Annotated in this window: 50 protein-coding genes, 1 tRNA gene and 1 pseudogene (2 of these 52 cut by a window edge); 21 read left to right on the forward strand and 31 right to left on the reverse strand. The window is 38.0% G+C overall.

The annotated features are described in order from the left end of the window. The 5 genes from AAV97_RS18530 to AAV97_RS18550 all read right to left on the reverse strand — a co-directional run. Window positions 1-465, reverse strand: the 5' portion of a protein-coding gene (locus AAV97_RS18530) for an SDR family NAD(P)-dependent oxidoreductase (protein ID WP_046761383.1). The gene continues 285 nt to the left of window position 1, outside the view; only the first 465 of its 750 coding nucleotides appear in the window; its start codon is at window positions 463-465; its stop codon lies beyond the left edge, outside the window. A gap of 87 nt (window positions 466-552) precedes the next feature. Further along, on the reverse strand, window positions 553-1,323 hold the full coding sequence (locus tag AAV97_RS18535; RefSeq protein ID WP_046761384.1) for an SDR family NAD(P)-dependent oxidoreductase: 771 nt from the start codon (window positions 1,321-1,323) through the stop codon (window positions 553-555). Window positions 1,324-1,333: 10 nt separating this feature from the next. Next, window positions 1,334-2,713 carry an MFS transporter gene (locus tag AAV97_RS18540; RefSeq protein WP_228136568.1) on the reverse strand — a complete coding sequence of 460 codons (1,380 nt, stop codon included), beginning with the start codon at window positions 2,711-2,713 and terminating at the stop codon, window positions 1,334-1,336. 22 nt (window positions 2,714-2,735) lie between these two features. After that, on the reverse strand, window positions 2,736-3,620 hold the full coding sequence (locus AAV97_RS18545) for a polysaccharide deacetylase family protein (protein WP_046761385.1): 885 nt from the start codon (window positions 3,618-3,620) through the stop codon (window positions 2,736-2,738). 55 nt (window positions 3,621-3,675) lie between these two features. Then, window positions 3,676-5,022, reverse strand: a complete 1,347-nt coding sequence (locus AAV97_RS18550) for an amidase (protein ID WP_046761386.1) — start codon at window positions 5,020-5,022, stop codon at window positions 3,676-3,678. 451 nt (window positions 5,023-5,473) lie between these two features. On the opposite strand from AAV97_RS18550, the gene AAV97_RS18555 reads away from it, so the two are divergent. After that, window positions 5,474-6,118 (forward strand): HEPN domain-containing protein, encoded by a 645-nt coding sequence (locus AAV97_RS18555; protein ID WP_042089547.1) that lies wholly within the window; start codon window positions 5,474-5,476, stop codon window positions 6,116-6,118. Window positions 6,119-6,300: 182 nt separating this feature from the next. Beyond that, window positions 6,301-6,450, forward strand: a pseudogene (locus AAV97_RS21495) (IS3 family transposase); the annotation flags it as partial. A gap of 22 nt (window positions 6,451-6,472) precedes the next feature. On the opposite strand, the gene AAV97_RS18560 reads toward AAV97_RS21495, so the two are convergent. The 4 genes from AAV97_RS18560 to AAV97_RS18575 form a co-directional block, all read right to left on the reverse strand. Further along, the gene (locus tag AAV97_RS18560) at window positions 6,473-6,892 is read right to left on the reverse strand and encodes a hypothetical protein (protein ID WP_046761387.1); all 420 of its coding nucleotides are present in this window, start codon (window positions 6,890-6,892) and stop codon (window positions 6,473-6,475) included. Between the two features lie 68 nt (window positions 6,893-6,960). Further along, complete coding sequence (locus AAV97_RS18565) at window positions 6,961-7,380, reverse strand: lysozyme inhibitor LprI family protein (RefSeq protein ID WP_009585720.1); 420 nt, start codon at window positions 7,378-7,380, stop codon at window positions 6,961-6,963. Between the two features lie 494 nt (window positions 7,381-7,874). Beyond that, window positions 7,875-9,065, reverse strand: coding sequence for an MFS transporter (locus AAV97_RS18570; protein ID WP_046761388.1), 1,191 nt, complete (start codon window positions 9,063-9,065; stop codon window positions 7,875-7,877). A gap of 22 nt (window positions 9,066-9,087) precedes the next feature. After that, window positions 9,088-9,519 (reverse strand): RidA family protein, encoded by a 432-nt coding sequence (locus tag AAV97_RS18575; protein WP_004827725.1) that lies wholly within the window; start codon window positions 9,517-9,519, stop codon window positions 9,088-9,090. Between the two features lie 72 nt (window positions 9,520-9,591). On the opposite strand from AAV97_RS18575, the gene soxR reads away from it, so the two are divergent. Beyond that, window positions 9,592-10,182, forward strand: coding sequence for a redox-sensitive transcriptional activator SoxR (gene soxR / locus AAV97_RS18580; protein ID WP_046761389.1), 591 nt, complete (start codon window positions 9,592-9,594; stop codon window positions 10,180-10,182). A gap of 63 nt (window positions 10,183-10,245) precedes the next feature. Here soxR and AAV97_RS18585 read toward each other — a convergent pair whose 3' ends face one another. Next, window positions 10,246-11,121 (reverse strand): S66 peptidase family protein, encoded by an 876-nt coding sequence (locus AAV97_RS18585; protein ID WP_046761390.1) that lies wholly within the window; start codon window positions 11,119-11,121, stop codon window positions 10,246-10,248. 24 nt (window positions 11,122-11,145) lie between these two features. Beyond that, complete coding sequence (locus AAV97_RS18590; protein ID WP_010590755.1) at window positions 11,146-12,072, reverse strand: DMT family transporter; 927 nt, start codon at window positions 12,070-12,072, stop codon at window positions 11,146-11,148. Between the two features lie 929 nt (window positions 12,073-13,001). Here AAV97_RS18590 and AAV97_RS18595 point away from each other — a divergent pair. The 4 genes from AAV97_RS18595 (at window position 13,002) to AAV97_RS18610 (ending at window position 16,752) form a co-directional block, all read left to right on the forward strand. Continuing rightward, window positions 13,002-14,129, forward strand: coding sequence for a Re/Si-specific NAD(P)(+) transhydrogenase subunit alpha (locus tag AAV97_RS18595; protein ID WP_004827733.1), 1,128 nt, complete (start codon window positions 13,002-13,004; stop codon window positions 14,127-14,129). Window positions 14,130-14,140: 11 nt separating this feature from the next. Then, the gene (locus AAV97_RS18600; protein WP_005030974.1) at window positions 14,141-14,461 is read left to right on the forward strand and encodes a proton-translocating transhydrogenase family protein; all 321 of its coding nucleotides are present in this window, start codon (window positions 14,141-14,143) and stop codon (window positions 14,459-14,461) included. 3 nt (window positions 14,462-14,464) lie between these two features. Then, entirely contained in the window at window positions 14,465-15,919 is a 1,455-nt protein-coding gene (locus AAV97_RS18605) for an NAD(P)(+) transhydrogenase (Re/Si-specific) subunit beta (protein WP_046761391.1), read from the forward strand. 125 nt (window positions 15,920-16,044) lie between these two features. Next, entirely contained in the window at window positions 16,045-16,752 is a 708-nt protein-coding gene (locus AAV97_RS18610) for an XAC2610-related protein (RefSeq protein WP_046761392.1), read from the forward strand. A 286-nt stretch (window positions 16,753-17,038) separates the two neighbouring features. Here AAV97_RS18610 and secF read toward each other — a convergent pair whose 3' ends face one another. The 9 genes from secF to queA form a co-directional block, all read right to left on the reverse strand. Beyond that, window positions 17,039-18,010 carry a protein translocase subunit SecF gene (gene secF, locus AAV97_RS18615; RefSeq protein WP_155769264.1) on the reverse strand — a complete coding sequence of 324 codons (972 nt, stop codon included), beginning with the start codon at window positions 18,008-18,010 and terminating at the stop codon, window positions 17,039-17,041. Between the two features lie 7 nt (window positions 18,011-18,017). Continuing rightward, window positions 18,018-19,919 carry a protein translocase subunit SecD gene (gene secD / locus AAV97_RS18620; RefSeq protein ID WP_004827743.1) on the reverse strand — a complete coding sequence of 634 codons (1,902 nt, stop codon included), beginning with the start codon at window positions 19,917-19,919 and terminating at the stop codon, window positions 18,018-18,020. A gap of 53 nt (window positions 19,920-19,972) precedes the next feature. Next, on the reverse strand, window positions 19,973-20,302 hold the full coding sequence (gene yajC / locus AAV97_RS18625) for a preprotein translocase subunit YajC (protein ID WP_004827744.1): 330 nt from the start codon (window positions 20,300-20,302) through the stop codon (window positions 19,973-19,975). A 134-nt stretch (window positions 20,303-20,436) separates the two neighbouring features. Further along, on the reverse strand, window positions 20,437-21,567 hold the full coding sequence (tgt, locus tag AAV97_RS18630; RefSeq protein WP_004827745.1) for a tRNA guanosine(34) transglycosylase Tgt: 1,131 nt from the start codon (window positions 21,565-21,567) through the stop codon (window positions 20,437-20,439). A gap of 227 nt (window positions 21,568-21,794) precedes the next feature. Beyond that, window positions 21,795-22,211 carry a hypothetical protein gene (locus AAV97_RS18635; protein ID WP_004827746.1) on the reverse strand — a complete coding sequence of 139 codons (417 nt, stop codon included), beginning with the start codon at window positions 22,209-22,211 and terminating at the stop codon, window positions 21,795-21,797. Window positions 22,212-22,501: 290 nt separating this feature from the next. Further along, complete coding sequence (locus AAV97_RS18640; RefSeq protein WP_005030971.1) at window positions 22,502-23,071, reverse strand: LemA family protein; 570 nt, start codon at window positions 23,069-23,071, stop codon at window positions 22,502-22,504. Window positions 23,072-23,090: 19 nt separating this feature from the next. Continuing rightward, window positions 23,091-24,116, reverse strand: a complete 1,026-nt coding sequence (locus AAV97_RS18645) for a membrane protein (RefSeq protein WP_046761394.1) — start codon at window positions 24,114-24,116, stop codon at window positions 23,091-23,093. 101 nt (window positions 24,117-24,217) lie between these two features. Further along, window positions 24,218-25,234, reverse strand: a complete 1,017-nt coding sequence (locus tag AAV97_RS18650) for a hypothetical protein (protein WP_042089540.1) — start codon at window positions 25,232-25,234, stop codon at window positions 24,218-24,220. A gap of 118 nt (window positions 25,235-25,352) precedes the next feature. Beyond that, entirely contained in the window at window positions 25,353-26,408 is a 1,056-nt protein-coding gene (gene queA / locus AAV97_RS18655; protein WP_046761451.1) for a tRNA preQ1(34) S-adenosylmethionine ribosyltransferase-isomerase QueA, read from the reverse strand. Window positions 26,409-26,592: 184 nt separating this feature from the next. Between queA and AAV97_RS18660 the strand changes: the two genes are divergently transcribed. Beyond that, window positions 26,593-26,679, forward strand: a tRNA-Leu gene (locus AAV97_RS18660). 513 nt (window positions 26,680-27,192) lie between these two features. On the opposite strand, the gene AAV97_RS18665 is transcribed toward AAV97_RS18660, so the two are convergent. Continuing rightward, on the reverse strand, window positions 27,193-28,359 hold the full coding sequence (locus tag AAV97_RS18665) for a hypothetical protein (RefSeq protein ID WP_046761395.1): 1,167 nt from the start codon (window positions 28,357-28,359) through the stop codon (window positions 27,193-27,195). 383 nt (window positions 28,360-28,742) lie between these two features. Between AAV97_RS18665 and AAV97_RS18670 the strand changes: the two genes are divergently transcribed. From AAV97_RS18670 to AAV97_RS18680, 3 genes are all read left to right on the forward strand, one after another. Continuing rightward, on the forward strand, window positions 28,743-30,140 hold the full coding sequence (locus AAV97_RS18670; protein ID WP_009585744.1) for an amino acid permease: 1,398 nt from the start codon (window positions 28,743-28,745) through the stop codon (window positions 30,138-30,140). Window positions 30,141-30,238: 98 nt separating this feature from the next. Continuing rightward, the gene (locus tag AAV97_RS18675) at window positions 30,239-31,111 is read left to right on the forward strand and encodes a DMT family transporter (RefSeq protein WP_046761396.1); all 873 of its coding nucleotides are present in this window, start codon (window positions 30,239-30,241) and stop codon (window positions 31,109-31,111) included. Between the two features lie 220 nt (window positions 31,112-31,331). Then, window positions 31,332-32,231 carry a LysR substrate-binding domain-containing protein gene (locus tag AAV97_RS18680; RefSeq protein ID WP_004827757.1) on the forward strand — a complete coding sequence of 300 codons (900 nt, stop codon included), beginning with the start codon at window positions 31,332-31,334 and terminating at the stop codon, window positions 32,229-32,231. Between the two features lie 19 nt (window positions 32,232-32,250). Here AAV97_RS18680 and AAV97_RS18685 read toward each other — a convergent pair whose 3' ends face one another. From AAV97_RS18685 to AAV97_RS18695, 3 genes are all read right to left on the reverse strand, one after another. Then, entirely contained in the window at window positions 32,251-32,829 is a 579-nt protein-coding gene (locus AAV97_RS18685; protein ID WP_009585667.1) for a pyridoxamine 5'-phosphate oxidase family protein, read from the reverse strand. Window positions 32,830-32,897: 68 nt separating this feature from the next. Further along, on the reverse strand, window positions 32,898-33,089 hold the full coding sequence (locus AAV97_RS18690; protein ID WP_009585671.1) for a 4-oxalocrotonate tautomerase: 192 nt from the start codon (window positions 33,087-33,089) through the stop codon (window positions 32,898-32,900). A 64-nt stretch (window positions 33,090-33,153) separates the two neighbouring features. Continuing rightward, window positions 33,154-33,855: an SDR family oxidoreductase gene (locus tag AAV97_RS18695; protein ID WP_046761397.1), complete on the reverse strand. Its 702-nt coding sequence runs from the start codon at window positions 33,853-33,855 to the stop codon at window positions 33,154-33,156. Between the two features lie 118 nt (window positions 33,856-33,973). Between AAV97_RS18695 and AAV97_RS18700 the strand changes: the two genes are divergently transcribed. Further along, window positions 33,974-34,846: a LysR substrate-binding domain-containing protein gene (locus AAV97_RS18700; protein ID WP_227559151.1), complete on the forward strand. Its 873-nt coding sequence runs from the start codon at window positions 33,974-33,976 to the stop codon at window positions 34,844-34,846. 384 nt (window positions 34,847-35,230) lie between these two features. Here AAV97_RS18700 and AAV97_RS18705 read toward each other — a convergent pair whose 3' ends face one another. The 5 genes from AAV97_RS18705 to AAV97_RS18725 form a co-directional block, all read right to left on the reverse strand. Beyond that, window positions 35,231-38,164, reverse strand: coding sequence for an FAD-binding and (Fe-S)-binding domain-containing protein (locus AAV97_RS18705; RefSeq protein WP_046761399.1), 2,934 nt, complete (start codon window positions 38,162-38,164; stop codon window positions 35,231-35,233). Window positions 38,165-38,250: 86 nt separating this feature from the next. Next, window positions 38,251-39,534, reverse strand: coding sequence for an NAD(P)/FAD-dependent oxidoreductase (locus AAV97_RS18710; protein WP_046761400.1), 1,284 nt, complete (start codon window positions 39,532-39,534; stop codon window positions 38,251-38,253). A gap of 137 nt (window positions 39,535-39,671) precedes the next feature. Next, window positions 39,672-41,165 carry an aldehyde dehydrogenase family protein gene (locus tag AAV97_RS18715; protein ID WP_004827764.1) on the reverse strand — a complete coding sequence of 498 codons (1,494 nt, stop codon included), beginning with the start codon at window positions 41,163-41,165 and terminating at the stop codon, window positions 39,672-39,674. A 46-nt stretch (window positions 41,166-41,211) separates the two neighbouring features. Beyond that, a complete protein-coding gene (locus AAV97_RS18720) occupies window positions 41,212-42,591 on the reverse strand; it encodes a VOC family protein (protein WP_046761401.1) in 1,380 nt (459 codons plus the stop codon). A gap of 14 nt (window positions 42,592-42,605) precedes the next feature. Then, the gene (locus AAV97_RS18725) at window positions 42,606-43,883 is read right to left on the reverse strand and encodes an aspartate aminotransferase family protein (protein WP_046761402.1); all 1,278 of its coding nucleotides are present in this window, start codon (window positions 43,881-43,883) and stop codon (window positions 42,606-42,608) included. Between the two features lie 253 nt (window positions 43,884-44,136). Here AAV97_RS18725 and AAV97_RS18730 point away from each other — a divergent pair, with 253 nt between their 5' ends. The 4 genes from AAV97_RS18730 (at window position 44,137) to AAV97_RS18745 (ending at window position 51,076) form a co-directional block, all read left to right on the forward strand. Beyond that, the gene (locus AAV97_RS18730; protein WP_046761403.1) at window positions 44,137-45,408 is read left to right on the forward strand and encodes a Glu/Leu/Phe/Val family dehydrogenase; all 1,272 of its coding nucleotides are present in this window, start codon (window positions 44,137-44,139) and stop codon (window positions 45,406-45,408) included. Window positions 45,409-45,941: 533 nt separating this feature from the next. Beyond that, on the forward strand, window positions 45,942-47,219 hold the full coding sequence (locus tag AAV97_RS18735; protein ID WP_046761404.1) for a sensor histidine kinase: 1,278 nt from the start codon (window positions 45,942-45,944) through the stop codon (window positions 47,217-47,219). A gap of 153 nt (window positions 47,220-47,372) precedes the next feature. Further along, window positions 47,373-50,123 carry a bifunctional [glutamate--ammonia ligase]-adenylyl-L-tyrosine phosphorylase/[glutamate--ammonia-ligase] adenylyltransferase gene (gene glnE / locus AAV97_RS18740; RefSeq protein WP_046761405.1) on the forward strand — a complete coding sequence of 917 codons (2,751 nt, stop codon included), beginning with the start codon at window positions 47,373-47,375 and terminating at the stop codon, window positions 50,121-50,123. A 26-nt stretch (window positions 50,124-50,149) separates the two neighbouring features. Further along, window positions 50,150-51,076, forward strand: a complete 927-nt coding sequence (locus tag AAV97_RS18745; protein WP_004827770.1) for a branched-chain amino acid transaminase — start codon at window positions 50,150-50,152, stop codon at window positions 51,074-51,076. A 91-nt stretch (window positions 51,077-51,167) separates the two neighbouring features. Here the strand turns inward: AAV97_RS18745 and AAV97_RS18750 are convergent, their stop codons facing one another. Both AAV97_RS18750 and AAV97_RS18755 read right to left on the reverse strand, forming a co-directional pair. Then, a complete protein-coding gene (locus AAV97_RS18750) occupies window positions 51,168-52,190 on the reverse strand; it encodes an NAD-dependent epimerase (protein WP_046761406.1) in 1,023 nt (340 codons plus the stop codon). Next, a complete protein-coding gene (locus AAV97_RS18755) occupies window positions 52,187-53,356 on the reverse strand; it encodes a nucleotide sugar dehydrogenase (RefSeq protein ID WP_046761407.1) in 1,170 nt (389 codons plus the stop codon). Before AAV97_RS18755 ends, AAV97_RS18750 begins: the two co-directional genes overlap by 4 nt. A 235-nt stretch (window positions 53,357-53,591) precedes the next feature. Between AAV97_RS18755 and AAV97_RS18760 the strand changes: the two genes are divergently transcribed. From AAV97_RS18760 to AAV97_RS18780, 5 genes are all read left to right on the forward strand, one after another. Next, window positions 53,592-54,362, forward strand: a complete 771-nt coding sequence (locus AAV97_RS18760) for a hypothetical protein (protein WP_004827776.1) — start codon at window positions 53,592-53,594, stop codon at window positions 54,360-54,362. Window positions 54,363-54,401: 39 nt separating this feature from the next. Next, window positions 54,402-55,409 carry a hypothetical protein gene (locus AAV97_RS18765; RefSeq protein WP_005030941.1) on the forward strand — a complete coding sequence of 336 codons (1,008 nt, stop codon included), beginning with the start codon at window positions 54,402-54,404 and terminating at the stop codon, window positions 55,407-55,409. After that, entirely contained in the window at window positions 55,399-56,157 is a 759-nt protein-coding gene (locus AAV97_RS18770) for a glycosyltransferase family 25 protein (RefSeq protein WP_042089520.1), read from the forward strand. Before AAV97_RS18765 ends, AAV97_RS18770 begins: the two co-directional genes overlap by 11 nt. Before the next feature lie 107 nt (window positions 56,158-56,264). Continuing rightward, window positions 56,265-57,179: a glycosyltransferase family 32 protein gene (locus tag AAV97_RS18775; protein WP_046761408.1), complete on the forward strand. Its 915-nt coding sequence runs from the start codon at window positions 56,265-56,267 to the stop codon at window positions 57,177-57,179. Window positions 57,180-57,252: 73 nt separating this feature from the next. Then, window positions 57,253-57,671, forward strand: partial view of a glycosyltransferase family 25 protein gene (locus tag AAV97_RS18780; protein WP_042089517.1) — the 5' portion only. It continues 361 nt past the right edge of the window; only the first 419 of its 780 coding nucleotides appear in the window; its start codon is at window positions 57,253-57,255; its stop codon lies off the right edge, out of view.

Raw genomic sequence — 57,671 nt, forward strand, 5'->3', positions numbered from 1 at the left:
ATAATGTGCCAGTTCAATCCCGCCTTTAATCCCAAGTTGGGAGGAAATATTAATAATACGCCCCCATTTTTGCTTGATCATATGAGGTAATGCCCGTTGACTGGTTAAAAACACACTGGTTAAGTCAATACGAAGCATGTCGTCCCACATTTTCTTGCTGAGTTCTGTACACGGGGCTTGGGTTAAAATGCCTGCGTTATTGACTAAAACATCTATTCCACCATAGGTTTCAACACAGCAATCCACAGTTTGATGCGCACCTTGTTCAGTGCCCAGATCTGCGATAATGGTGGTCACTTGCGTAGCAAATTGGCGGCAGCGCTGGGCAATTTGTTCTAGACCTTCAGCATTTAAATCGCATAACACCAAACGGCTATTTTGCTTAGCAAATGCTTGTGCAATCGCAGCACCAATACCACTGGCGGCTCCCGTCACCACAACACGACATTCATTTAATGGTTTCATGTATTCTTCCAATAAAAAGAACAGCTTGACCTCATCAATAAATTTCAAAATCAAGCTTGTTCAACATATGAGTAGGGGGATTGTTGATTAATCAGGCCAACGAATGGTTAGCCCACCATCAACAATAATGCTTTGTCCTGTGATATAGCTGGCATCATCACTGGTTAAGAAGCGAACCAGTTTGGCAACTTCATCGGCACGACCGACACGTCCTAAGGGAATTTTCTGTCCAGCAAGTTTTAAACCTTCAGGACCAAGAGAATTTTGCGCATCTAAGGATTGTGGGGTTTCAATCAAACCGGGAATAACCGCATTACAACGAATTCCTCTAGGTGCCAATTCAACAGCCAAAGATCTACATAAGCCGGGGATACCTGCTTTGGCAGCAGCATAATGGCTATGTGCTTGCCAACCATAAACACCCCCTGCGATAGAGGAAATGGCAACCATTGCACCTGAACTTTGCATATATAGACTTGCTGCACGGAAGGTACGCATTACACCAGTTAAATCAACATTTAACATTTCATTCCATGCTTGATCTGTCATGTCGATGATTGAGCTTTGACGTAACAAACCTGCATTGGCAATCGCATAATCTAAGCGCCCAAAATGTGTTATTGCACTTTGTACTGCGCTTTGTACAGACTCAGTATCGGTCACATCTACTGCAACCATGACACATTGTCCGCCTGCCTCTTTGACCAGTTGTTCAGTGATGTTTGGGTCATGTGGATCTTTCTCAAAATAACCACCAACTACTCGAATATTCTGTTTTGCATATGCAACAGCCAAAGCTTGTCCAATCCCACTGGCAGCTCCAGTAATAAATGCTACGGGAGTATTGTTTAAAGTCATGCTCATTTCCTTATTTCACATCTTCAGGTTTTACATGGCGTGCCATAAGCATGACTAAACCAGACAAGAAGCAAGGTAGGGCACCAAACCAAATTGCCGCACTTGCCCAAGCTCCATCACCAGTGAGAATACTGGTGATACCTGCACCAGCTAAAATTGCACCGATCGGTCCCATCGCATGTACAATTGCGCCACCCGTTGCGCGTATGCGTGTTGGAAAAGATTCCCCCATAAAAAACAACATTGCAGAGTAAGGACCTGTTAAGAAAAATAAACCAACACTATATAGGGCGACCACTGTGACCAGGTCATGAGAAGCAACGATCATGGCATAGAACGCCACACCGCCACACATCCAACCCATGGCAACAGTATTACGACGACCAATACGATCTCCTAACCAACCGTGAACCAAATAGCCAACAAAACCGATCAGATTCGAGAGAATCAAAATGATTAAGGAGTTTTGAAAAGACAAGTTGTGAACATTCACCAACACAGATGTTCCCAATACACTAAAGACTTGGATGGCAGACCAGTTCAGCAAAATCGCTAAACTTAGTACTAATGTTGGGCGTAATGCCGAACCTTTAAAAGCAGCCATCACGCCCACTTTTTGTTGTTCTGGGTCGTCTAAATGGTACTGACGAGCCAATTGATCTGCTTGTTCATTTTCGCCAGACTGTTTCAGTTGATTAATTTTTTGCACAACTTGAAACTGGGGACTTTCTTTTAAATTTCTGGCTAGAAAAGCAATGATAAATGCTGGAATAGCAGCAAAAATAAAACAACCTTGCCAGCCCACATAAGGAAGTAAAATTGCAGTCAATGCTGCTGCAAGTAATGCCCCTACAGGCCAGCCACTTTGTACCAAAGAGTAGATAAAGCCTTTACGTTTTTGAAACTTTTCATCTTTTGAAGTGGCATACATTTCGGTGAGATAAGTTGCATTCACTCCTTCTTCGGCATAACCCAGACCAGCAACTGAACGAATGGCAACCAGTGAGCTTTTTCCAACCCCTGCCATGGCGGTCATCGCTGTAGCGATTGCTGTACCTGTCATGGTGAAAATAATCCCTTTACGCCGACCAATACGATCTACAATTGGTCCAATAGCGAATGCAACAATTGCACCGCCAACGGCAATCCAAGTGACTAAACTGGCTTGTTCAGCTTCATTCCAGTTGAAATGACCACCCATGACAGGCAGTAAAGTACCAAATAAAATAAAGTCATAAACTGCAAACACCCATGCAAAAAAAGCAATCCAAGATGCATAAGTGATATCTTTTTGCTGAATTTGCTCAGGATGCCAGTTGATTAATTTATCTTGCGAAGCAGCCTGATTCACATCAATGCTGCTTTTAACATCTATGTTTTCGCTCATCATTCCTTTTCCTTCTATGGAATTTTTAACCTTTGCGAGGACAGCGCTGCGCGAAGTCGTTTGCAATTTCATCCATGGTGACGAATTTCACCCCATCGTGGGCTTTGAAGTGTTCAATCAGACGTTCCAACATCAATAAAACCTGTGGTCGACCAGAAACGTCTGGGTGTAGGGTGATCGGGAAAACGGCATAATCCATTTCTCGATAGACCCAGTCAAATTGGTCTTTCCACATTTGTTCGATATCACGAGGATTGACAAAACCATGACTATTTGGAGATTTTTTAATAAACATCATCGGGGGTAAATCATCGAGATACCAATTGGCAGGAATCTCAATCAAGTCCGTTTCCTCACCACGAAGCAATGGTTTCATCCATGTTTCGGGCTGTTGGCTATAATCAATTTTGGTCCATGAATCACCCACACGAACGTAATAAGGTGTGAAATCGTTATGCATCAAACTATGGTCATATTTGATGCCTTTTTTTAACAAAAGTTCGTTGGTAACATTACTAAACTCCCACCATGGTGCGACATATCCTGTTGGACGTTTGCCCGATAATTCAGTGATGAGCGCAATTGCTTTATCCAGCACTGCTTCCTCTTGTTCAGGTGTCATCGCAATTGGATTTTCATGGCTATAACCATGCATACCAATTTCATGTCCAGCATCTACAACGGCTTTCATTTGTTCAGGGAATGTTTCTACAGAGTGCCCTGGAATAAACCAAGTGGTTTTTAAACCATACTTTTTAAATAGATTCAGTAAACGTATTGCCCCGACTTCACCTGCAAACAAGCCTCGTGAAATATCATCTGGCGAGTCTTCACCGCCATAAGACCCTAGCCAACCAGCGACTGCATCAACGTCAACTCCAAATGAAACTAAGATTTCCTTTTTAGCCATGTCATCATCCTCGATAAAATAAAGTTAAGTGTTTGGTGGAACTAAAATGATTGTGCTAATCATTGTTGTGAAGAATATGTTCAATACTCAGGGCAGCAGATAAAAGACTTTGATCATTACCACTGTAGCTTGAGAGTAAAATTCCTGTAGGACGCCCATTTGAGTCATTTCCATTCGGAAGTGAGATACTTGGCATATCTAAATAACTGCCGGGCATGGTTAATCTAAGCGTGTAGAGATTTGTTTGGATAAATAAGGCTTCATCTACCTCTAAAGGTGCAAGTTCAGGTGCAGTATGTGCAGTAGTTGGCGTCAGTAAAAATCCTTCAGCCAGTTCTGTTTTTAAGCTTGCTTTTAAATGCTGTGCCATTTGATAAAGATGGATTTGGCTAGAAGCCAAGGTATCTTTTGCCGAAAGCAGGCGTTTTCTCACTCGCTGATCCATGAGTTCTGCTTGATCACTGTGTAATAAGGCTTCATGTAAGGTATATGCCTCAGCAGCACCTAGCCATTGACCTGAGTCAATCAGGGTTTGTGCTTGATCAAATGCACCTATGCGTTTATGCACCACACGGATTTCTGCTTGTTGAAGTATTTCAATCGTTTGCAAGAAATTATGCTTCACACAATCCTGAACGCTTGGGTGGTTAAGCATGTCTAAATCGACATAGATTTGTATGTTTTTTGATTGCGGTTGAGAGGGGATATTTGATTGAATTTGTCCAAGCATAAGCTGATCTAAAACAATACAGTCACGAACACTACGACTGATTGGACCTACGCTATCTAAGCTTGCGGCAAGAGGAAAAACGCCTTTTTTACTATAACGTGAACTGCTACTTCGATAACCTACTAAGCCATTAAAGGATGCAGGAATCCGAATTGAACCTGCGGTATCCGTACCCATAGAAATAGGGACAATTTTTTGTCCTACAGATGTTGCTGCGCCTGATGATGATCCCCCAGGAATACACCGTGGATCAACCACATTCTTAGGTGTGCCAAAGTGTGGGTTTAAACCTAACCCAGAGTAAGCAAATTCAGTCAAATTGGTTTTTCCCAGATTGACCATACCCATACGAGTCAGTTGCATGACGCCATCTGCATCATGCTGAGCGGTGGCATGATGCACTCGAGTTTTTGAACCTGCTGTGGTCACAGTTCCTTGCACATCAAAAAGGTCTTTCCACGCAATGGGAACACCATCAAATAGAGATAACGGTGCATGGGCTTTCCAACGTTCAGTCGAAGCGTGTGCTTCTCGATAAGCACGTTCTATGCTTAAGGAAATAAAAGTGCTGTCATTTACCTGTTGTATAACATCAAACGCTCTTTCCAACTCTTGAATTGGATCGGTGATTCCTTGTGCATATTGCTGTGATAAGGAAATTGCGTCATCCATGCCATTCTCCTGATAATTGTATATTTTAATAATATATACATTTTTTAATTTATTTAATCTTAAGTTAAAAAATCAAAAGAGTAAATAATGTACGATTAAAAAATAAATTATTTTTTATTTTTCTGTGATTCTTTTATCATTATCAATCATTTATTGATAAAAATATAAAATGTATTTTTTAAAAAAAAGATCATTAAGTGGTGATTTCACTTAACTTTTCACTCGATTTAGTGCTATTTCGAATAGGATGACTGAGGTGAATGACGTAGATTTTTTTAAATGAACTGGTTAACTGCTTTGAAATTCTGAAAATTTTATTGTTGGCTTTCTGATTTGTTATTGTGATAAAGATAAATTTTTCTCATCAGTTTTAAAATAAGACAAACCACTTGCTCACCACACTGTCATTGCGTAAGGTAAATCATCAAAAAAATAATCTAAGGTATTGGGGATGCTAGTTTTAGAAGAAGTTTATAAAAGTAAAAAAGCAGAAAATTCTGAGCAATTCAATTTACGCATACATCGCGGCTTGAGTTGGCTCAAAAAAGCTGTGATTTTGGAAAGCGATCTTGATTTGAAATTCATCAGTTTATGGATTGCTTTAAGTGCAATCACACCACAATTGGTTAAAATCAAAGACGGTGAGCAAGATTTTAGTCAACTTTTCAGCGGTATAGTGCGATTTGATCGAGAGCAAAAAATTCAGCATATTTTATGGGATAGATGTCATGATGCAATTGCTCGACTGATTGAAAGTCCTTATACATTTCAAAATTTTTGGGATGATCAAAATCAAAAAATAAATCAGAAAACATGGAAGCAAGCATTTATTGCAGAAAAAAAGCGTGCAACGGAAGCACGACAGGCTCAGGATTCGATCACATTATTAGAGATTGTTTTTCAACGTTTATTGACTTTACAACATCAAATTATTTTGGGTGGAGCAACCTATAACAGTTCGATGAATCGCAAATTGCTACAAGACAGTTGTAATATCTTGATTGCTGTAATCCCTGCAAGTATGCATATTATTTTGGAAAATCCTCAAAATTTTGATTTGGATACGCCATTTTATCCATTATTACAAGTGTCATGAATTGAAAGAAAACAAGCCCTCCAGCACATGAGGGATTGTTGCATAGATCTTTTTAATCAGATTGGATTTTATCGATATAAAGATGATCTAAAAGAGAAAACAGCGTTGCTCTAAATACTAAACTTAGTCTTCTAACCAAGCAGGTTATTGTCCAGCCTCCGTGATGCTCAGCATATTTGTTAAAACAAACAAATTTAGTCTTGTTTGAATAGATTGAAGTTTATTTCAATCAAATCAGAAGGCATTCTGCAAATGGTCGGTTAAGCTCCGAAGTATTTGAGCAAAAATATTTTAAGATTTTAGAGCGAAATCCTGTCTACAATACTGATTAGTATTCGTTTTAATTTATGAGACTCAATAGTGGCTGAGTTTATCCGCAAGATTAGCTATACGGTTCAGGCGGCAAGACTGTGCATCTAACATTTGTCCCTGTCCTTCGGTTTTAGGATCCCAATTACAATACTTGTTGGTGTTTTCCCACCATGCTGCGATCTCATCCATCTGTTGGTCTTTTTTCACACTGTCTGGACGACTGATGATTTTGGCAAAGGTCTGTTCAACGCGGTTCTTATGTTGAGCATATTCTTGGTCCATACAGCTTTGCATTTCAAATGTTACAGCACCACTTTGCTTGATACATTGAGCATAACTGCTGCTGAATTTGGCATGAATATAAGAATCATCTGGAAGAGGATGAGGCATTTCATCATCGGCAAAAGCTGCAAAAGGAAGAAGAGAGATAAACAATAATGTAGTACTTTTAAATTTTTTCATATGTTTAACCTTTAGTTTTATCTTGATCTCGATGTTCGTTCTTGAGTACTTCTATGCTTTGATTTGCATTATTGCAATAAAATCAGATAGCGTTGCAATTGTGCAGTGCGGGCTGCTGTACGTTGTATCTCATTAAGTTCAATTTGCAAGTTGTCTGGCTGTGATTGACCATACAACGTTGTTTCCAGTTCAGCATCACTTTGACGTGATTGTAGCCAAATACGTTGTGATGCAACCAGTTTCGTTTTCTGGGTAGCATTCAAATGCGATTGTAATTTTTTATAGATACTATTCAATTGCTTATCTTGACGCTCCTCCTCATCTTTTAGACAAGCTGCCTGTTCAATAATGCCTTGGGCACTGTTGTCACAGTTTATAAAAGCTTGGCTTAATAATAAGTTTTCATTTCCTATTGGTGCAGCAGAGACCAAGCTTGAAAAAGTACATAAAAAACTGATCGGTAAGCATGCTAATCGTATTTTTTTCATAAGGGATAAACTCTTGGTTGATCTATGAGGATGAATGTTGGTTATTGTGCGAGTTGAAAAAACTTACTTGAATGTTGTCAATCACGCTTTAACAGAGACAGGACAGGGTTATCATTTTGACCAAAGTGTATCAACTTTAAATTTGAATAATCATGAATATTTGGATGTTTTTTCCCAAAAATATTGATTGTCCTGTACAAATTTCTTTAAAGTTCTGAGATTTATCTTCCGTATAATTACTGCTCCTCAACTGTTTATTCATATAGCTTCAAGATAGTAACCCGCATATCCATTTAAATTGTGTGCATCGCATTTTTTGGAATTTTATCGCAGACTATTAATGTGAATATATTATGATCGATTTTTTCACACAATAGTTGCAGTGAATATTATTCAAATAGAATGATTTCAGTGTCCGTATTTTTATTAAAATAATAAGTCTCTTAAAAAATCAAAATCCCCCAAATTTTGAAGGATTTTGATTTTAGAATGCTTTAAATGGTCTGTGCTCTATTGAGATATAGACGATCTAAAAGAGAAAACAGTGCCGCTCCAAATACTAAACTTAGCCCAACCAAGCAGGTCATTGTCCAGCCTCCGTGATGCCAAGCATATACACCCAATGCTGAACCACATGCACCCCCAGTGAAATAGGCAGTCATGTAGATAGAATTGATTCGAGATTTTGCATCTGGGCGTAGGCGGAAAATGATGTTTTGATTGCTGGTGTGTACCACAGCCAATCCAAAACTAATAAGACCATAGCCGAGAATGTATGCAGTTAAGTTGGTTCCCCCTAGATAGAGTAGTCCCCAACTTAAAATCATGACTGCGATTCCAACCCAAGTCAGAATTGTGGTATGTCCTCGATCGGCGATTTTTCCAATCTTTGCAGTTGCTAAGGCACCAAATACACCAATCAATGTGACTACACCCACCAATACATCTGGCAGTTTAAAGGGTTCTGAGGTGAGTAAAACGGCAATCGTAGAAAACAAAATACTCATGGCTGCGAAAACAAAACCACCAATAATGGCGCGGTAAATTAAACGTCGTTCTTCTTTAAGTAGCAAAGCCATCGAATGAAAAATTCGAGCATAGCTCATTTTTAAAATAGGCACATGGGGTAGGCGAGTTTTCAGTAAATAAGCCAAAATGAGCATCAATACCGCACTAACAAAATAAATCAATTTCCAGTTAAATAAGTTTGACAACAAGCCTGCAAGACTGGTTGAAAGCAATAACCCGACCAAGAGACCACTCATGAGGAAACCAACTACTTCACCCGTTTTTTCAGGTTTTACCGCCATGGTCGCAAGCGGGATGAGAACTTGCGCAGCAACAGAAAATAAACCTGTAATGATGGTACCTGCCCAAAGCATAGGAAGATTGATGGCAAAAGCGCACATCAATAAACCAATGGCAGCACAAAACATCAGCCACGGAATAAATTTAATTTTATTGACAATATCACCCAGAGGCACAATGAATAACAGCCCAAGCGCATAGGATACTTGGGCAAAAGTCACAGTAAGCGCAACTTGCGATTCAGGCATATTAAAGTATTGTTGAATCGAGTGGATTAAAGGTTGGCTATAGTAGTTTGCTCCCGCACATAAACCACAGGCAATCGCCATTAGCCAAAGTAATGCTTTATTTTGGCTAATATCGAGTTGAGCATTCATAAAAATTTCCTAGTTCTCGAAGTTACATACAATAAGCGGTTGCTTCAATTTCAATGAGCATCCCTTGTAAGGCAAGACACGGGACAGGAATTAATGTGCAAGCTGGAAAGTTTTGATTTTTCCAAAGCTGTTGCATTTCCTGAATTAAAAACTGATGTTTTTTAGGGCTATGATCGACCACGAGTATTCTTAAAACAGCAATATCCATTAATGATGCATCTACTGCATGTAAAGCGTGTTGCAGATTGATAAAAGCTTGATGAACTTGTTGCGCAAAATCTTTGGATAATTGTCCTTGTTGGTTTTCACCACCTTGTCCAGATATGTGCAAAATACGTAAATAATGACGCACTTCAGCCACATGACTATACGCAAATGCTGTGGGATTATAAAGAGTATTTGGGTTGGTCATCTGAAATGATTTGATTTGTGGAAGATCTGATTTCGAATTCATATTGTCAACATTCTATCAATGGGAAACTTTTGCTAGTATCAAAGCTCAAGTTAACTGTAGGTCAAGCAAAAATTGAATTTAAATCATTGTGGGAAACAAAAACAGCCAGAGCAAACAAATTCAACACAGATTGATCAACAGAATCTGATTCAAATGCTTGATGAAGAGCAAAATCAGCTTGCAGAAAAGCACTTGGGACAATGGTTGACCATCGGCGAGCTTGCTCAACGGAGTGGGGTAAGCGTACCTGCGATTCGCTTTTATGAAGATAAAGATTTGATTTGGAGTACGCGTACGCAAGGGAATCAAAGACGCTATCAGCGTGCAATGTTAAGACGTGTTGCGATTGTTAAAATTGCACAACAAGTCGGCATCAGTTTGCAACAAGTCAAGGATGCCTTCGCGATACTGCCTCGTCAGAAAGTTGCCAGTAAGTCCGATTGGCAGGAAATGTCTCAAGCATGGCAAACCCAATTGGATCAGAAAATTATGGATTTGCTGAAATTACGTCAACAGTTGGATAAATGTATTGGTTGTGGTTGCTTATCCTTGCAACAATGCCCCTTACGAAATCCAAATGATGAATTGGGACAAACTTCAGCAGGGGCTCATTTTCAGGAAGTGATGAGCAATTTAATCAATATGCAGGTTTTTCAAGATTGAACATCACGATCAGTGTTGAGTTCCGTTATTTATACCGCTTGATTCAATCGGTTTTATGTAGCCTCATCCAATGATTAACTGAGTACCTGTAATTTTTCCTTTCTGACCAATCCAAAAAGGGCGGTTGACTGCACCATGACCAAACCAATCACATTGGTAAAGTGGAATGCTGAGCGCTTCTAAGTGTTCCGCGACAATCTCTGCAATCGTTTGAGGTACGTTTTTCTGTGGGCACTGATAAAAATCACCTAACACCACAGCTTTGAGGTTTGATGTATGAATACTTTGCAGAAGTTGAGTGAAAGCGCGTTCAATTCGATAATATGGTTCACCAACATCTTCAATCAGTAAGACACTCGGTTGATCAAGCACTAAACCATGAGGTGTTCCTTGTAAGCTACAAAGTACTGTCAGATTACCCCCTAATATATGTAAGTTCTCAAGCACTTGATTTTGATTAAACCTATTTATAGCAGATAATGCATACAGGTTTTGTTTGTGAGAGTCCGCAGTTAATAGACTAACGGTTTTTAATGCATCATAAGATAATGGTGAATTATCTAAGTTCTTAACCGCAATTTCTTGAAACACGGGGGCGTGTAAAGCTTGACCACCATGCATGGCAATATAATTTAATAATACGGTTGTGTCTGAATAACCAATAATTGGCTTATTTAAAATCCATTCACCTAAAAAGGGCAATAACATCGCAGCGCCTGTACCACCACGACCACACCAAACAGCATCTACGGTGGGATCTAAACAAGCTTGTTTTAAATCTTCTACACGTTGTTCGATCGTACCAGCCAAATAACGGTATTGTGCAAAAACATGTTGTCCTAAACTGACTTGATGACCTAAGCGTTCTAAATGAGTTTGAGCCATTTTGATATTTTCAATATCTACGCACGCACTTGGCGATACAATTTTAAAATGCATATTTCTTCCAAACTTTTACAAAACTTAGTGTGCAAGTTTCTTTTTAGATAAGGTGATCATCATGACACCGATGATATTCAACAAGCAACCAAACCATTGTATCGCATTCATATGTTCACCCAGCAAAGCAACTGCCAAAATAATGGTGAGAATGGGACCAATTGAACCAATCATTGCAGCTTGTGCTGCTCCCAAGCGAGAAATACTCTGAGCCACCAAAATCGTAGGTAATACTGTGACCAATAATCCCAGTGCAATACCATACCAAATGACGGTCATCGGCAGTTGATTGAGGAGTTGTATGGGGTGGGGTGTCGCAATAGCAAAATGCGTTAAAGTACCAAAACAAGCAATACTCAAAGCCAAACCTGTGTAATTCCATGAGCCAAACTTTTGAATCAAACGTGGTGTCATCAATAAATAAGTGGCAAAGGACACGGCACTGGCAAAGACTAGACTTACGCCTAGCCAGAAGTTTCCTTCATGTGGCACAGTACTTTGCTCTTGAAGCATCACAATGACGGTTCCGCCATAGCTTAATGCAATTGCGATGATGGTTCTAAGATTTAACTTCTGTTTATAAATAAAGCTTGTGGCGATTACAGTCAGTGTAGGGTAGAGAAATAAAATAATTCGTTCAAGTGAAGCACTGATGTACATTAAGCCAGCAAAATCTAACCAACTTGAAAAATAATACCCCATCAAACCAGCAGCGACCAATAAACCCCAATCCCTAGGTGTGATGTTTTTGTTATGGTGGCGATTGAACCAACATAACAGAAGAAAGAAGGGTAATGCACTTGCCATTCGTAAAGCCATAAGGACTGTACTATCGACTAATGGCGATAAAGCATAGGCTTGTTTAATAAAAATAGCTTTAGTACTAAACAAGAAAGCTGCACCCAGTGCGAAAATTGAACCAAGCTGTGTGCTAGAGATAGAAAATTTCATGAATTTGACTGCATTAACGATGTCGTCATTCGACATGTATATTTGAACAAGCAGTATAAATGTTGTTTTTCATCACGTGAAATGCAAAAAAGCAATGAATTTGCATAATAAAAGGAATACTACACAAGCAAATAATACTTTATGCAATTTTTTACTCGGCAATGAGCCCGTGTTAGAATAAAAAATTGATCAAAATCAACGCAGAATAATTTGTTTTTGTCGGTTTGAGATTGTTGTGTTGTTTTTTGCACAAAAGTGGTGCAATTTATAAGCAACTCAACTGAATGGTGTTCGGTACTATTAATTGACAAAATGGCAAATTGAAAAAGAGTAAAAATTTTTGTAATTGGTTTTGACTTGGATATAGGTTAATGAGGTTATTTATTCCAAGTACTTTTTTTTATTAATGAAATTAAAAAATGGAATGAAAAATAACTTACATTTTTGACTAAAAAAATGTCATAAAAAGCCAATTGAAGCAGGATGAAAACAGTTATAAATTGTCAGAAATGCCAATACTGTGAATGATATTTAGGTTAAATCTATTGTTTTATAGCGTATTTAAGCCACAATGGATACGCTAGAAAAAGATAAAAAAATGCCATAAATGCCAATCCATTGAAGCAAGTTTTGATGAAAAACAGTAAAGATATGATGAAAAAAAGATCAATTAGTCAAACTGGAGTCAAAGGATGTTAGAAAATGCAGGATGTGCATTACAGGAAAAATACAATAAATTGAATAGTAGGTATATCTTACAATTATATTTATGAATCATCAGTTCAAAATATGGGTATTTATTAAATAAATATTGGGTGGTATTTTAAAAAAGTTCAATTAGAATCCAAAAATTCATAACAAACGCATCTGGGGGAAGCATCGTTTATTGACGATGTTGACTTAAAGAAAAATTAGCTTGAGGAACGCTCATGCAGATTGGAATCCCAAAAGAAACTGTCATCGGTGAAAACCGTGTAGCTGCAACGCCAGAGACAGTAAAAAAGTTGATTAGTGCTGGTCATAGCATTGTCATTGAACGTGGAGCTGGTAAGAAAGCTGCGTATATTGACAGTGCTTATGAACAAGTCGGCGCTAAGATCACGGATGATGCCTATACGGGCAGTCAAATGATTCTGAAAGTTCGTTCACCGCAAGGAGACGAAATTCAAAAACTTGCTGCGGGTACAACCGTCGTGGCGATGTTTGACCCGTATCGCAATACTGAACTTGACCAATTTGCGTCACAACAAGTGTCTGCATTTGCGTTAGAGCTTTTGCCTCGTACACTTTCACGTGCGCAAAATATGGATGTATTGTCCTCTCAAGCCAACCTTGCAGGTTATAAGTCAGTGCTTCTTGCTGCTGCGGAATATCAACGAATGTTCCCGATGCTGATGACTGCTGCGGGTACAGTTAAACCAGCACGTGTTGTCATTATGGGCGTTGGGGTTGCAGGTCTTCAAGCAATTGCAACAGCAAAACGCTTAGGAGCTGTGGTTGAAGCTACTGATCTACGACCAACTGCTCGTGACCAAGTTGAATCATTAGGCGGAAAGTGGTTAGACGTTCCAATGTCTGATGAAGAAAAGCAAAAGGCTGCCGATGCTGCTAAAAATGGTTATGGCTGGATGCCTGGTGAGCAGTACATTCAAGATCAAGCTGTCATCGTAGATAAAGCAGTGTCAAATGCAGACATCGTGATTACAACTGCGTTGTTGCCAGGTCGTGATGCTCCACGCTTAATTAAGGCTGAGACCGTTGCCAAAATGAAACCAGGTTCAATCATTTTGGACATGGCAGTAGAAACTGGCGGAAACGTTGAAGGTTCCAAGAATGGTGAAAATGTTGTCACAGACAATGGCGTGACTATTTTGGGTATTCCAAATATTCCATCTACAGTTTCGACTGAAGCTTCAGCACTATACGCACGTAATGTATTTAATTTCGTTGAAACTTTATTTGATCAAGAGAAAAACTTTGCGATCAATCAAGAAGATGAGATTCAAAAAGCACTTCTAGTAACTCATGGCGGTCAAGTACTGCTGAAGCGTGGTTAAGGAGAGTCATCATGGTTGAAACTATTACTATTTTCGTCTTAGCCATCTTTGTTGGTTACTACGTGGTTTGGGGAGTAACACCTGCATTACATACGCCGTTAATGGCGGTAACTAATGCATTGTCCTCAATTATCGTTGTTGGTGCGATGATACAAACTGTTGGAATTCCAGGTGTTGTTGAAGCAAATGTACAATTTCAGTCTGTGAATGTTGTTAGTGTACTTGGTGCAATTGCAGTGTTCTTGGCAAGTATTAACATTTTTGGTGGTTTCGCAGTGACTGCACGTATGCTTGAAATGTTTAAGCCAAAGCAAAAGAAAAAAGAGGGCTAATCTATGGAATTTATTCGAGAGTATGCGGATTGGTTCTACCTTGTTGGTGCGGTCCTTTTTATTTTGACGTTGCGTGGTCTTTCAGGTCCTAAAACTGCGATTGCTGGTAACCGTTACGGTATGATCGCGATGGCGATTGCTGTGATCACCACATTCTTTGTTGCAGATCATCCAGTCGTTTGGATGATTGGTGGTGCAATGGTGCTTGGTGCAATTGTGGGTATTGCACGTGCACGTACTGTTCCAATGACACAAATGCCTGAAACTGTAGCATTGATGCATTCACTTGTTGGTTTGGCTGCGGTATTGATTGCGATTGCTGCGATTTTACATAACAACCAACTGACTGCTTTATTTGCGCAAAACGAATCTGCTTTAACTGCTGCTGGTGTACAGCATGCACATATGAGCAAAGTTCATTTGTTTGAATTGTTCGTGGGTTGTTTTGTTGGTGCGATTACCTTTACTGCATCTGTATTTGCTTATGGTAAGTTGGCTGCAAAGAAATGGGCAAAAACCATTTCTGGTGCTTGGGTTAAACCTGTTCAAGCGATTGTTTTTCTTTCGATGCTGGCTTGTGGTGTGTACTTCTTTACCACTGGCAATATGCAGGCTTTCTGGGCGATGACAGCACTTGCACTAGTCTTTGGCTGGGTGTGGATTGCTCCAGTCGGTGGCGGTGATATGCCAGTTGTGGTTTCGTTGCTGAACTCATTCTCTGGTTGGGCTGCGGCAGGTATTGGTTTTACGCTTGAAAACAACATGCTCATTGTTGCAGGTTCACTGGTGGGTTCTTCAGGTGCGATTCTGTCTTACATCATGTGTAAAGCAATGAACCGTTCAATCATCAATGTCTTGTTTGGTGGTGCAATGGGTGGGGCAGCTGTTGCTTCTGCGGACAAAGGTGAACAAGTTCAGCGTAACTACCGTTCAGGTTCTGCGGATGATGCTGGCTTCTTGATGTCGAATGCGGATAGTGTTGTGATCGTACCAGGTTATGGTATGGCGCAAGGTCGTGCACAAAATGCCGTTAAAGAGCTTTGCGAAATTTTGAAAGAACAAGGTGTAACAGTTCGCTTTGCGATCCATCCAGTTGCAGGTCGTATGCCGGGTCATATGAATGTATTGTTGGCTGAGGCTGATGTTGCATATGAAGACATCTTGGAAATGGATGAGATTAACTCGGACTTCCCTGCAACAGACGTGGTGTTGGTTATTGGTGCAAATGACGTTGTTAACCCAGCAGCTAAAGATGATCCAAGCTCACCGATTTATGGTATGCCGATTCTTGAAGCACATAAAGCTCGTACCATTATGGTGATCAAGCGCTCTATGGCAACAGGTTATGCGGGTCTAGACAACGATTTGTTCTACAATGACAAAACCATGATGATCTTTGGTGATGCCAAGAAAGTTGTTGAAGAAATGACCAAAGCAATTAATGGTGGTGGGCACTAAACTGCTATCGGATTAAATCCACCCCGCCCCTCCTTTGATTAAGGAGGGAACCTAACCGCCTTCGGGCGGTTTTTTATTATTCACTGTTTGATGTTATGATTTTAATCAAAATTGACTGAATAAAAATGATGAAGCAAGTAATTAAAACGATCTGTCAAAGTGTGGGTATTAGTCTTGTACTTTCCTTATCTATAGCGCAAGCACAAGTTTTTGAAATTAAAAATGGTTCAAAACACTATGATGCCATTATTGATATGGCATGTAAGAAGAATGAATGTGGTGACAAGGCTGAAGTAAAGTTATTTAAAAAGGGCAGTAAAGCAGTATTTCAAGCATTTCACTCTGATGAATTGACTATGTATTTAGATGAAAATTTTAAACCCAGTGTTAATGTTATAGAGCTTTATGGTGAACAAAGTCCTTTGATTTTTGACGATTTTAACTTTGATGGAACACAAGACCTTGCAATAAGGAATGGTCATTATGGTCCTTATGGTGGTCCTGTGTATGATATTTATGTGTTTAATCAAAGCAAGCAAAAATTTGTTTTAAGTCAGGAGCTGTCCGTGCTCACTCAAGAAAATTTAGGCATGTTTCAGCTAGATAAAAAGCGCAAACGGATCATTGCTCTTAATAAAAGTGGCTGTTGTTATCATATTCGTTCTGAGTACCAAGTTGTGCCTAAAAAGGGGCTATTACTGGTTCGAGAATTTATTGAAGATGAACTCACCTCAAGTGGAAATCAAGTCAAAGTAACAGACCGTCATTTAATCAATGGAAAATGGAAAGAAAAAGTAAAATATTATCCAAGTGAAAAATATTATGCTCAGTAGTTATAATTTACATGGTATCGCTATTCTGTACTCAACCATCTAATTATTTATACACCTGATTTGCATCAAGTCATTGATTATAAATAAAACCTATGTATTTTATAAGCCTTTAAAATTCTGGGTGTTTAATTCGTTTTTGTGCTTGTGAATACTAGATGCTTATCCAATTGTGAAGTAGAACAATGTCTTAGCAATCATAACACGACCATTTTCTTTGCGTTGTGAGGTAAATTTTAAGCATAAAAAAGCCCATCCAAAGATGAGCTTTTTAAATTAAAACTGAAGCTTAGTGAGGAATGTGTTCTTCATCTTCAAATTCAGGTTTAACTTGAACAATAAAGTCTTGACGGTTAAGACCACGCCACAAAGCAAATGCAGTACCGATATAGATTGACGAATAAGTACCTACAAATACGCCAATAAACATCGCCACAGAGAACCAGTGTAAACCATCACCACCCAAGAACATCATTGCAAGTACAACCAGTAATAGGGTCATTGAGGTATGAATGGTACGTTTTAAGGTCTCAGTCAATGCAATATTGACGATCTCTAATGGGGTTGCACCACGAATCTTACGGAAGTTTTCACGAATACGATCCGATACAACGATGTTATCGTTTAGTGAGAAACCAATTAACGCAAGAATCGCTGCCAAGACTGTAAGGTCGAATGGCCACTGCATCATTGCAAAAATACCAATCGTTACGATTACATCGTGCAGTAATGAAAGGACTGCACCCACTGCAAGTTTAAACTCGAAGCGAATGGTCACGTAGATCAGCATAAGCAACATTGCAAGTGCAACAGCGCCGGCAGAACGTAAATACAGTTCATTACCTACCTGACCACCGACAGAATCCACTTTATGAACAACAGCAGCATTATTCGGTAATTGAACAGCTTTAGTAATGGTATTGCTTAAGTCTTCAACTTTCAGATCTTGCGCAGGCATACGAACAATAAGGTCTTTATTTGAACCTAATGTTTGTACAACAGCATCTTTAAAGCCAGCTTGGTCTAAGTTTGCAATTACATCAGCTGGTTTTGCTGCATGTTGATAATTCAACTCAGCAGAAACACCACCCGTGAAATCCAAACCAAGATTTAAGCCTTTGGTTGCAATAAAGAAGATACTTGCAATGGTCAAAAGGATTGAGATGATTGCCGCAGGTTTGGCAATCTTCATGAAATTAATTATATGCTCATCATCAGGACGACCATATTTCTTTTTCGGTTGAGTCACATCAGTCATCATCGATCTCCTATATGCTCAACTTATTCAAGTTACGTTTACGACCGTACACGAGTTGGACAATTGCACGAGTGACTGTAATTGCAGTAAACATTGAGCAAATAATACCAATCATCAGCGTAACCGCGAAGCCTTTAATCGGACCTGTACCAATCGCGAACAGAATAAATGCAACCAAGAATGTGGTTAAGTTTGAGTCGAGAATGGTGTTATAGGCTCGATCATAACCTGCAATAATCGCTTGTTTGGGCGAGGCGCCCCAGCGCATTTCTTCTCGTATTCGCTCACAGATCAGTACGTTGGCATCGACCGCCATACCAATCGTGATCACGATTCCCGCGATCCCCGGTAAGGTCAATGAAGCGCCAATCCAAGACATGACTGTCAGAAGCATTGCCAAGTTAATCACCAGCGCAATATCTGCGATTAAACCAAATAGGCGGAAGAATACGATCATCCAAAGCGCAACAAGGATGAAACCAACTTGGGTAGAGAGTACACCTTTGTCGATATTTTCTTGACCTAAGCTCGGACCAACCACACGTTCTTCAACAAAGTACATTGGCGCAGCTAACGCACCTGCACGAAGCATCAAAGCAAGTTCAGACGCTTCTTGAGGTGAGTCTAAGCCTGTAATACGGAAAGATGAACCCAATACAGCTTGAATGTTCGCAGCATTGATCACAACAGATTCTGTATATGGTGTACGGACTTCAGTCATTGCTCCTGTAACAGGATCAGGAACCGAGGTAATTTTTTGTTTATTTTCAATAAACAAAACTGCCATACGTTTACCAACAGCGTTACGTGTTGCATCTGACATCAACTTACCGCCAGCAGTGTCCAAAGTAATATTTACTTCAGCGCCACCAGTATCTTGGCTAAAGCCACTTGATGCATTTTGGACACGTTCACCCGTTAAAATACGGTTGCGGTTTAATAATAACTCACGACCACTGTCTAACGATTCATAAGCAAAAACCTCAGTACCCGGAGGTAAAGGTTGCCCATTATATTTACCGGTAAAACGGTCAATATATTGATCATTTAAATCTGAAACTAAACGGAACTCTAAGTTTGCAGTGCGACCTAATACACGTTTTGCTTCAGCAGTATCTTGTACACCCGGCAGTTCAACCACGATACGATTACTACCTTGACTTTGCACCAAGGCTTCAGCCACACCTAATTCGTTGATACGATTTCGTAGTGTGGTTAAGTTTTGGTTTAAAGCATAAGACTGAATGTCTTGCTTGGTCGCATCGTTATAGGTCAACTTAAGCGTAGAGCCAGTATCTGTAGCTAAAGCTTGTTGATTATATTTATTTCCATCGCGACGTAAGAAATCCATCACCGCTGCACGGTCATCATTATTGGCAAACTGAATGGTAATCACATTGTTATTCAATGCAAGACTATTGAAATTAATCTTGTTGTCACGGAATTCACGACGTAAATCAGTTGCTGATGTTTCCATACGCTGTGCAATCGCTTTATCCATATCTACTTCAAGTAGGAAATGAACACCACCACGCAAGTCCAAACCGAGCTTCATTGGTTTAGCACCAATTTTTTGTAACCACTCAGGTGTTGTTGGCGCAAGGTTTAACGCAATCGTATAGTTTTCACCCAAACCTTTGCTTAGTACATCTTTTGCCTTTAATTGGGCTTCTGATGTGCTTAAACGTAAGAGGGCAGCATTGTTGGTGAAAGTATTATCATGGCTGCTAATATTTTCACTTTTTAAAATTTGCTCTGCTTTTTGTATCACTGATTTGTCAATCGTGGTACCAGCCTTGGCACCCGAAATTTGAACAGCAGGTTCATCAGGATATAAACTTGGCAGCGCGTATAATGTACTGATTACTAGTACCACTAGAATCAATAAATATTTCCATGCAGGGTAACGCATTCGCTTTCTTCTTAAAATGAAAAAGTCGTGCTAAGTGCACGACCGTTTTATGATTAAAGGTTATTTAATGTGCCTTCAGGCAGAACTGAAATAACACTTGCACGTTGAATTTTCACTTCATTTCCTTTGCCTAATTCAACCACTGCAAAGTCTCCGTCGATTTTCAGAATACGACCCATTAAGCCGCCTGCAAATACAACTTCACTGCCCACACCTAAGCTTTCAATTAAAGTACGGTGTTCTTTTGCACGTTTTGCTTGAGGACGCCAGATGAGAAAATAGAAGATCGCGATAAATACAACGATCATCAAAATGTTTGCCATCATGCCTGGACCTTGTGCAGGCGCTGCCGCAGCGTGAGCAGAAGAAATAAATAAACTCATTTCAGTTTCCTAATGTTAAAAATTTTCTGCCATTTGCATGGCTTTTAAATCGACTTGTTCTGCAATTTACCTTGTCTTGGGTTTCAGCGCAAATACTGTTGAATTAATCTTCAATTCAGCTTTATATTGGGGCATTAGTCCACAGGACAAGGTGGAACTTCTAAACCGCGACGTTGATAAAAATCTGTCACGTATTCATCAAAAGTACCTTGATCTAAAGCATCACGAATATCTTGGGTAAAGCGTTGGTAATAACGCAAATTATGGATGGTACCCAACATTGAACCGAGCATTTCACCACATTTTTCTAAATGGAATAAATAGGCACGAGTGAAGTTGGTGCAGGTATAACAGTCACAATGCGGGTCTAATGGACGTTGATCATGGCGATATTGGCTGTTACGAATTCGTACTAAGCCATCTGTAACAAAATAATGACCATTACGTGCATTACGTGTTGGCATCACACAGTCAAACATATCCACACCACGACGGATTGCTTCAACGATATCTTCTGGTTTCCCTACGCCCATTAAATAACGTGGTTTATCTGCTGGCATTTTCGCTGGGAGATAATCCAAAACTTTGATCATTTCTTCTTTTGGTTCGCCTACTGAGAGTCCACCAATTGCAAAACCATCAAAATCGATTTCTTTTAAACCATTTAAAGACTCTTCACGAAGATCTTCATACATGCCACCTTGAATAATTCCAAACAAGGCATTTTTATTTTTAAGCACATCATGATGTTGAGTTTTACAACGTTTTGCCCAACGCAATGACAATTGTAATGACTTTTGGGCTTCCTCATGTGTTGCAGGATATGGTGTGCATTCATCAAAAATCATCACAATATCTGAGTTCAAGGTATGTTGAATATCCATTGAAATTTCAGGTGATAAAAAGACTTTTGAACCATCGATTGGAGAGCGGAAGGTCACACCTTCTTCTTTGATTTTGCGCATTGCTCCAAGACTGAATACTTGGAAGCCACCTGAGTCCGTCAGAATAGGTTTGCCCCATTTCATAAACTCATGCAAACCGCCATGTTCACGAATAACATCTAATCCAGGGCGTAAATAAAGGTGAAAGGTATTTCCTAGAATAATTTGTGCTTGGATATCTTCAATATCACGTGGCAACATCCCCTTAACAGTACCGTAGGTACCGACAGGCATAAACACAGGAGTCTCTACGACACCATGTGCTAAAGTTAAACGACCACGACGAGCACGCCCCGACTGACCTAATTTTTCAAACTTCATAAATGACCTAAATCTGGCGAAAAAACAGTTCGCTGATTGATAATTGCAAAAGGAGCTATTTTCCCTGATTTTAGGGTTGAATACCAGTCATGTTATTTTTCATCATGTTAAAAATTGAAGATATGACTTGATTTATATGTATGCGAATAGATAGTTGCAGGTGTTTGTATTTTATTCTTTATAAAAGAAGCGGACTTTAGTCCACTTCTTTTAGGTTAACCGCCCGATTAATCTTTGGCTTTGCGCCCCATGACGATTAACCCAATAATCGCAAGAACTAAAATAAAAATGCCATAATGATTCCAAAAATTGCGTTGCATTTTATTTTCTTGGTAATCAGGATTTTTACTTAATGATGCAATCACATCTTCAGGTAATTCATAAAAAGTATCTGGTTCAGCATCAGTCATTCCAACCAGTGTGCAATCCCATGTTCTCACATCTGCCCATAAAATTCCGAAGTGACTACATTTGTAGCCTACATTTAAGCTTTTAAGGTCTTCATATTGGCTGATGAGTTCTTGTGGAAATGCACCAACTTTAAACATTTCATCACCTGTATTGAAAACCAAGAGTCCTTTTGCTTGAGCAGGAGCTTGCCATATGAAACACAGACAGAACATCATGAATAGTTTTTTTAACATTGTATAACTCCAATCTTTAGATTGCTTTTTATAAGTTGATCGTTTTGTTCTAAAAATAGTCATTTTTTTAGCGGTTTGAAAAATATCAGAAAATGATCGAAATGTCATTTTTTAATCTAAAAATAGCTGTATTTATCTTCAAAGATGATCGAGATTTGCAAATGATGATTTATATTTTGGTTTTAAAATAAGTCTATTTGATGCATTCATAGTATAAAACAAAAATTCAAAAAAACCTTCTTAGCATTTATCTAAGAAGGCATATAAAAGGTTTGGGGTGATGTTGGTGACTAATTGAAATTTGGTTTGTAATCGAAGTTTTGAGTTACAACATTATCTGAAAATGGACGAATGGTCTTCTTCGCTAAAGTGATGGTGTTAATCATATTATTCGGGAAGATTTCGATAGTGTTGTTAAATTCTTCAACATTACGATTGAAGATTGTAATCGCTGCACCGACATTTTCATTTTGCTCTTGAATATCATCCATCATTTTTGCATACAGTGTATCAGCCTTTAGTTCAGGGTAATTTTCAACAACAACATTTAGACTTTTCATTAAGTCTTGGTTGAGTTTTTCAACATGTTGTAATTGAGAAACATCAGTATTGTTTAAATTTAAATTCAAAATTTGCTGACGTAATTCAGTCACTTTTTCTAAGGTGGATTTTTCAAATTGAGTATATTGCGCCAGTGTCTGTTCTAAAGTCTCAAGCGTCTTTACTTTTTGACGTTCAAAATTCGCCACTTCGGCCCATGCACGTTGGGTTGCATTGAAATAACGCACAATATTATTTCTGACTAAAATGCCCCAAACGATAATGGCGATAAAAATCCCAATAAATATGATTAAACCCATTCTGATTATTCCTTATGATTTATGAAATCAAGTTTAGCATGCTCTGTTTGAATTTTTCATATTCAGGCATGGTTAATGTTCTTAAATGTCCACGTAGTGCCGAGATATCTTGAGGGCTTTGCTTTTTTCGAGCAATTCGAAATAAGTTTTGATCACCCATATAGCACAGCATATTTTCCTCAAAATGATAAACAATATCACCTGAATATTGTTGAAAAAAATCACTTAATTTTAAGGTAATACTTGGGCTGATGGTTCGTGCCAATTGATGTTGATTATAGCCAAAAATATATAAGTTTTGGTTCACCATAATATCGGCTGTTTTCCAGCGCTGTGTATACGGCGGTGTGAACTCATGATGTTTGTTGCTGGCAGCAAATCCAAGTGCAGGCATTTGAAAAATAAAAGCGCCCCATTGGTCTTTGTGAATTTCTCTGATTTTTTGCTTTTCACCTTGGCTATTTGGGAGTGAAAACTCATCAATATAATGATATTGAAACAACATCACATGATGTTCTTGTTCTCCATCAAACCAAACTGTAGAGGCAAATTGTTCGATTTCATTTGATACATTGCCTTGGGCAAAAAAAGGAAAGGTTTGTTTTAATCTGCTCATGACCAATAAGGTATTGCTTGTGGTCGAGATATGAGTTGGTGTTTTATTGAAATGCAAGTCATACCGCAACAACATTATTTTCTGCTCTAGAAAATTAATGACTTCGTCAATTGGGTCACTGGGCTCATAAATTAAATAGGCAGCAAAACAGCATAATAATCCAGCTAAAAGCACCAGTGGATAGGGGATGAATGGATGAAAAAACCAGCCAATTAGCGCAGTTGCTATCCCCAAAATAAACAAAAATCGAGGAATTACATTATAGAAAAACAGATCTTTGCTTTCACCCCAGGGATGTAGACCATCCAAAATATCTTGTGCAGATTGAGCCTGTTGCCCAATCTCCCACAATCGAGCAATATTACGCATCACATGTTGATTTTTTCGAGTGCGGTAATGCAGTAATCGTTCAACGGTTTCTATAGGCATAATTGCTCATCATGATTTGGCCTTTCAGCAACTAAAATTTTAAATACTTTATCGATAATTATGCGATAAATCACATTAAATGCCAATTAACTTATTTATTTTTAAAACTTATTTGTTTCAGTGTTAGGTTGAACTTCTTGCAATATTGTTATGAGTGATTGTTTAAGTTGCTCATAATCAGGCATGCTCATGCTTTCCAGTTGAGCTGCTAGGTCATGGACAGTCTGGACTTGATTCACTGGCAAATGCGGTTTGGTGATGTCAATCTTAAATAACCAACACAGTGCTGGGTGTTGTGGGTGAATGTAAAAATCACCTTTGAAATTCGACATCGCCTGATCAAGCATGAGTACATGATTGGGACTGAAAAATTTAGCCAAACGCATTTCGTTGGTTCCGCTGAGTTGATATTGATTGTCAAAACGAATATCGCCACTGGACCATTTCGTTCCAAGTCGGCACGCGCGGTTTTGTTTGGAAGAAATACTGATACCTTGGGTGGGAAAATTCTCAACAATGATTCCCCATAAATCGTAATGGCGATATTCAGTTTTTGTTTTACCATCCGAATCGCGAGTTTCAACTTCATCAACATAATGATAGTTAAACAACATATATGGATAGATGAAACCATTAATTTGCCAAGTACCATAAATGGTATTGCGAATTGAATTTTCATAGTCCCCTAAGCCAAATAATGGAAAATCATAAGGAGAGATAATTTTGTTATCGGTCTCGTTCGGAAAGAAGCGAATTTGATATTTTGCCTCTAAATTCTTTTGCTGGAGATAATCTATGAGTTGATTGAGTGGCTTGGTTGAAGTACGTTTATAAAAAGCAAAGACAATACTGGCTATTGCAAATAAAAATAGAATTGGATGAGTAAAAAAAGCCAAAATGGCAACGCCTATACCCACACAGATAAAAAGCCAAAAAGTATAATTTTGAATAGACAGGCTTGGATCATCTTGCCAATGCTTTAACTTTTCGATCAAGTGCTCAAAATTTTCAGTTGAAGCTAATAATCGGTTGATTGAATCAATATTACTTTGGGTTTTACCATTATTGACATGTTGTTGACTAAACGCATTTTGAATTTTTGTTGGTAAATCATTCATCTTTATTCATTATTGTGACGAGTTTTCAGAAGCTTAATTGTAACGAAAAAATGATTTTAAATGCAAAGCATCCTTTGAATGAATACTTTGCAGGTCGTGCTGTAAATTATGGCGTAAACTATTCTGCTGTCATTTGTTCTGTATTTGCATTTTCAATCAGCATGGCATCGCCATAACTAAAGAACCGATATTTTTGCTCAACTGCATGTCTATAAGCATTTAAAATATTGTCTCGATTGGACAATGCCGCAACCAGCATTAACAGCGTTGATTCAGGCAAGTGGAAGTTAGTGATCAAGCGATCCACCACACAGAACTGATAGCCAGGATAGATAAAGATTTGGGTATCTCCTGTCCAAGCCGCAATTTTACCACCTGAAGCTTGTGCAGCACTTTCCAATGCACGTGTTGCTGTGGTCCCTACTGCAATGACTTTATTCCCACGTGCTTTGGTTTCTTGAATAAGTTTTGCGGTTGCCTCAGGTACATCACACCATTCACTGTGCATAATGTGATTTTCGATATTGTCTGTCCGCACAGGTAAAAATGTACCTGCACCGACATGTAAGGTCACAAAAGCTTGTTGGATACCTTTTTGTTTTAATTTTTCCAGTAAGCTTTGATCAAAGTGCAGACTTGCGGTCGGTGCTGCAACACTTGCTAACTTGGTTGGATCATTGAATACGGTTTGATAGCGTTCAGTATCGATCGCTTCAGCTTCTCGATTAAAATAAGGTGGTATAGGTAATTGCCCATACAAATCCAGAACCTGCAAAATTGGCTGAGAAAACTCGACAATAAATAAGTTTTCATGACGCCCTTGTACAATGGCTTTAATACCATCTACACCAATAAATAGTTCAGCACCTGCTTTAGGTGAATTACTGGCTTTGATGTGACAATGTGCAATAGTTTGATCAAATATACGCTCCACCAAGACTTCAACTGCACCTCCAGATGCTCGTTTACCTTTAAGGCGTGCCTTCATCACTTTGGTATCATTGAGTACCATCAAGTCACCTTCATCGAATAAATCTAATATATCGGTGAAACTGTGATCTTGATATGAGCCATCTGCATTGAGATGTAAAAGGCGAGAAGCGCTACGTGTTTCAAGCGGGTAGCGTGCGATAAGTTCATCGGGAAGTTCGAAACTAAAATCAGAGAGTTGCATCATGGGAAAGAAAAACTGACATTGGAGATTTAAAAACTGCGCTTAGTATAGTCTTTTTTCAAATTAAAGGCTGAAATTGGTGATTTATAATCCAAAAAAACCAGATATGCATTAATTTTATACAAATGTGAAAACTTGTCGTTGACAAGAAAATGAAACGCGCTATTATACGCACACAACCTCTCCCGAGGTGGTGAAATTGGTAGACGCGGTGGACTCAAAATCCACTGTCAGCGATGACGTGTCGGTTCGAGTCCGACCCTCGGGACCAAAATATAGAATAGCAATATTCTCCAAAGCCCCAAGCCTTATATATTAAAGGCTTGGGGCTTTGTCGTTTCTGGCATTTATGTTTTTTTTGAGATACTTTGGTATATATCTCCACCCGTTTTCCACCCGGGGGGGATTATGATTTATGGAGTTAATTTATAGATGAGTATTTCGGTTTATCAACGACCAAATAAAAAGTGGAAAGCAGACGTAGAATTAAATGGTTTGCGTAAAACAAAAAACATTTGAAAAGAAAATTGATGCGACAAACTGGAGCAGAGCAACTGAAAGAGAACTGATATTAAATGCATCTACCTCAACTGCTTTGCAGAGTAAAATAGTACTTACACTTCGAGAAGCCTTGGGTAACCCCCCCTCAAAATAATTGAACTCAAAAGTAGAAAACCGAAGGAAAGTTCCCACGATTTGATTAAGATATGACTCTTGAGCAAACTGGAGAACTTTCTTTTCTACTATGATCGTATGATTAGATTGAAAATAATAATCAAGTAAATTAAAAATTATAGAAGAACAATAAATTTAACATTTTATGGGTCGGTTTATTATCAGCTATTGCTAAGGATTGCATATTTCCGTTAATAAATGGATCATTTTTTCCAAAGATATATTCTGTTGCAAAAGAGAACTTTTTCACATCAAGTTGTGCTCCAATCGTATGACGTGTTGAGTCTTTATAATCATCAATATTTTTATTATATAGCGAATAAGTCGCATACGGTGTTAGATTAAAACGACCATTTGGATCTTTATAAGCATAATTAATATCGATGGCATAGAAATCAGCATCATTTGCAACATAATAGTTTGTATCAAATGCTCCCATGACGGAATAATTAGGTTGTAATAGATCTTTGTTTTTAATTTTGTTCCTGCCAGTCGTTAATGTTAAATTAAAGTTATTATAATGAGCACGAGAGAAAATAGCCCAACTATTACGATGCCCTGTCTGATTATTGGTTTTATTATCCAACTGTGAATACCAATAAGAGCCTCCTGCGCTTAGATTCAGTCCGTCAATCCATTGAGGTAATTTTTGATCGATACGTGAAACGAGCATATTTTTTTCTTGCAAGCGGGTTTCATTCGGATCATTGGGATTGACATAACTGGCAGAATATCGTGCAGCATTTTTACTATCTCCTACATAACTTCCCGCATCACTGACGAAATAGGCGAGGTCGATTGTCGTATCATCAGAGAGCTGAGTATTGAAGTTCACGCCCAAATGGTGAATATCTGATAAACCTGAAGTCACAGTAATGTCTCCAAACCAATTGGTTGACCAGCCACGACCAGGTCCGAAAGGTACATCCTGTATCCCAATAGTTATACGATTACTTGGATTAATCTTATAGCCAAGATTGGCATTGACCAAAGAAGAAAAATCACAGATTTCATCAAATTGATAACAACGATATTCAAAATTACCAAAGAATTGGGTTGCGTCATATTGAATGGCTAATTTTGCTGCATCAAATTTGAGCTTATGTTCATCATTCGAATAGTTTTTATCCTGAATATTGGCACGTAGCCATCCTGAAAATGTAAGTGCCCCAAGATTCGATTGGGGATCTCCGATTTGAGAGGAAGCTTGTATCATCTGAGGATAAAATATAGATAATAGGGTCAAGTTTATAGCTAAGTGTTTGAATTTAAACATTGATATCTTCCTTGATATTGATTTACTGAATTTATTTTTTTGTGCTTCAGACTGAAGCTTGAAAATATATTTGTTATGAATTTCTATATGGAGAAATTTAGAACATGGATTTTCTTTGATTTATTAATAGCAAAACACGAAAAGAAAAAGAATATTGCATGCATTAAATGTCTACGAAAATAAGTCGTAAAGACATTCCCTTTTTTCGTTTGTAGGTCAGAATCAGTAAAAACATACTAAATTAGTTTATTGAAATTGATAGTTTTGTGAATCGATCAATTATCTACAGTTATAAAATGGAGTGTACTGTAGTCGTTTATTAGAATTTTTCTAAATTTAATATATGGATCAATAAACAATTAAAATTTATAAGGAAGGATTCAATGGAACAACATGACAATATATCTAATCGTAGTGATACGGACAATAAATTATGCCACAGTTTATCAAGCCGACAGGTGGGTATGATAACAATTGGTGGAATTATTGGTGCAGGTCTATTTATTGCATCAGCATCAGCCATTAATACGATTGGTCCCACGATATTATTTTCTTACATGATTGTAGGTATTTTAGTGTTCTTAGTGATGCGTATGTTGGGTGAAATGGCAGTGCTACATCCAGACTCAGGCTCATTTTCAGTTTATGCTGAAAAAACATTAGGACATTGGGCTGGTTTTACCACAGGTTGGTTATACTGGTGGTTTTGGATGTTAGTTGTTGCTTTTGAAGCAATAATGGGGGCAAATATATTAGTTGCTTATTTCCCTGATGTACATCCCGCTATTTTTGCTTTTAGTATTCTTTTAATCTTAACCTTGACAAATCTTTTCGACGTAAAAAAATTTGGTGAGTTTGAATTTTGGTTTGCTTTAACTAAAGTTGCTGCCATAGTTATTTTCATTGTTATATGTGTTTCAGCAATTTTGGGTTATTGGTCATTAAATCCAAATATTAGTGGTATTGCTAATTTATATCAGCATGGCGGACTATTTCCTCATGGCTATGGGGCTATTCTGTCTGGGATATTAATTGTGATGTTTTCATTCTTTGGTGTGGAAATGTTGTCAATTGCTGCTGCAGAGGCAAAACATCCAGGCAAGGAAATTCGCCGTTCAACCAATCTGGTGATTTATCGTATTGCAATATTCTATGTACTTTCCATTTTTCTAGTGCTGTGTATCGTGCCATGGACAGATAAAGGGTTACAGGAAATGGGAACGTTTCAGTATGTTCTGCATGTTCTAAATGTGCCGGGTTCAAAACTCATCATGGATCTGGTTGTTTTCGTTTCGGTAAGCAGTGTTTTAAATACAGGTACCTACATAAGTTCTCGTATGTTGTTTTCTTTAGCAAGTCGTGGAGATGCACCTAAAATTTGCGCTCATGTAACCCGGGCAGGTGTACCACGAACAGCAGTTATCGTCACCACAATTTTCTCAATCATTTGTTTAGGACTTAATTATTATGCTTCTGAGGGATTGTTTTTCTTCTTTTTATCTACCTTAGGCGCAATTAGCTTACTCATTTATTTAATTATCGCGTTATCTCAATTAAAAATGCGTAAATCATTAGACAAACAAGGTATTCAGCTTGATTTTAAAATGTGGTGTTTTCCATATTTGACTTATGTTGTCATTGCTTTAATTACACTCACATTGGGATATATGTTTGTGAATGAAAAGTATCAGTACGAAACCATAGTCACTTTAGTTTTGGCAATTGGTACAGTGAGTGCTAGTTTCATTGTTAAATTCATAAAGAATAAATCGAATTCTTAAATATACGACACAACTATCAAAAAGAATTCTTTAATCAAATGAGTTCGAGCTCTTGTGGAGCTCGAATGTTATGAATGCTCTGAGGAGTTAAGGACACTATGTTGCGTGCTTATGCTGCACTTGTCTTACTGGGTATCATTTGGGGAAGCAATTTCATCTATATGAAATGGGCGACCGCTTTAATTTCTCCAGCTCAGACGGTATTCATGCGGATTTTCTTTGCTTTCATCCCTCTTTTAATCGTTGCTTTGTATACAGGAAGTATTTCATTGAAGCAACTACGTTATCTAAAGCATTTTGTGGTCATGTCTGTTTTAGCAGCGATCCTTTATTACTATGGTATTGTTGCTGGAACGGCATTATTACCAAGTAGTATCGCTGGATTATTAAGTGGAATTATTCCTATTTTTACTTTACTTGCAGCACTCATTTTTTTGCGTGAAGATCGATTGTCACTAGGCGTCATTATGGGCATTGCGCTCAGCTTTTCGGGGATTATCTTAAGTGCTCGTCCGTGGGAAAGTTCAGAATTTATTTCATTAATGGGAATATTCTGGGTAATGGTCGGATCTTTGAGCTTCGGTATCTCATTTGTTTATGCCCGATATTATCTTTTGCCATTAGAGATACCATCCATTGCACTTGCAACTTGGCAATTAGGTATAGCCGTATTGACACTTTTTTTATTCATTGATTTTAAAGGTATTACAACAATATATTCTGATACACATGTACTTCTAGGTACTATTATTGGGCTAGGTGTAATGGGTACGGGAGGAGCTTTTCTTTTGTATTATTACATTATTCAAAAATTAGGAGCAGTGAAAGCTTCAGTTGCAACATATATAGCACCTGTGATTGCTGTGATTATTGGTGCTGTAATGGGGGAAAATGTAACAGTAATTGAGTGGTTCGCGCTCACACTTATTATCGGAGGAGTCATTGTCATCCAAACTACAAAGTTAGGTTAAGGTGATTGTTGTTAAAAAGGACAGCGAAAAGATGAAAAAAATCTGCTTGATTGGGTATTTTTTGAATTTTTATTTTTTACTGAATGAGTTAAATTGAAATTCGTATTATTGAGTCAGTGATCTAAAGGTATTTGGTCAAAGCAATGATATGGCAGACTAAAAAACAAGTAACTTTCAATGGATTTGGGCACTCTTCAATATAAAAAAAGGAATTTAAAAAATGCATAAAATGACATCCAGAACTTTTCCATCGACGACATCATTACGATGCTTTGAAGCTTCTGCTCGATTTTTAAGTTTTACCAAAGCTGCTCAAGTCCTCCACATGACTCAAAGTGCTGTAAGTAAACAAGTCATCCATTTAGAGGATAGCCTTAACACGACTTTATTTGACCGTTCTTTAAAGGGTTTAAATCTTACTCCTTCAGGTAAAATATTCCTGGCAGAAGCCCAAAAGATACTCAATCAAATCGAAATCTCTGTTTTAAATATATTGGCACATGGGAGTGAAGCAGAGACGGTGAATATCGCTGTTCACCCTACGTTATGCGCGAGATGGTTGATTAAAGCATTAAAAGGATTTGGAAAATCTCATCCCAATATACATCTCGATGTTCAAGAACAAATTCATGATTCTGAAATTGAAAATTTACAAGCAGATATCGCCTTTTTATATGGTGAAGGCGTCTGGAGGGATATGACCAGCATCAAATTATTTGAAGAGCAGTGTGTAGCCGTGTGTTCTCCTGAAATTACACAAACGCCTTTTAATAGTTTAGAAGACTTTCATTGTCATGTTTTAATTCAATGTCGATCACGTCCTAGAGCATGGGATGAATATTTTCAAATGCAAGAGTTCGTAAATGAACACCCATTTATTGGTCCAAGATTTGATACTTTTTATTCATGTATTAATGCGGCAATAATAGGTTGTGGTGTTGCACTTATTCCCAAATTTTTGATTGAAGAAGAGTTATTAACTCAAAAATTAATCTTGGCTTGGCCTTATGAATTAAATAATACCAAAGCTTATTATATGACTTATCCAACATCGATGGCGAAAACGCCAAAAGTCGTGACAATTACACAATGGATTCAAGATCATTTAAATGAATGTTAAAACGCAAAAGATTGGATAATTAAGGGGCTAACCACTGTCCTTGCCATTCTCCATTTTTATCTTTTTCAAAAAAACATCTTATATGGGGATTTTCATTCAGGTCCAACCACTCTAAACTTGTTATGTGGATATCAATAAGATCAAAAAAAATCGATGGTTCTTTATTGCCATATTCTTCATCTATATATTTGACTTCGTGAGGTGAAGCAATTTTTTTGCCAGGTGAAACCGATGTTTTAAACAGTAAATGGGTGTGTTGTTTTAATTTATGCCAAGCTTCTTTTTTTGTTTGCGTATCTTGAATAATATTTGCTTCACCTTCGATTCGTAATTGGGTTCCTTTAGGATCAAATGCAGCTAAAGCAACTTTATGATTATTATTTATTTCTTCTATTTTTTGAGAACGTGTATCAGTAAAAAAAGAAATTATTCCTTTCTCTGCGTTGAAGTCGCGAAGTACAATTGTCCTAAGCTTAGGTTCATTTTTTGAATTTATGGTCGCAAGTTGCATCAGGGTAAAAGGGGAGCGCTCTATAGAAGCTTGGGTTAGGTGATCCATAATTTGTTTGAATAAATCACTTTTAAGCGGTATACCCATATAACACCTCGTCTGACCGATAGGATAAGGCTGTAAGATTTTAATTCCAGCCTTATATCATTAAAATCTTATTGATCAGGTTCAGCGTAAAACTTTCCTGCATGTGCCCAATCAGATGATGGTATTTCTTTAAAAATAATATCAATGGTCTCTGTTGGACATTTTAATATCATTGAAGTCAAGGTTGTGACTTCTTGCATAAACGCTTTCTTTTGCGCATGTGTACGCCCTGGGGCAAGTTCAATTGTAATTAACGGCATTTTGTAAAACTCCCAAAGGGATAAAGCTACATCGCTTTATCCCAATAATCACTGATATTTGTTATTAGATCGAACGAGCTAGACCGCCATCTACACGAATGTTTTGACCAGTAATATATGCAGCACCTTCAGAAGCTAAGAATGCGACCGTCGCTGCAATTTCTTCTGTAGTACCATAACGTTTCATTGGAACACTATCACTGCGTTCGTTTGTCATTGGCAAACTATCAATCCAACCTGGTAAGACATTATTAAAACGTATATTGTCAGTGGCATACTGATCTGAGCAGATTTTTGTAAAGGCAGCTAGACCTGCACGAGCAACCACCGAGGTTGGGAATAATGGACTTGGTTCAAATGCCCATGTAGTAGAAATATTAATAATCACACCACTTTTCTGCTTTTGCATAATCGGTACAACTAAACGAGTTGGACGTACAGCATTTAAAAAGTAAGTATCAATACCAGCATGCCAATCTTCATCCGTTAACTCTAAAATTCCTTTACGCGGACCGTGACCAGCACTATTAACTAAGACATCAATTCGTCCCCAACGTTTAAGTGTTTCATCAATCAGGCGTTGAATATCTTCAGGAGACTGGTTTGAGCCAGTCACACCTAAACCATTTAACTCTTGAGCAAGCACTTCCCCTTTTCCTGAAGAAGAAAGAATGGCTACTTTGTATCCTTCATTGGCCAATTTTCTTGCGACTGCGGCGCCCATGCCACTCCCTGCGGCTGTAATAACTGCAACTTTATCAACCATTTTCATCTTCCTCACTATAGATGGTAATCATTTTATTTATTGAGTTTAAGTGTTGAGTATACCGCAAACAAACGATATTATTTTGTATGATCAGATAGAAAAACTATTGGCTAAGTTCATGAGAAAGCTTCCATCGTTAAAGGGTTTATATGTATTTGAAGTTGTATCAAGGCACTTAAATTTTAGATTAGCTGCTGATGAGTTAGGGGTCACACAAGCTGCTGTGGCTCAACAAATTAGAGGCTTAGAGGAGGAGTTGGGTCTCAAATTATTTGAAAGAACACCAAGAAAATTAACAATGACTGAGAGTGCTTATCGATATGCGATAAGTGTAAAACAGGCATTTAAAATATTAGAAGAAGCAACAGAAATATTACATCCAACTCAACCCTATCTTACTATCAGCGTTCCCCCCTCATTTGCTGCGAAATGGTTACTTCCACGTTTAAATGAATTTGCAGAGACTTATCCTGATTTGGATTTAAGAGTTGTTGCGAGTCCAAAGGTACAAAATTTTGGCACAGATGGAATTGATTTAGCTATCCGTTTAGCAGCCCCACCTTTTGAAAATAGTGTGAATGCCGATTTGCTTTTTGAAAACCAGGTGGTTGCTGTAGCAAATCCTTTGCTCATTGAAAAAATAGGGCATCCGCATGATTCTAAAAGTCTTCAATCGTATACTTTAATTCATGATGCCCATAATTTTTGGCCTAAATATCTTCAGGTCGCTTTTCCTGATCATGATTTGTTTAATTCTAAAAATATTTATTTTAATCAGACCTCACTTGCCATTGATTCAGCAATTGCTGGGCAAGGGATAGCCTTAACTTGCCTAAATTTTGTCAAAGATGATTTAGAGGCAGGGCGATTAATACGTTTAAACTCAATTACACTCGATACAGGATCAGGCTTTTACCTCATATCACCACGAAAACCTCATCAACCAACTTCATTGCCATTGGTAAAGTCATGGTTAATGAATTCACAATGATTTATTAATTTGAGTCAAAGCACTTGATGATTCAGACATGTGATTTGAATCGTTCATATCCAATGTACTTGATACTTTTTATATGAATTTTTAAAAGTTTTGCTTAAACATATTTTTTGCATTTTTGAGTTATAGATGGTCTTTCTATGGCGAGGCGACATCGATGTCGCCATGTTGAGCTGGGAGATATAAGCAAGGACAAAGCCATACTTTATTTTTGCTCAGGGTTGTGGCTAAACTATCTTAACCATGCATTATGGAACTTAAAAATAGTTTCGCAATTTTCTTCGTTTCATGCTTTAAAATGTATCGGTCTCATGCCCAATTTTAACCTATAACAAGAGCCATTTATAAAAGGTCAACAGACCCGATGATATTTAAGACTCAGCCCAATTTTTCTAACAGAACCTGAATAGGATGGCGAAGTTGAGTTTTTTCTAAACGTTTGACTTGAGTTCGACATGAATATCCAGTTGCTAAAATCCATTGGTGGTGCAGTTCTACCTTACTTTGCCATGATTGTTGATAAATCATTTTTGATTGGTTTAAATGTTCAGTTTCATGACCATAGGTTCCAGCCATACCACAACATCCCAAAGTAAGTGATTCAAGTTCTAAGCCAAACACTTGGAAAATATCTTTCCACATTTGATTCGATTTAGGTTCTTGTGTTCGCTCAGTGCAATGCCCAGCTAAATAATAAATGGATTGAGTTGTTGATAATTTTGGCAGTTCAAATTCGTCCAAGCGTTGCTTTAGCCATTCTTGTACCAACATGACTTGATAACGATGTTCAGGCAATTCTTCAGTAAATCTCTTATGATATTCTTGACGAAAAACTAGAGTCATTGCTGGATCCAAACCGACTATAGGATAACCTAAATCAGAAACTTGATTTAAGAGGGTAATATTTTTTCTTCTCAGCTTTTCAAACTCATCAAGGAAACCATGCACATGCAAAGGTTTTCCGTTGGGGAAATAGGGCAATACATAAGGGATAGCCCCTAATTTTTTTATTAGCGTGATTAAATCCAAAAAGACAGAAGTATCAAAATAGCGTGTGAATGCATCTTGTACAATGAAAACCACATCATGCTCATTACTGGGTAAATTATTTAAGTCCTGATCAACGAGGACAGCACCATATGTTTGTAATCTTTCCTTCACTTTAGGATGAAACAATGGGATATCTGTCATTCTGAGTATTTTTTTCTGGAATGATTTTAGTAAGGTCAGTCTTTGTGTCACATTATATAAAGATGAGATCGATGCGACTTGGGGTAAGATAAATTCCAATTTTGCCAATATATAATCACGAAGTTGACGAGGATATCGTTGATGATAGCGGGCTAAGAAACGTGCTTTTGCATCAGGAATGTCTACTTTAACAGGACATTGTCCAACACAGGATTTACAAGACAAACAACCATGCAAAGCCTCATATACCTCCTGATCAAAACCCATACTAGATTGTTGATTTTCCTCTCGTCTAAGCCACTCTTTCACTAATGTTGCACGTCCTTTGGGAGAGTGAATACGATTTCGTGTCACTTTATAAGAAGGGCACATGGGATCATTCAAATCATAATTAAAACATGCGCCATTTCCATTACAGTGCATGGTCGTGCCAAAATTATTCCAGTCGATCTTTGAAATTTGACGATCATAATCCCCGCGTAGCGGAATTTCGGTGAGTCCGATCAATTTACTGGTGGGTAATGTTGCAGGCGTTGCAATTTTCCCAGGGTTGAGTTGATTAAATGGATCAAAAAGCGCTTTGATTTGTTGTAATAGGGGATAGGCTTGTCCAAAAAATATAGGGGCGTAACCAGAACGTAAGCCTTTACCATGTTCCCCCCATAACACACCACCATAATGATGCGTTAATTCGACGACCTTCTCTGTAATTAATTTTATCATTCCCAATGACTTGGGGTCTTTCATATCCAATGCCGGGCGTACATGCAGTACACCAGCATCAACATGTCCAAACATGCCGTATTCCAGACCATGATGATCTAAAAGCTGTCTAAAATCTGCTATATACTCCGCCAAGTACTCAGGGGGAACGGCTGTATCTTCAACAAAAGGCTGAGGTCTTTTTTCCCCTTCGACATTCCCCAATAATCCGACTGCACGCTTACGCATTGCATAAACGTGATTAATTTCAGTTTCTCCCCATGCAACAGTGGTACTGAGTCGTTCGATTTGTCTGTCTTGAGATAAATGCTGTAAAAAATCTTCTAGATGTTGTTTTAATTCAATTTCAGTTGTTGCATCAAGTTCAACTAAATTAATCCCCTCAATCGGTTTTCCAAAATGATTGTCTGGGAAAAATTTTGCGACATTGTGCCAAACGATATCATTTTTAGCTAAGTTTAAGACTTTGGAGTCAACCGTTTCAATTGATAGTGGCTTATGTTGCATGAGCACATTGGCATCTTTTAATGCATCCTGAAAGTTGGTATAGCCGATATTTATTAACAGTCGATACTTTGGAATCTCTAAAACGTTTAATTCTGCCTCGACAATAATGCCTAAAGTTCCTTCACTACCACAGAGTAGGGCGTTTGGATTAAAATATTCATCATCCAATAAATTAGGCAAATCATAACCCGTCAATGATCGATTCAACGATGGGAAACTATTTTTAATTATGTCTTGATTAATTTTAGCGACTGTAAAAATCTGGTGGTATAAATTTTTCTGAAAGGGAGTTTTATCTAAAATTTGTTGTTGCCATGATTCTCGTTTTAATGCTTGGGAATGTAAAATCTCACCACCCCTTAATACTGTAGATAAACGCGTGACGTGATGATGTGTTTTTCCATATCGGCAACTCCCTTGTCCACTTGCATCTGTATTAATCATTCCTCCAATGGTTGCTCGATTTGAAGTAGACAGTTCGGGAGCAAAAAATAAACCATATTTTTTTAATTCAGCATTGAGTTGATCTTTGACCACACCAGCCTGAACAATAGCCTTTTTTTGTTGAACATCGATCGATAATATTTTATTCATGTGTCGAGAAACGTCGATGACAATTCCATTTGTTAAAGATTGTCCGTTCGTTCCTGTACCACCACCGCGAGCAGTCAATACTACAGATTGATATTGATGTTCACTCACAAGACGCATAATCATTTCAATATCATGTTGATGTTTCGGATAAATAATCGCTTGCGGATGGTATTGATAAATTGAATTATCTGTAGAAAATACTTGGCGAGTCGCTTCGGAACAATCTATTTCACCTTCAAAACTGGATTGGAGTTGTTCAATAAACTGCTGCGTTATAATTGCTAAATCCTGTTTCATATATATGCCTTATTAAAATCACGAACAAGCATTGTCTTGCTTTGGCAATGACAGTTTTAGATAAGAATTCTTTAACTCTTGGTCATTTAAGAGATAATTCTTAAACATTGACCTGCGTGATATAAGGTAATGCCACAGTCATAGAACATTGCTCGAGCATTACGGAAAGAGACTTTGCTTGATTCCAGATCACTAAAAGGTAGCGGTAAGTTTTCACGATCATCATCTTGAAGATACTGAGCAAATGCTTTCCCCATTAATGATCCAGTTGTGATCCCTCGACCATTAAAGGCAGTTGCAGCCACAATTCCTGGTGCGGGTTCAAAAATACGCATAATATGGTCTGTGGTAAATCCAAATTTTCCAGTCCATTGATATTGCCATTTGAGTTTACCCAATTCAGGAAAGTATTTTTGGGTGATTAGATCAGCCCAAGAATGATAAATGCTCTCTTTTCCTTCATGTCCACCGACAGTTCCGAGTAACAGACGATTTTCTTTATCTCGGCGAATACTTGATAACGCTAAACGTGTATCCCATGAACCATTTTTATAAGGTAAAATTTTATCTGCAATTGAGCCAGTCAAAGGTTCAGAGGCAATTTGATAATATTTAACAAAATAAATAGTTTTTAGAATTTCAGTCCATTCACCTTGTGTGTAAGCATTGGTTGCTAAAACAACTTTATCCGCAGTAATGCTTCCGGAGGTGGTTTTAACACACCATTGCGAGTCGCTTTTCACAATCTCATTCACAGATGAATTTTCGTAAATTTCAACATTTAAACGCTTGGCAGCTTGTGCTAGACCTGTGACATAGGCATATGGGTTTATGGTTCCTGCTCGCTTATCAAGTAACGCTTTTTGAACCACTTTTGTCCCACAATATTCATGACATTTTGCACCTGTCAACACTTCAACATTTGCACCGCGACGACTCAGTTGAAGGTAACGGTGATCAATATCAGCTTCACCTTCCGAGTTATGCGCCATGTGTAGATTACCAGTGCGAGTATCTTGTGCTTGTATACCTAAGCGATCAATCGTATCAAAGACCAGTTGTGGTGCATGACCTAATGCTGTGGTCAACTTTTCTCCGACTTTTTCTCCCAAATATTTATTTAGCTCATCTGGTTGAGCCCATGTTCCTGCATTGACCAAACCGACATTACGCCCAGATCCTCCAGAACCAACTTCTAAACTTTCTACGACTACGACACGGTGTCCTGCTTCTGCTAAATGAATTGCTGCTGATAGACCAGTGAATCCGCCACCAATAATACAAACATCAGTATTTATATCTGTTTGTAATTGAGGGAAATGAGGTACATTATCCACGAGGGTTGACCATAATACTTGATTTTTTAACATGATTATTGCTCTATCCTTATAGCAATCAAATCGCAACATCAAAATGTTGTTGTTTTTTAGATCATTCAATATACTTTTGCATTTTAAGGGTTAAATAAGGTTATATGCTCATTTAACCCTGTGATTATAATAAATAATTAACCAAAGTTAATCCCTTGAGCTAAAGGTAATTCTCGAGAATAGTTGATGGTATTTGTTTGTCTGCGCATATAGCCTTTCCAAGCATCTGAACCAGATTCACGCCCACCGCCTGTCTCTTTCTCACCACCAAATGCACCACCAATTTCTGCACCACTCGTACCAATATTGACATTCGCAATACCACAATCACTCCCAACAGCACTGAGGAATTTTTCAGCTTCACGAATATCGTTGGAGAAAATACATGAAGATAATCCTTGAGGAACATCATTTTGGAGATCGAGGGCTTCGTCAAAATCCTCATAGCCAATCACATATAAAATCGGTGCAAAAGTTTCTGTTTTAACGACATCATCTTGTGCCGTCACTTCAACCAATGCTGGTTTGACATAGTAAGCATGAGGAAATTGATCTGATAATACTCGTTCACCACCTGTTACTTTTGCACCTGCTTGTTGCGCTCGAACAAGCATTGTCTGCATTTGATTAAAAATATGTTCGTCAATTAATGGTCCAACAAGATTACCTTCTAAAGGGTGTCCAATTGAAACTGTGGCATACGCTTTCTTTAATTTTTCAACAACCTCAGCTTGAATCGATTTATGCACAATTAAACGACGTAGTGTAGTACAACGTTGACCTGCCGTACCTACTGCTGAGAATAAAATACCGCGGATGGCTAAATCCAAATCAGCTGTTGGCGCAAGAATCATGGCGTTATTCCCCCCCAATTCGAGAATACATTTGCCAAAGCGTTCTGCGACTTTCGGACCAACAATTTTACCCATACGTGTACTACCCGTTGCACTAATCAATGCAACACGCTCGTCAGTCACTAGTTTTTCACCAATTGAAGCATCACCAATGAGTAATTGGGATAGCTGTGCAGGTGCATCACGACCAAATTGTTTAACCGCTTTTTCAAACAATGCCTGACAAGCTAATGCAGTAAGTGGCGTTTTTTCTGAGGGTTTCCAAATTACAGCATTACCACAGATTAAAGCCAATGCTGTATTCCAAGACCAAACGGCAACAGGAAAATTAAATGCGGAAATTATGCCGACAACACCTAATGGATGCCAAGTTTCGCGCATGTGATGTCCTGGTCGTTCTGAAGCAATCGTTAAACCGTACAATTGGCGTGATAAACCGACTGCAAAGTCGCAAATATCAATCATCTCTTGAACTTCGCCTAGACCTTCCTGAGCAATTTTACCTGCTTCCCACGAGACCAAAGCGCCAAGTTCATTTTTATATTCGCGTAAAATTTGCCCAAAAATACGCACCAGTTCGCCACGTCGCGGAGCAGGGACTTTTCGCCATTCTTTAAAAGCAATGAGTGCCTGTTGAATACAGGTATCAGCTTGTTTAAGATCATTTACAACAACCTGTCCAATGACACTTCCGTCAATTGGAGTTTTTACGGTTAATGAACCTGTTTGATACGCTTCAGCAGCAACACCTAATTTATTTAATAATTCCTGAATCATGTTATTTCCTTTCTATCATTAAAATGAATAACTCATCAAAGCCTTGTTATACCTTTGACACAATTGATTGGTTTAAAGTTGCTAAACAAGCCTCTATTGATTGCTGTTGAGCCTGGGCATAAAGTTGGATTTCATCAAATACTTTTGTGCCTAAACACTGCTCAAAAACGTTTTGATTTGAAGTTGAGCTGTAATCTGTTTGCTCATTTCCACCCAAATTGGACTGAAAAATTCCTGCTGCAGAGACAGGTAAAAAATCTTCATAGACAATCGGTTCAATTCGAACTCGACCTGTATGAATCAATTCAGGCAAATCCGTTTCTGTCCATACCTGATGAGTGCTAAATGGTTGTGCGTAATAATAAAAGTAAGCTAAATCCTCTACGGCCAATGTGGTGTAACAATCTGGAAACGCTTTGAATGTTTCCTCTAAAATCTGCATATATTGCGCTGCATTTTCTTCAGTCGCGATACCGCCAAATTGCTGTTGTGCTTTGACAAGCAATTCATCATAAAGTTGACGACCTTTTGGTGTAAGCGCGACGCCTCGTTGTTCAATTTCACCAAAACGAGCAGTATGACTTCCTTGTTGATCTGTAAAGATCACTTGTTCCTGTAAAGCTTTAAAGCTGGTTTGACGCAATAAAATCGGACAACGTCGACGAGGTGGTCCTTCGATTATCGCTTTAGGTGTAATCCCACGCCCCATCATTCCATTTTGAACTTGGTCAATATCAAGTGTTCTCGGTGTTAAATGATTGATATGTGGTCCTTTAAATGCAACAACATCAGCAATTAAACGATGTTGGTCATGTAATGCTTGATATAAATCAGCAGTGACTGGTGCATGAGTATGCCAACGGAATGTCTCTAAAACTTCAATAATAAACAGATCTGCATCATCTACACTCAATCCACCTTGCAGTTCATGTTTTGCCGTCAAAGCCAGCGCTTTTTCAGTAAAAATTTGACGTTTTGCCAGCGTTTCTTTTGCGAGTTGGCGTAATTCAGAATGATCCACTAACTCCAGACGTAATAAAGAAGTAAATACTCGGAATGGGCTATGATTTAAAGCATCTGTTTGGATTGCCCGAAATGCAGTTGCATGTACAGGAACACCAGCAGGTACTAAGTCATAATAACCTACAGGGTACATTCCCATCACCGCAAAAATGCGACGCATATTATGAAGTTCTTCTGCTGTTCCCAATCGAATTGCGCCATGGCGTTCTTGTGATAAACGAGTTAATTCACCAGTTTGTTGTAATTGCGCTTTTAAAACAGTTTGCTGTTCTAAAACAGATTGGTTTACGTCATCCACTAACTCTATTAAATCACCATATAATGGAACTTCGTTTTGATACATCTCTGACATTAACGTTGAGAATTTCGCTCGGATCTCATCCACATTGATCCAATTAGTCATGACCATCTTCCTTTTTAAACACTTGTCATCATTTCTTGATGAGCAGTTTCTGCCAAAATTTGTTCCAATATATCCAGACCTTCTTTTAATACTTTAGGTTCTATCGTCAATGGGGTTAATAGACGAATAATATTTTTCTCTTGTCCGCTTGACATGAGTAATAGACCTTTATTTCTAGCCTGAGTCAGAATGTTTGCTAATACATGTGTACCTGCACCATATTGGGGGTGATAAAGTTCAATACCACGCATCGCGCCAATACCGGTTAAACGTCCCAACCAAGGTGTTAAATTCTGTTGTTTCCACTTTGAATAATAAGCTTCAATTGTCTCAATATAATGTTGAATATTTTCTTGGTAAATTTGAGATCGCATGATGTCGAGTGTGGCTAAACCTGCTGCACAAGCAATCGGATTACCTGAATATGTTCCACCTAAAGCCCCTTTATGTGGATGATTCATGTATTCTGCTCGACCAATTAAAGCGCCTAAAGGTATGCCACCTGCAATACTTTTTCCGAGTAACAGTAAATCAGGTTCAATCCCTAACTTTTTAAAAGCAAAAGCTTCACCTGTACGACCAAAACCAGATTGAATTTCATCCAGAATGATTAAAATGCCATTTTTTTGACAGAATTCTTGTAAAAAATGAGCAAAATCAGCATTCATGATGTGAAAGCCTCCTTCGCCTAAGACCGGTTCAAATATAATTGCCGAGATATTTTTTATATCCACTTCGACTTGGAACAATCGAGCCAAAGCTTTTTTTGCTTCCTCGGAAGTTATATCGTTGTCTTTGCTCGGATATGGAATATGATAAACAGGACCGGGTAAAGCACCGAGCCCATCTTTATAAGGTGCTACTTTGCCGTTTAAATTCACAGCAGCTAAGGTACGACCATGGAAGCCACCATCGAAAGCGATGACACCGGATCTTCCCGTAACTGTACGAGCTACTTTTAATGCATTTTCGGTTGCTTCGGCACCGCTATTGGTGAGCATTCCTACAATTGGATATTCAACTGGAATAAAATCAGTGAGTTGTTCCATAAACTGTACATAAGGCTGATGATGTGCAGCATTAAAAGCATAATGAGTAAGTTTTTGGGCTTGGTGATGGATCGCTTTGACAATTTTTGGATGACAATGCCCAAAATTTAGGACACCAATCCCACCAATAAAATCAATATACCTTTTACCATTTTGATCCCAAACTTCTGCATTCAGACCTGTCTCAAGTGTAATGGGGTGAATAAGTCCTAAAGCACTTGAAATTCTTTGATAATTATCCACTTCATTTTTCTCGATAGAATTTATTTGATGTTGTTATTTAAACCTTCGAAATATCGTCCTACAAACGAATTAAAATACTCGCACTATTCCTTTTTTTCGTATCACTTTTTCCGAAAATTGCTTTCATAAACAAAAAAATTAACCTAGTTTAATTGATTAAAAGTTAAGTAAATATCTTTGAGAAATTTGTGTATTTACTTAGACATTATTAATAACGTGATAGAGCAGAACAAAGATCAGTTGGATATTCAATATGACAAAACTCTCTTATATCCAAGCAAATGATGCAGCTTGGTTAACTTTTCTTGAACAAATTGAACGCGTATCTCCCTATTTAGAGCATCTAAAACAACATATTGAGATATTAAAAAGACCCAAAAGAGTTCTTATCGTAGATGTACCGATTGTCATGGATGATGGTTCAATTCAACATTTTGAAGGTTATCGTGTACAACACAATTTATCACGTGGTCCTGGTAAAGGTGGTATCCGCTATCACCAAGATGTCAATCTGAATGAGGTTATGGCGCTTTCAGCATGGATGACGATCAAAACAGCGGTATTGAACCTACCATTTGGAGGTGCAAAAGGGGGTGTCCGTGTTGATCCACGTAAATTATCGGCTCGAGAATTAGAGCGTTTAACTCGTCGCTATACTAGTGAAATCAGTCATATTATCGGTCCTCAAAAGGATATTCCTGCACCAGATGTTGGAACAAATCAACACGTAATGGAGTGGATTATGGACACCTATTCATCAGGTCAGGGATATACAGTTACTGGTGTGGTCACTGGTAAACCTATCCACTTGGGTGGTTCATTAGGTCGTGTAAAGGCAACTGGTCGTGGAGTATTTGTTACAGGTCGCGAAGTTGCGAAGAAAATTAAGCTCTCCCTTAAAGGAGCTAAAGTTGCTATTCAAGGTTTTGGTAATGTAGGGAGTGAAGCTGGTTTTTTATTTGTGGAATCAAATGCAAAAGTTACTCACATTCAAGACCACACAGGGACTATTTTCAATAAAAACGGTATTGATCTTGAGGCATTACGTGATTATGTCACTGTGAATGAAGGTGTCGGTGGTTTTACTGGTGCAAAGCCCATTGCTGATGAAGAATTTTGGTCAGCAGAAGTTGATATCATGATTCCTGCGGCTTTAGAGGGGCAAATCACCATTGATCGTGCTCAGAATATTCAAGCTCAACTGATTTTAGAGGGGGCAAATGGTCCAACTTATCCAAAGGCAGAAGATATATTGGTTGAACGAGGTATTGTTGTCGTTCCTGATGTAGTCTGTAATGCGGGTGGGGTGACTGTAAGTTACTTCGAATGGGTACAAGATATGGCAAGTTATTTTTGGAGCGAAGAAGAAATTAATGAGCGTTTAGACAAACTCATGGTTCAAGCAATTGAGGATGTTTGGAATACAGCAAACAACAATACATGTACCTTACGTACAGCGGCTTATATCTTGGCGTGCGAACGTATTTTAAAAGCGCGTAAAGAGCGTGGTGTTTTCCCTGGATAAAGAAATAAATGACTCAAGAAATATGTTTTACTGGATGGCTATTAGCAGTAATACATGTGTTTTGGAGCGGTAATTAACTATAAATATTTAAATAAAAAATAATTGTTTTGCTGCTTTTATTGACACGATGTTTATATAAAATCATGTCATTCAAAAATCTACTTTCAGTGATGGCATATCGGTTTACACGCTCTCCTTGCCCATCTATAGAATCATTCTCTATTCAACAGAACCCAAGCGAATACAAATGGCTTGGGTATTTTTTCAGTTCACAGAATTAAATACTATTGTGATTTGATAGACGTTGTTTGATTACAAAAATATGATTTTTTTTGAAATTTTTAACTTTTCTATTTTAATTAAAAGTATTACTGCTATAGTGTTTTATGTGAACATTTGTAAATGTACAGCGACGTCTTTGATGCTATTTTTTATTTTTCGAATTAAGTTTTTATCTATTTAAAAGAAATTAATATTAGAAATGGGTGAGTTTAATCAATAACGTGTGAACTGAAAGTGAAAATGAGGTAAACATGAAACTAGAATTCTTAGACTCTCATCAAACTGAGCAACTCAGTGCATGTCGATTGTCGCTCATTTTAGGAGCTTATACGCCAGACAATAAAATTGAGCGCTATCTGAAAATTGTCCGTGCTATTTTGAATGTCGAAAATGCCTTTTTTAGCTTTCACAATGAACCTTATGCATGGGTTGCTAATAGTGAATGTGACTTTGTTGCCGCTTATCTTTCTCCAAAGCCTAATCTTTTACCAGATTTTCAAAATACGTTAATTGTTGAGGGTACACACCCAAGTTATCCAGAATGTTCAGATTATATCACGGAGATCGGTCTTAGCCATACACGACTTATCGCTTATGACTTTAGACTTCAAGACAGCGAGTCCATCGCGCATGTCTATTTTTATGATCATCAGTCCGAGAATTTCTCGGCTAAACAAAAACTATTATTAGAAGAGTTGAGTGATGACCTTGTGACGATATTGCAGCGCAAGTCGGAGTCTCAAGACTATTATGAGCTTTATGAACAAGAACGTGCTCTAAATTTCAGTAAAACAAAGTTTTTTCAGGTGATTGCCCATGATTTACGTGCACCATTTCATGGATTGATTGGTTTTTCAGATGTTTTAGCCAATGAGCGAGAAACCTTGGATGAAGAGAATATTCATAGTATTGCACAATATTTGCATGATACTTTGCAGTCCACATATGCTTTACTTGAAAATTTACTCAATTGGGCAATGTCAGAAGGAGGTCGTTTTGTCTATCACCCAATTAATTTTAAGCTCAAACAGACCACCAAAATTGTTTATGATGTACTGCAACCCTTAGCAGTCAATAAAAATATTCAATTGATTGAAAATGTTGCTGATGATCTAACGGTTTTTGCAGATATGAATATGGTAACCTCCATTATTCAAAACTTAGTGTCCAATGCTTTAAAATTTACTCAAACTGATGGTTTAGGCAAAGTGACGATTTCCGCTCAACCTGTGGGAAATCGTATTGAAATCATTATTCATGATACTGGTTTGGGTATGACTCAGGCACAGATGGAACAGGTTTTTGAACCGCAACTTAAAGCCAGTATAAAAGGTACGATTGGTGAACAAGGTACAGGATTAGGATTGGTATTGTGCAAGAGATTTGTTGACTTAAATCATGGGCAAATATCAGTTAGCTCTCAAAAAGGTGAGGGAACAACCTTTGTCGTTGCCCTCCCTGCGGCAAAAAATGCCCATCAGTCTTTGCTGGATACAGACCTAAAATCAGATAAAGTAAAAATTTTCTAATCTTCAACGTCTGCAATGAAATTTTAAAGTGATCGGTGTGTGTTTTTTGATGTTTTTTTAATCTGTGCTTTTTTATACAACGATAAAAGATTCCCTAACAGTCAAGCAAACTGCTATAAATAATCATATAAAACATCAGTACAGGCTTTTCTAATGAATGCTGAGCAATTGCAAAAAACCTTACATGCCAGTCAGTATGCAGAACAAGTATTAAGTCTACATCAAAGTGTATTAGAACATGATTATGCAATTGATCAATTTCAAGTACCGCTCAGTACCCCGCAAATTCAACAACTTGTTGATGATAATTTAGCAGCTATTCAAGATGAAATTACATGGATGCGCGTGTTAAGGATACTTCGTGCACGTTTGATGTTCCGTTGGATTTGGCAGGATGCCAATCAACTCACCGATGTAGTGACATTGACCCGTGAACTTTCGGATTTTGCAGATATTTGTATCGTTGCAGCCAAAGATTTTGCTCGGGTTCCACTCATTGCCAAACATGGTGAGCCAGTCGGGTATAACGGTAAAATTCAAGATATGATCGTGATTGGTATGGGGAAGCTTGGCGCACAAGAGCTTAATTTATCAAGTGATATCGACCTGATTTTTGCTTTTGATGAACAAGGTGAAACCAATGGACGCAAATGTATTGATGTACAGCAGTTCTGTATTTTGTGGGGACAGAAGCTGATTTATTTGCTGGATCATATTACTGCGGATGGTTTTGTTTTTCGTGTAGATATGCGTTTACGTCCTTGGGGGGATGGTTCAGCCCTCGCGATTAGTCATGTGGCATTAGAAAAATATCTCAGTCAGCATGGACGCGAATGGGAACGCTATGCATGGATTAAGGCACGTATTATTACGGGGGGACATGAGGGTGATAGTCTATTGGATATGACGCGCCCATTTGTATTTCGTAAATATGTTGATTACACCGCATTTGAAGCCATGCGTGAAATGAAAGCCATGATTGAGCGCGAAGTGGCACGTCGCAATATTGCCGATGACATCAAGTTGGGTGCAGGTGGGATTCGTGAAGTTGAATTTATTGTCCAAGTTTTTCAATTGATTTATGGTGGCGCTAAATTAGAGCTGCAAGATCGACAATGTCTCGTCAGTCTTCAGCATTTAGGTGAGGTTGGATTACTCGATTCACAATCTGTTGTTGACCTTGAAGATGCCTATTTATTTTTACGTCGCGTTGAACATGCGATTCAAGCACTGAATGATCAACAAACTCAATCTTTGCCGACTGAGCCTGAGTTACGTCAACGGCTGATTGATACATTGGGCTTTACTGATTGGGATAATTTTATTGATTTTTTAAATCAAAAACGAGAAAAAGTGACTTTCCAATTTGAGCATCTGATTAAAGAAAAAGGGCTTGAGTCACCTATTGAAAGCTATAGTCAGCTTGAGAGCCAGCTCAATGAAATTTTAGATGATGATGCTAAAAACTTAATTCATGAGTTTTGGTATGGTCATGCCATCAAAAAATTACCTGCAAAAGCCGTTCAACGTCTAAAAGAGTTTTGGCCACATTTGGTTGAAGCAATTTTACAGTCGAATAGCCCGCAAGTTGCGTTGATGCGTTTAATGCCATTGGTCGAGTCTGTCATGCGCCGTACGGTGTATTTGGTCATGCTGATCGAAAGTAAAGGTGCATTGCAGCGGTTGGTTAAAATGGCGACAGTAAGCCCATGGATTTGTGAGGAATTAACGCATTATCCAGTGCTTTTGGATGAGTTCCTTTCGATGGATTTTGAGCTTCCATCAAGACATTATTTAGAGGATTCTTTACGTCAACAGTTGCTACGTATTGAAATTGATCAAGTCGAAGATCAAATGCGAGTACTGCGCCTGTTTAAAAAGTCCAATGTACTGACAGTGGCTGCAAGTGATGTATTGGCTGAAAGTCCGTTGATGAAAGTGTCTGATGCTTTAACGGATATTGCGGAAGTTTCAGTTATTGCAACATTGAACCTAGCTTATCAAACAGTGGCGAAACGTCATGGATATCCAATAGATACAGAAGGTCAGCGTTGTTCTTTGGATCATATGGCATATTGTGTAATTGGCTATGGTAAGGTTGGGGGAATTGAACTCGGTTATGGTTCTGACTTGGATTTGGTGTTTATTCATTATATGGATGAACAAGCAGATACAGATGGTCAAAAAGCCATTAGTGGCTTTGAATTTGCGATGCGTGTTGCTCAGAAGTTTATGTCATTGATGACAACGCAGACCTTAGATGGTCGTGTTTATGAAGTGGATACGCGTTTGCGTCCTTCAGGTGAAGCAGGACTTTTGGTAACCAGCTTAAAGGCATTTGAACAGTATCAACTGAAAAGTGCATGGTTATGGGAGCATCAAGCCATTGTTCGAGCACGTTCGATTGCTGGTGAGCCAACATTGAGAGCCAAGTTTGAGGAATTGCGCTGTAAGATTCTTACCTTACCAAGACAAGAGGAAACAGTTCGTCAAGAGGTCCTCAATATGCGCCAAAAAATGAAAGATCATCTGGGCTCATCAAAAGATCAGAAAAAAGATGGAATTTTTCACTTAAAACAGGATGCAGGTGGTATCGTTGACATCGAATTTATGGCACAGTATGTCGTATTAGCCTGGAGTGGGACGAATCCTGATCTCGCCCATTATTCCGACAACGTACGAATCCTTGAAGATGCCGCAAAGGCAGGTTGCTTATCCAGCGACGATGTATCCGCATTGATTCAAGCTTATCTCAGTGAACGCGCCGAGAGCCACCGTTTAGCACTTGCAAATCATAATATGCAAGTAAGTGCTGCGGATTGGCACGATACCCGAGAGGTCGTTTGCAAGTTATGGCAAAGATTAATTGATCCAACAGCGACTTTCGCTTTGGAAAGTGAATAATTGTGTAAAAATTTGGAGTGTGCGCCATGAATTTGGCTGATCGTGATGGTTTTATTTGGCAAGATGGACAAATGGTTGAATGGCGTGAGGCTAAAATTCACGTCTTAACACATACTTTACATTATAGTATGGGTGTGTTTGAGGGTGTCCGTGCTTATGAAACACCAAATGGTACCGCGATTTTCCGTCTCCAAGATCACACAAAACGTTTGTTAAATTCTGCAAAAATTTATCAAATGAAAGTTCCATTTGATCAAGCAACGCTTGAGCAAGCTCAGATTGATGTGGTTCGTGAAAATAAATTGGCATCATGCTATTTACGCCCAATTATTTTCATTGGTTCGGAAAAATTAGGTATCGCTGCAACAGATAATACTATTCATGCAACAGTAGCTGCGTGGAGCTGGGGTGCATATCTTGGTGATGAGGCAATGGCGAAGGGTATTCGTGTTAAAACCTCATCATTTACCCACCATCATCCAAACGTGACGATGTGTAAAGCAAAAGCATCAGGTAACTATACTTTGTCAATTCTTGCTCACCAAGAAGTTGCACATTCTGGTTATGACGAAGCGATGTTGATGGATCCACAAGGTTATGTATGTCAGGGTTCTGGTGAAAACGTATTCTTGGTGAAAGATGGTGTTTTACATACACCAGATATTGCAGGCGGTGCGTTGGATGGTATTACCCGTCAAACGATTATTACCATTGCTAAAGATCTTGGTATTGATGTCGTTGAACGCCGTATTACCCGTGATGAATTCTATATTGGTGATGAAGCATTCTTTACCGGGACTGCTGCTGAAGTGACGCCAATCCGTGAATATGACGACCGTCAAATTGGTTCAGGTGCACGTGGTCCGATTACTGAGAAGATTCAAAAAGCATTCTTTGATGCTGTTCAAGGTAAAGATCCAAAATATGCACATTGGCTGACTTATGTAAAATAAGCCATTCAATGTTAAAAAGGATTCCATTTGGAATCCTTTTTTTATTTTTAAATCAATGTATTAAGATCGGTCTAAAATAAATAGTATGAGATTAGACTTTATAAAATTCTCGGTACCAATCAACAAACTGTTTTACACCTTCATCTACAGAAACTGATGGTTTATAACCCACCATATTTTCCAAGGCACTACTATCAGCAAAGGTATCTGGAACATCACCTGGCTGTAAGGGTAATAATTCTAAAATAGCGTCTTGACCGACAGCCTTTTCAATCGCATGAATATATTCGATCAATTTGACTGGATTATTATTGCCGATATTAAAAATACGGAATGGCGCATAGCTGGTCGATGGATCTGGATTTTTGCTGTCCCAATTTGGATCAGGCTGTGCAATTTGATCACTTGAACGAATAATACCTTCGACAATATCTGAGATAAAAGTAAAGTCGCGGGTGTGATTGCCATGATTGAAGACAGGAATAGAGCGACCTTCAATAATATTTTTAGTGAATTTAAATAGCGCCATGTCTGGACGTCCCCAAGGACCGTATACTGTGAAGAAGCGCAGTCCTGTCGTGGGTAAATTAAATAAATGGCTATAACTGTGCGCCATGAGTTCATTGGCACGTTTGGTTGCCGCATAGAACTGAACAGGGTGATTGACACCATGCTTTTCACTAAATGGCATGGTGGTATTGGCACCATAAACACTACTGGTGCTGGCATAAGTCAGATGTGGCGTTTTGGCATAGCGACATGCTTCAAGAATATTGGTAAAGCCAATAAGATTACTCTCTACATAACTAGACGGGTTTTCTAGAGAGTAGCGTACACCTGCCTGAGCTGCTAAATGAATCACTCGATCAAATGAATGATCTTGGAAGCATTGGTCAACAATAGTTTTATCAGCAAGGTTGGCACGAATAAAAATGAAAGAACCTTGAGCGTGTTCTGCTGTATTTTTTAAAACGTCTAATCTGGCTTCTTTCAATGCAGGATCATAGTAATCATTGACATTGTCAAACCCAACAACATCATCACCACGTTCTAATAGTTTTTTTGCAACATTGAAACCAATAAATCCTGCTGCCCCTGTAACGAGAACTTTCATTCATCTGCTCCGAAAATATCTCGTGTATAAACTTTGTCGAGTACATCACTGAGATCGCTTGAAATACGATTGGCAATAATTACATCACTTTGCTGTTTAAATTGCGCTAAATCATTGACCACTTTTGATTTAAAGAAATCATCATCTTGTAAAGTTGGTTCATAGACAATCACTTCAATTCCTTTTGCCTTGATACGTTTCATCACGCCTTGAATTGCTGAAGCCCTAAAGTTGTCTGAACCACTTTTCATAACTAAACGATAAATTCCGACCGTATTCGGGTTGCGTGCAATGATCGATTCAGCAATGAAGTCTTTACGTGTGCTATTTGAATCAACAATGGCCTGAATCAAATTGCTCGGCACATGATGATAATTTGCTAGAAGTTGCTTGGTATCCTTAGGGAGACAATATCCGCCATAACCAAAAGATGGGTTGTTATAATGATTCCCGATGCGTTGGTCCAGACAAACACCCTCAATAATTTGTTGAGTATCTAAACCAAAAATTTGCGCATAAGTATCAAGTTCATTGAAGTAAGCAACACGCATCGCCAAGTAAGTGTTGGCAAATAGTTTGATGGCTTCTGCCTCAGTAGAGTCAGTAAATAATACTGGACTATCTTTTTTAATTGCGCCTTCGATCAGTAAATCAGCAAATTGCTGCGCACGCTCAGACTTTTCACCCACAATAATTCGTGATGGGTATAAATTGTCATGTAGTGCTTTGCCTTCACGTAAAAATTCAGGTGAGAAAATGAGATTCTCAGTATTAAATTTTTCTTTTAAATTTTTGGTAAAGCCAACCGGGACAGTGGATTTGATCACCATTACAGCATGAGGATTAACTGTTAAGACTTGCTGAACCACACTTTCCACACTTTGCGTATTAAAATAATTGGTTTTGGTGTCGTAATCTGTTGGTGTTGCGATGATCACAAAATCAGCATCTTGATAAGCTGTTTCATAATCTGTGGTCGCTGTGAAATTCAGTGTTTTTTCTTTTAAAAATAATGAAATATCAGCATCTTGGATAGGCGATATTTTATTGTTGAGCATGTTAACTTTAGATTCTAAAATATCAACAGCAACAACTTCATGATGTTGTGCAAATATCATTGAATTGGATAAGCCAACGTAACCTGTTCCAGCGACTGCTATTTTCATAAAAACCTAATATAGAAAATGTGCTTGCAAAAGTTGTATTCGCCATTTTAACGAATTGTTTAAAGCATCCCATCCTCAAAAAACCGGAATAATGAAATAAACATCATACGTATAAATGGCTTGAGCATCATAGCATATTCTGATGAAACAAATTGTTCAGCATATGCAATCGAATACAGTAACTTGGCTATGGTAATGGTATGATATAGAGATTGCTCAGGTGGAAGATTGATGCATGCAGGTTAATGAATCAAATTTACAGTCAAATAATTTAGTTGAATCAGAACAAAATATTGTTTTGTGTATGAAATGGGGAACCAAGTATGGTGCAGACTATGTCAATCGACTGTATAACATGGTTAAAAGACATACCACCATTGATTTTAAAATGGTCTGTTTGACTGACCGTACAGAAGGTATCAACCCAGACATTCAATGTTTTCCAATTCCACCATTAGCATTGCCTGAAGGAAGCCCAGAACGTGGCTGGAACAAATTATCGACTTTTGAACCTGACTTATATGGTTTAAAAGGGAATTTACTGTTCTTAGATCTTGATGTGGTGATTGTTGATAATATTGATGATTTCTTTACTTATCCGGGTGAGTTCTTAATTATTCATGATTGGAAACGCCCTTGGCGAGTCACAGGAAATAGTTCTGTGTACCGTTTTAAATTGGGTTCTTTTCCAGACATTTTGCCTTACTTTCGAGAAAACTTTAAAGAAATTAGTCATAAGTTTAGAAATGAGCAAGAATATTTGTCGTGGTATGTCGATCAGCAGAAAAAGCTCAGCTATTGGCCAAAAGATTGGTGTAAGAGTTATAAATATCATTGTTTACAAAAGCTGCCATTGGCCTATTTTAAGCCACCAGTAAAACCACAAGATGCCAAAATCATTATTTTTCATGGTGAAATAAATCCACCTGATGCAGTCACGGGTGGCGGTGGTAAATGGTATCGTTATGTATTGCCTTCAGACTGGATTAAAGACGCTTGGCAATAATTCAACCATATCCTTTGATCAAAATTGAGAACAAGATAGATGCAAAACCTTGATATCGTGATTGCTTGGGTCGATGGCAATGATGTTGAGTTAAAACGTAAACGTCATTTGTACCTGACAGGCAATGATGCCAGTGATGCTGTCAGTGAAACCCGTTTTGCCAGTAATGATGAAATCTATTACAACATTGCATCTATATTGAAATATGTTCCTTTTTGCCGTCATATTTTGATTGTTACGGATGGGCAGCAACCTGAGTTTTTAAATGAATTTGTCGTACAAGGTCTTTGCGATACAAATAAAATCCGAGTGGTTGATCATCGAGAAATTTTTGCAGGCTTTGAACAATTTCTACCGACTTTTAATACCCGCTCTATAGAAAGTATGTTGTGGAATATTCAAGGCTTGTCAGACTATTTTATCTATTTAAATGATGATTTCTTTTTTAATGCATCGGCTCAGGTTGAAGATTTTCTTGAACAAGACAAAATCGTGACCTATGGGCATTGGAAAAGTTGTTTTAGTTACAAGACTAAACTGAAATATCGTCAATTTTTAAATCGAAATTTTAACAAACCCATTCAACCTGGACATGTCATTGCGCAGATGTTGGGTGCTGATATCTTAGGGTTTAAAGAATTTTTTGAAATCCATCATTATCCGCATTGTGTAGATCGTAAAATTTTAAGCGAATATTTATTGAATCACCCAACCTTATTAGAAACACAAATTAAATATAAATTTCGTAGTGTTGAGCAATTGAATCCAATTTCGTTGATGAATCATTTAAAAATTCAAAAAGGTGAGGCAGTGTTAAAGCCAGATTTAGCTTTAGCCTATTTAAAAAATGCTGAAAGTTTAAATGTGTTTATACAAGCTCTAAATCAAGATCAGATTAAATATGGCTGTATTCAAAGTTTGGATCAGTTGACTCCACAAGATGCAGTCCAAGTCAAAAATGCAATGATTGCTAAGTTTAGTGATTATCTACCTCAGTCTGTCATCTCAAACGACGTTTTGTCATTGGAAGTTTTTCATGAAAGTTGAAACATATCTTATTAATCTTGATGGCAGCGATGAGCGACTTCAACGAGCAACGGAACAGTTACAAGCAGTTGATTGGTCGTTCCAACGATTTTCTGCCTATGATGGTCGAGGGCAGGATTTAGCTTCATTTGAAAATTATGATGATGTTGCAACACAACAAACTTTAGGGCGTCGACTGCTGAATTCTGAATTAGGTTGTTATCTCAGCCATTATGGTTGTGCCGAAAAGTTTTTACAAACTGATGCAGATTATTTGGTGGTTTTAGAAGATGATATGAAAATCACCACTGACTTTAAAACGTCTGTAGAGCAAATTCTATCATATTTAGATCAGCATCAGGATCTAGATTGGTATCTGATAAATTTGGCTGCCAAGAAGAAAAAGTTTGCAAAAGATATCGTAAAAATAGATGATTTTTCACTATGGCATGCTTATTATTTCCCGATTCGCGGATTAGGTTTAATATGGTCAAGAAAAGGTGCTGAAGCATTCGTCGCTTCTGGTAAAACGATGACCATGCCAGTAGATATTTTTTTCCAAACATGGCTAAGTAAAAATGGCAAAGGCTTAGGTGTTTGGCCAGCCTTGGTGAAGCCAGCTGGTTTAGATAGTGATATTTTGGGTACTGTGGCAACACAGGGGATTTCTCGGAAAGAGAAGGAAAATCGTGACAGCTCTTATGGCTTAAAAAAACAAAAGCGGATGTGGCGTGATCGTATGTATGCTTTTAAACATCTTTATTTTTGAATGAATTAATATTTTAAGTTCTGGGGGTATTTAATATTTTGAATACTGTTTAGGGCGCTTGTTATTGTCATTGTTGTTGTGTGCTTATAAAAGTATTAGGTCTTTATATGAAAATTTTTAAAAAACTATTCTATTTGGCTAAATTTCATATGATGTACTATTACAAAATTAGACATACCAATAAAAAGATTGATAATTTTGCGGGACAACTGGTTTTTAATCCTGTGAATACGCCCATCGAATTACCAAAGAAAATTTGGATATATTGGGAAGGTGATTTCCCCGAATTTGTAGAAAAGTGTATTCAAAATATTCGCAAAAAAAATCCAAATTATGAGGTGTATCTTCTTAATCCTGAGAATGTTAACCAGTATAGTCAAATTGACTTTTCACTTTTGCGGGATGCTACACCTCAACAAAAGGCTGACTTGTTGAGATTTGATTTACTTTATCAACATGGTGGCATTTGGTTGGATGCAAGTATTATTGTTTATGAAAATCTGGACTGGATTTTTGAACTGATGCAACAAAATCGTACAGAATGTTTTGCTTATTACCGTAAAAAAAATACCACGAATTTGAATTATCCCATATTAGAGAATTGGTTATTAGCGAGTGTCAAAAATAACATATTCTTTAAATATTGGTTTGATGAACTGTATTTAGCCATCCAAAAAACACCGAAAGTTTATGTGCAAGAGATTAAAAATACTGAAAAAAATCCAGCTGATATTTTCCAAAGGATTGGCAATTTAGAATATTTAGTTGCTTATGTTGCCTGCCAAAAAGTATTTAGAAAATCTTTTCCAAGTATCAGCTTAATTAATTGTGATGAAAATGCCTTTTTTTATCAGTTCACCAATCGATGGATCAAAGAGAAGATTTTGATTGATTTCGCAATTAATTATCCCCCAGTTGAATCACCTAAGTTAATAAAGTTGGCTGGAAAAGAAAGAAAAACAATAAGTTACTACTTTGCTAAAAGGATGTATTTTAAGGGTTCTTTTATTGATATTTCTTAGAAAGCTATTAAGTAAAGGTGATTGATCTTCAGAAAAATAGTAAAATGTTTGTATTGTTTATAGATGCACTCCTATGAAGAAAATCGTTATTAGCCTATCGACAGCAGTTGAACGTAGAAAACACATATCGAGTGAATTTGCTCAAAAAAATGTAGACTTTGATTTTTTTGATGCTTTAACTCCAGAACCAGCTACGATTTTTTCACAAGAATTGGGACTTAGAATTGATGAGCGTATTCTAACCAAAGGTGAACTCGCTTGCTTTATGAGCCATGTTTTTCTGTGGAAAAGAATGATTGATGAGAATATTCCGTATATGGCGATATTCGAGGATGATATTTATTTGGGGGATAATGTCGTTGACTTCTTAACGGATTCATCTTGGATTAATGATCAATGGCATTTGATTAAGTTGGAGGAGTTTACGCATAGAATTGCATTGGGTAAGCAAGTTAAGAATTTTAAAGGACAGATTCAAAGAAGTATTTTTGA

Origin of the sequence: Acinetobacter sp. Ag2, from assembly GCF_001005515.1 — a bacterium.
GTDB lineage: Bacteria > Pseudomonadota > Gammaproteobacteria > Pseudomonadales > Moraxellaceae > Acinetobacter > Acinetobacter bereziniae.

Coding starts and splice junctions, on each gene's coding strand:
- AAV97_RS18535 (WP_046761384.1), bottom strand. CDS start 1,323: ATGACTTTAAACAATACTCCCGTAGCATTTATTACTGGAGCTGCCAGT.
- AAV97_RS18540 (WP_228136568.1), bottom strand. CDS start 2,713: ATGATGAGCGAAAACATAGATGTTAAAAGCAGCATTGATGTGAATCAG.
- AAV97_RS18545 (WP_046761385.1), bottom strand. CDS start 3,620: ATGGCTAAAAAGGAAATCTTAGTTTCATTTGGAGTTGACGTTGATGCA.
- AAV97_RS18550 (WP_046761386.1), bottom strand. CDS start 5,022: ATGGATGACGCAATTTCCTTATCACAGCAATATGCACAAGGAATCACC.
- AAV97_RS18555 (WP_042089547.1), top strand. CDS start 5,474: ATGCTAGTTTTAGAAGAAGTTTATAAAAGTAAAAAAGCAGAAAATTCT.
- AAV97_RS18560 (WP_046761387.1), bottom strand. CDS start 6,892: ATGAAAAAATTTAAAAGTACTACATTATTGTTTATCTCTCTTCTTCCT.
- AAV97_RS18565 (WP_009585720.1), bottom strand. CDS start 7,380: ATGAAAAAAATACGATTAGCATGCTTACCGATCAGTTTTTTATGTACT.
- AAV97_RS18570 (WP_046761388.1), bottom strand. CDS start 9,065: ATGAATGCTCAACTCGATATTAGCCAAAATAAAGCATTACTTTGGCTA.
- AAV97_RS18575 (WP_004827725.1), bottom strand. CDS start 9,519: ATGAATTCGAAATCAGATCTTCCACAAATCAAATCATTTCAGATGACC.
- AAV97_RS18585 (WP_046761390.1), bottom strand. CDS start 11,121: ATGCATTTTAAAATTGTATCGCCAAGTGCGTGCGTAGATATTGAAAAT.
- AAV97_RS18590 (WP_010590755.1), bottom strand. CDS start 12,072: ATGAAATTTTCTATCTCTAGCACACAGCTTGGTTCAATTTTCGCACTG.
- AAV97_RS18595 (WP_004827733.1), top strand. CDS start 13,002: ATGCAGATTGGAATCCCAAAAGAAACTGTCATCGGTGAAAACCGTGTA.
- AAV97_RS18600 (WP_005030974.1), top strand. CDS start 14,141: ATGGTTGAAACTATTACTATTTTCGTCTTAGCCATCTTTGTTGGTTAC.
- AAV97_RS18605 (WP_046761391.1), top strand. CDS start 14,465: ATGGAATTTATTCGAGAGTATGCGGATTGGTTCTACCTTGTTGGTGCG.
- AAV97_RS18610 (WP_046761392.1), top strand. CDS start 16,045: ATGATGAAGCAAGTAATTAAAACGATCTGTCAAAGTGTGGGTATTAGT.
- secF (WP_155769264.1), bottom strand. CDS start 18,010: ATGATGACTGATGTGACTCAACCGAAAAAGAAATATGGTCGTCCTGAT.
- secD (WP_004827743.1), bottom strand. CDS start 19,919: ATGCGTTACCCTGCATGGAAATATTTATTGATTCTAGTGGTACTAGTA.
- yajC (WP_004827744.1), bottom strand. CDS start 20,302: ATGAGTTTATTTATTTCTTCTGCTCACGCTGCGGCAGCGCCTGCACAA.
- tgt (WP_004827745.1), bottom strand. CDS start 21,567: ATGAAGTTTGAAAAATTAGGTCAGTCGGGGCGTGCTCGTCGTGGTCGT.
- AAV97_RS18635 (WP_004827746.1), bottom strand. CDS start 22,211: ATGTTAAAAAAACTATTCATGATGTTCTGTCTGTGTTTCATATGGCAA.
- AAV97_RS18640 (WP_005030971.1), bottom strand. CDS start 23,071: ATGGGTTTAATCATATTTATTGGGATTTTTATCGCCATTATCGTTTGG.
- AAV97_RS18645 (WP_046761394.1), bottom strand. CDS start 24,116: ATGCCTATAGAAACCGTTGAACGATTACTGCATTACCGCACTCGAAAA.
- AAV97_RS18650 (WP_042089540.1), bottom strand. CDS start 25,234: ATGAATGATTTACCAACAAAAATTCAAAATGCGTTTAGTCAACAACAT.
- queA (WP_046761451.1), bottom strand. CDS start 26,408: ATGCAACTCTCTGATTTTAGTTTCGAACTTCCCGATGAACTTATCGCA.
- AAV97_RS18665 (WP_046761395.1), bottom strand. CDS start 28,359: ATGTTTAAATTCAAACACTTAGCTATAAACTTGACCCTATTATCTATA.
- AAV97_RS18670 (WP_009585744.1), top strand. CDS start 28,743: ATGGAACAACATGACAATATATCTAATCGTAGTGATACGGACAATAAA.
- AAV97_RS18675 (WP_046761396.1), top strand. CDS start 30,239: ATGTTGCGTGCTTATGCTGCACTTGTCTTACTGGGTATCATTTGGGGA.
- AAV97_RS18680 (WP_004827757.1), top strand. CDS start 31,332: ATGCATAAAATGACATCCAGAACTTTTCCATCGACGACATCATTACGA.
- AAV97_RS18685 (WP_009585667.1), bottom strand. CDS start 32,829: ATGGGTATACCGCTTAAAAGTGATTTATTCAAACAAATTATGGATCAC.
- AAV97_RS18690 (WP_009585671.1), bottom strand. CDS start 33,089: ATGCCGTTAATTACAATTGAACTTGCCCCAGGGCGTACACATGCGCAA.
- AAV97_RS18695 (WP_046761397.1), bottom strand. CDS start 33,855: ATGGTTGATAAAGTTGCAGTTATTACAGCCGCAGGGAGTGGCATGGGC.
- AAV97_RS18700 (WP_227559151.1), top strand. CDS start 33,974: ATGAGAAAGCTTCCATCGTTAAAGGGTTTATATGTATTTGAAGTTGTA.
- AAV97_RS18705 (WP_046761399.1), bottom strand. CDS start 38,164: ATGAAACAGGATTTAGCAATTATAACGCAGCAGTTTATTGAACAACTC.
- AAV97_RS18710 (WP_046761400.1), bottom strand. CDS start 39,534: ATGTTAAAAAATCAAGTATTATGGTCAACCCTCGTGGATAATGTACCT.
- AAV97_RS18715 (WP_004827764.1), bottom strand. CDS start 41,165: ATGATTCAGGAATTATTAAATAAATTAGGTGTTGCTGCTGAAGCGTAT.
- AAV97_RS18720 (WP_046761401.1), bottom strand. CDS start 42,591: ATGACTAATTGGATCAATGTGGATGAGATCCGAGCGAAATTCTCAACG.
- AAV97_RS18730 (WP_046761403.1), top strand. CDS start 44,137: ATGACAAAACTCTCTTATATCCAAGCAAATGATGCAGCTTGGTTAACT.
- AAV97_RS18735 (WP_046761404.1), top strand. CDS start 45,942: ATGAAACTAGAATTCTTAGACTCTCATCAAACTGAGCAACTCAGTGCA.
- glnE (WP_046761405.1), top strand. CDS start 47,373: ATGAATGCTGAGCAATTGCAAAAAACCTTACATGCCAGTCAGTATGCA.
- AAV97_RS18745 (WP_004827770.1), top strand. CDS start 50,150: ATGAATTTGGCTGATCGTGATGGTTTTATTTGGCAAGATGGACAAATG.
- AAV97_RS18750 (WP_046761406.1), bottom strand. CDS start 52,190: ATGAAAGTTCTCGTTACAGGGGCAGCAGGATTTATTGGTTTCAATGTT.
- AAV97_RS18755 (WP_046761407.1), bottom strand. CDS start 53,356: ATGAAAATAGCAGTCGCTGGAACAGGTTACGTTGGCTTATCCAATTCA.
- AAV97_RS18760 (WP_004827776.1), top strand. CDS start 53,592: ATGCAGGTTAATGAATCAAATTTACAGTCAAATAATTTAGTTGAATCA.
- AAV97_RS18765 (WP_005030941.1), top strand. CDS start 54,402: ATGCAAAACCTTGATATCGTGATTGCTTGGGTCGATGGCAATGATGTT.
- AAV97_RS18770 (WP_042089520.1), top strand. CDS start 55,399: ATGAAAGTTGAAACATATCTTATTAATCTTGATGGCAGCGATGAGCGA.
- AAV97_RS18775 (WP_046761408.1), top strand. CDS start 56,265: ATGAAAATTTTTAAAAAACTATTCTATTTGGCTAAATTTCATATGATG.